The 56345-nt window shown below is 61.2% G+C and carries 54 protein-coding genes and 3 pseudogenes (1 of these 57 cut by a window edge); 37 read left to right on the top strand and 20 right to left on the bottom strand.

Features of this window, described 5'->3' with window-relative positions; translation table 11 throughout:
• Nucleotides 1-1693: the 3' portion of a GGDEF/EAL domain-containing response regulator gene (locus BQ9846_RS01045; protein ID WP_075878769.1), read on the top strand. Its footprint begins 116 nt before the window's first position; 1693 of the gene's 1809 nt are visible here — the last part of the coding sequence; the start codon falls outside the window, past its left edge; it ends in the stop codon at nt 1691-1693.
• Entirely contained in the window at nt 1674-2543 is an 870-nt protein-coding gene (locus BQ9846_RS01040) for a MurR/RpiR family transcriptional regulator (RefSeq protein ID WP_075878768.1), read from the top strand. Before BQ9846_RS01045 ends, BQ9846_RS01040 begins: the two co-directional genes overlap by 20 nt.
• Nucleotides 2544-2554: 11 nt before the next feature.
• On the opposite strand, the gene BQ9846_RS01035 is transcribed toward BQ9846_RS01040, so the two are convergent.
• Nucleotides 2555-2914, bottom strand: coding sequence for a RidA family protein (locus BQ9846_RS01035; RefSeq protein WP_075879446.1), 360 nt, complete (start codon nt 2912-2914; stop codon nt 2555-2557).
• A 179-nt stretch (nt 2915-3093) separates the two neighbouring features.
• Here BQ9846_RS01035 and queA point away from each other — a divergent pair, with 179 nt between their 5' ends.
• The 5 genes from queA (at nt 3094) to secF (ending at nt 8711) form a co-directional block, all read left to right on the top strand.
• A complete protein-coding gene (queA, locus tag BQ9846_RS01030) occupies nt 3094-4131 on the top strand; it encodes a tRNA preQ1(34) S-adenosylmethionine ribosyltransferase-isomerase QueA (RefSeq protein WP_075879445.1) in 1038 nt (345 codons plus the stop codon).
• A gap of 79 nt (nt 4132-4210) precedes the next feature.
• Entirely contained in the window at nt 4211-5329 is a 1119-nt protein-coding gene (gene tgt, locus BQ9846_RS01025; protein WP_083651438.1) for a tRNA guanosine(34) transglycosylase Tgt, read from the top strand.
• A gap of 88 nt (nt 5330-5417) precedes the next feature.
• Nucleotides 5418-5744, top strand: coding sequence for a preprotein translocase subunit YajC (gene yajC, locus BQ9846_RS01020; RefSeq protein WP_075878766.1), 327 nt, complete (start codon nt 5418-5420; stop codon nt 5742-5744).
• 152 nt (nt 5745-5896) lie between these two features.
• Nucleotides 5897-7753, top strand: a complete 1857-nt coding sequence (gene secD / locus BQ9846_RS01015; protein ID WP_075878765.1) for a protein translocase subunit SecD — start codon at nt 5897-5899, stop codon at nt 7751-7753.
• Between the two features lie 31 nt (nt 7754-7784).
• Nucleotides 7785-8711 (top strand): protein translocase subunit SecF, encoded by a 927-nt coding sequence (gene secF / locus BQ9846_RS01010; RefSeq protein ID WP_075878764.1) that lies wholly within the window; start codon nt 7785-7787, stop codon nt 8709-8711.
• 161 nt (nt 8712-8872) lie between these two features.
• Here the strand turns inward: secF and BQ9846_RS01005 are convergent, their stop codons facing one another.
• Entirely contained in the window at nt 8873-10627 is a 1755-nt protein-coding gene (locus BQ9846_RS01005) for a PHA/PHB synthase family protein (protein WP_075879444.1), read from the bottom strand.
• A 232-nt stretch (nt 10628-10859) separates the two neighbouring features.
• Nucleotides 10860-11654 (bottom strand): inositol monophosphatase family protein, encoded by a 795-nt coding sequence (locus BQ9846_RS01000; RefSeq protein ID WP_075878763.1) that lies wholly within the window; start codon nt 11652-11654, stop codon nt 10860-10862.
• A gap of 233 nt (nt 11655-11887) precedes the next feature.
• Between BQ9846_RS01000 and BQ9846_RS00995 the strand changes: the two genes are divergently transcribed.
• The 14 genes from BQ9846_RS00995 to der all read left to right on the top strand — a co-directional run bounded on the left by BQ9846_RS00995 (nt 11888) and on the right by der (nt 25387).
• A complete protein-coding gene (locus BQ9846_RS00995; protein WP_075878762.1) occupies nt 11888-12631 on the top strand; it encodes an RNA methyltransferase in 744 nt (247 codons plus the stop codon).
• 92 nt (nt 12632-12723) lie between these two features.
• Complete coding sequence (cysE, locus tag BQ9846_RS00990; RefSeq protein WP_075878761.1) at nt 12724-13596, top strand: serine O-acetyltransferase; 873 nt, start codon at nt 12724-12726, stop codon at nt 13594-13596.
• Between the two features lie 76 nt (nt 13597-13672).
• Nucleotides 13673-14143, top strand: coding sequence for a Fe-S cluster assembly transcriptional regulator IscR (iscR, locus tag BQ9846_RS00985; protein WP_075878760.1), 471 nt, complete (start codon nt 13673-13675; stop codon nt 14141-14143).
• Between the two features lie 14 nt (nt 14144-14157).
• Entirely contained in the window at nt 14158-15318 is a 1161-nt protein-coding gene (locus tag BQ9846_RS00980; RefSeq protein ID WP_075878759.1) for an aminotransferase class V-fold PLP-dependent enzyme, read from the top strand.
• 28 nt (nt 15319-15346) lie between these two features.
• Nucleotides 15347-15673 (top strand): HesB/IscA family protein, encoded by a 327-nt coding sequence (locus BQ9846_RS00975; protein ID WP_075878758.1) that lies wholly within the window; start codon nt 15347-15349, stop codon nt 15671-15673.
• A 160-nt stretch (nt 15674-15833) separates the two neighbouring features.
• On the top strand, nt 15834-16259 hold the full coding sequence (ndk, locus tag BQ9846_RS00970; RefSeq protein WP_075878757.1) for a nucleoside-diphosphate kinase: 426 nt from the start codon (nt 15834-15836) through the stop codon (nt 16257-16259).
• 97 nt (nt 16260-16356) lie between these two features.
• Complete coding sequence (gene rlmN / locus BQ9846_RS00965) at nt 16357-17517, top strand: dual-specificity RNA methyltransferase RlmN (RefSeq protein WP_075879443.1); 1161 nt, start codon at nt 16357-16359, stop codon at nt 17515-17517.
• A 116-nt stretch (nt 17518-17633) separates the two neighbouring features.
• Nucleotides 17634-18377: a type IV pilus biogenesis/stability protein PilW gene (pilW, locus tag BQ9846_RS00960; protein WP_075878756.1), complete on the top strand. Its 744-nt coding sequence runs from the start codon at nt 17634-17636 to the stop codon at nt 18375-18377.
• A gap of 67 nt (nt 18378-18444) precedes the next feature.
• On the top strand, nt 18445-19518 hold the full coding sequence (locus tag BQ9846_RS00955; protein WP_075878755.1) for a RodZ domain-containing protein: 1074 nt from the start codon (nt 18445-18447) through the stop codon (nt 19516-19518).
• A gap of 8 nt (nt 19519-19526) precedes the next feature.
• Nucleotides 19527-20642 (top strand): flavodoxin-dependent (E)-4-hydroxy-3-methylbut-2-enyl-diphosphate synthase, encoded by a 1116-nt coding sequence (ispG, locus tag BQ9846_RS00950; RefSeq protein WP_075878754.1) that lies wholly within the window; start codon nt 19527-19529, stop codon nt 20640-20642.
• Nucleotides 20643-20708: 66 nt separating this feature from the next.
• On the top strand, nt 20709-22016 hold the full coding sequence (gene hisS / locus BQ9846_RS00945; protein WP_075878753.1) for a histidine--tRNA ligase: 1308 nt from the start codon (nt 20709-20711) through the stop codon (nt 22014-22016).
• A 97-nt stretch (nt 22017-22113) separates the two neighbouring features.
• Entirely contained in the window at nt 22114-22773 is a 660-nt protein-coding gene (locus tag BQ9846_RS00940) for a YfgM family protein (protein ID WP_075878752.1), read from the top strand.
• On the top strand, nt 22770-23936 hold the full coding sequence (gene bamB / locus BQ9846_RS00935; RefSeq protein WP_075878751.1) for an outer membrane protein assembly factor BamB: 1167 nt from the start codon (nt 22770-22772) through the stop codon (nt 23934-23936). The genes BQ9846_RS00940 and bamB overlap by 4 nt, the downstream gene beginning before the upstream one ends.
• The gene (gene der / locus BQ9846_RS00930; RefSeq protein ID WP_235818880.1) at nt 23933-25387 is read left to right on the top strand and encodes a ribosome biogenesis GTPase Der; all 1455 of its coding nucleotides are present in this window, start codon (nt 23933-23935) and stop codon (nt 25385-25387) included. The genes bamB and der overlap by 4 nt, the downstream gene beginning before the upstream one ends.
• 10 nt (nt 25388-25397) lie before the next feature.
• Here the strand turns inward: der and BQ9846_RS00925 are convergent, their stop codons facing one another.
• Nucleotides 25398-26267 carry an ATP-binding protein gene (locus BQ9846_RS00925; RefSeq protein WP_075878750.1) on the bottom strand — a complete coding sequence of 290 codons (870 nt, stop codon included), beginning with the start codon at nt 26265-26267 and terminating at the stop codon, nt 25398-25400.
• Between the two features lie 164 nt (nt 26268-26431).
• On the opposite strand from BQ9846_RS00925, the gene BQ9846_RS00920 reads away from it, so the two are divergent.
• Genes BQ9846_RS00920 through BQ9846_RS00905 form a run of 4 tightly spaced genes read left to right on the top strand, consistent with a single transcriptional unit; the run spans nt 26432 to nt 28006 of the window.
• Nucleotides 26432-27235, top strand: a complete 804-nt coding sequence (locus tag BQ9846_RS00920; protein WP_075878749.1) for a M48 family metallopeptidase — start codon at nt 26432-26434, stop codon at nt 27233-27235.
• Nucleotides 27236-27271: 36 nt separating this feature from the next.
• Nucleotides 27272-27529, top strand: coding sequence for a hypothetical protein (locus BQ9846_RS00915; protein WP_075878748.1), 258 nt, complete (start codon nt 27272-27274; stop codon nt 27527-27529).
• Nucleotides 27530-27558: 29 nt separating this feature from the next.
• The gene (locus BQ9846_RS00910) at nt 27559-27813 is read left to right on the top strand and encodes a DUF4258 domain-containing protein (RefSeq protein WP_075878747.1); all 255 of its coding nucleotides are present in this window, start codon (nt 27559-27561) and stop codon (nt 27811-27813) included.
• Nucleotide 27814: 1 nt separating this feature from the next.
• A complete protein-coding gene (locus BQ9846_RS00905) occupies nt 27815-28006 on the top strand; it encodes a DUF2283 domain-containing protein (RefSeq protein WP_075878746.1) in 192 nt (63 codons plus the stop codon).
• Between the two features lie 10 nt (nt 28007-28016).
• On the opposite strand, the gene aroE is transcribed toward BQ9846_RS00905, so the two are convergent.
• From aroE to BQ9846_RS00880, 5 genes are all read right to left on the bottom strand, one after another.
• A complete protein-coding gene (gene aroE, locus BQ9846_RS00900; protein WP_075878745.1) occupies nt 28017-28835 on the bottom strand; it encodes a shikimate dehydrogenase in 819 nt (272 codons plus the stop codon).
• Nucleotides 28836-28859: 24 nt separating this feature from the next.
• Entirely contained in the window at nt 28860-29792 is a 933-nt protein-coding gene (hemF, locus tag BQ9846_RS00895) for an oxygen-dependent coproporphyrinogen oxidase (RefSeq protein WP_075878744.1), read from the bottom strand.
• A gap of 60 nt (nt 29793-29852) precedes the next feature.
• Nucleotides 29853-30419: an L-threonylcarbamoyladenylate synthase type 1 TsaC gene (gene tsaC / locus BQ9846_RS00890; RefSeq protein WP_075878743.1), complete on the bottom strand. Its 567-nt coding sequence runs from the start codon at nt 30417-30419 to the stop codon at nt 29853-29855.
• Between the two features lie 75 nt (nt 30420-30494).
• The gene (gene dprA / locus BQ9846_RS00885) at nt 30495-31610 is read right to left on the bottom strand and encodes a DNA-processing protein DprA (protein ID WP_075878742.1); all 1116 of its coding nucleotides are present in this window, start codon (nt 31608-31610) and stop codon (nt 30495-30497) included.
• Nucleotides 31611-31643: 33 nt separating this feature from the next.
• A complete protein-coding gene (locus tag BQ9846_RS00880) occupies nt 31644-32744 on the bottom strand; it encodes a LysM peptidoglycan-binding domain-containing protein (protein WP_075878741.1) in 1101 nt (366 codons plus the stop codon).
• Nucleotides 32745-32907: 163 nt separating this feature from the next.
• Between BQ9846_RS00880 and def the strand changes: the two genes are divergently transcribed.
• From def to BQ9846_RS00845, 7 genes are all read left to right on the top strand, one after another.
• Nucleotides 32908-33420, top strand: a complete 513-nt coding sequence (gene def, locus BQ9846_RS00875) for a peptide deformylase (protein WP_075878740.1) — start codon at nt 32908-32910, stop codon at nt 33418-33420.
• A gap of 2 nt (nt 33421-33422) precedes the next feature.
• A complete protein-coding gene (gene fmt, locus BQ9846_RS00870; RefSeq protein ID WP_075878739.1) occupies nt 33423-34409 on the top strand; it encodes a methionyl-tRNA formyltransferase in 987 nt (328 codons plus the stop codon).
• A gap of 11 nt (nt 34410-34420) precedes the next feature.
• A complete protein-coding gene (gene rsmB / locus BQ9846_RS00865; RefSeq protein ID WP_075878738.1) occupies nt 34421-35758 on the top strand; it encodes a 16S rRNA (cytosine(967)-C(5))-methyltransferase RsmB in 1338 nt (445 codons plus the stop codon).
• A gap of 109 nt (nt 35759-35867) precedes the next feature.
• Nucleotides 35868-36074, top strand: coding sequence for a dodecin (locus tag BQ9846_RS00860; protein WP_075878737.1), 207 nt, complete (start codon nt 35868-35870; stop codon nt 36072-36074).
• A gap of 95 nt (nt 36075-36169) precedes the next feature.
• Complete coding sequence (gene trkA / locus BQ9846_RS00855) at nt 36170-37543, top strand: Trk system potassium transporter TrkA (protein ID WP_075878736.1); 1374 nt, start codon at nt 36170-36172, stop codon at nt 37541-37543.
• A 13-nt stretch (nt 37544-37556) separates the two neighbouring features.
• Nucleotides 37557-39005 carry a TrkH family potassium uptake protein gene (locus tag BQ9846_RS00850; protein ID WP_075878735.1) on the top strand — a complete coding sequence of 483 codons (1449 nt, stop codon included), beginning with the start codon at nt 37557-37559 and terminating at the stop codon, nt 39003-39005.
• A gap of 43 nt (nt 39006-39048) precedes the next feature.
• Nucleotides 39049-40281: a TraB/GumN family protein gene (locus BQ9846_RS00845; protein ID WP_075878734.1), complete on the top strand. Its 1233-nt coding sequence runs from the start codon at nt 39049-39051 to the stop codon at nt 40279-40281.
• Here the strand turns inward: BQ9846_RS00845 and BQ9846_RS00840 are convergent.
• Complete coding sequence (locus tag BQ9846_RS00840; protein ID WP_075878733.1) at nt 40278-41048, bottom strand: tRNA-uridine aminocarboxypropyltransferase; 771 nt, start codon at nt 41046-41048, stop codon at nt 40278-40280. The genes BQ9846_RS00845 and BQ9846_RS00840 overlap by 4 nt on opposite strands.
• Nucleotides 41049-41206: 158 nt before the next feature.
• Here BQ9846_RS00840 and BQ9846_RS00835 point away from each other — a divergent pair, with 158 nt between their 5' ends.
• Nucleotides 41207-41725 (top strand): cupin, encoded by a 519-nt coding sequence (locus BQ9846_RS00835; protein WP_075878732.1) that lies wholly within the window; start codon nt 41207-41209, stop codon nt 41723-41725.
• Nucleotides 41726-41782: 57 nt separating this feature from the next.
• On the opposite strand, the gene BQ9846_RS00830 is transcribed toward BQ9846_RS00835, so the two are convergent.
• The 3 genes from BQ9846_RS00830 to guaB form a co-directional block, all read right to left on the bottom strand.
• Nucleotides 41783-42895 carry a Fic family protein gene (locus BQ9846_RS00830; protein WP_075878731.1) on the bottom strand — a complete coding sequence of 371 codons (1113 nt, stop codon included), beginning with the start codon at nt 42893-42895 and terminating at the stop codon, nt 41783-41785.
• Between the two features lie 204 nt (nt 42896-43099).
• On the bottom strand, nt 43100-44677 hold the full coding sequence (gene guaA / locus BQ9846_RS00825; RefSeq protein ID WP_075878730.1) for a glutamine-hydrolyzing GMP synthase: 1578 nt from the start codon (nt 44675-44677) through the stop codon (nt 43100-43102).
• Nucleotides 44678-44753: 76 nt separating this feature from the next.
• Nucleotides 44754-46223, bottom strand: coding sequence for an IMP dehydrogenase (gene guaB / locus BQ9846_RS00820; RefSeq protein WP_075878729.1), 1470 nt, complete (start codon nt 46221-46223; stop codon nt 44754-44756).
• A 199-nt stretch (nt 46224-46422) separates the two neighbouring features.
• On the opposite strand from guaB, the gene BQ9846_RS00815 reads away from it, so the two are divergent.
• From BQ9846_RS00815 to xseA, 3 genes and pseudogenes are all read left to right on the top strand, one after another.
• Nucleotides 46423-46713, top strand: a complete 291-nt coding sequence (locus tag BQ9846_RS00815) for a nucleotidyltransferase family protein (protein WP_075878728.1) — start codon at nt 46423-46425, stop codon at nt 46711-46713.
• Nucleotides 46706-47077, top strand: a complete 372-nt coding sequence (locus BQ9846_RS00810) for a HepT-like ribonuclease domain-containing protein (protein ID WP_075878727.1) — start codon at nt 46706-46708, stop codon at nt 47075-47077. Before BQ9846_RS00815 ends, BQ9846_RS00810 begins: the two co-directional genes overlap by 8 nt.
• Nucleotides 47074-48423 (top strand): annotated as a pseudogene (gene xseA / locus BQ9846_RS00805) (exodeoxyribonuclease VII large subunit). Before BQ9846_RS00810 ends, xseA begins: the two are co-directional and overlap by 4 nt.
• A gap of 39 nt (nt 48424-48462) precedes the next feature.
• On the opposite strand, the gene BQ9846_RS00800 reads toward xseA, so the two are convergent.
• From BQ9846_RS00800 to BQ9846_RS00770, 7 genes and pseudogenes are all read right to left on the bottom strand, one after another.
• Complete coding sequence (locus BQ9846_RS00800; protein WP_075878726.1) at nt 48463-48660, bottom strand: hypothetical protein; 198 nt, start codon at nt 48658-48660, stop codon at nt 48463-48465.
• A 120-nt stretch (nt 48661-48780) separates the two neighbouring features.
• Complete coding sequence (locus BQ9846_RS00795) at nt 48781-49776, bottom strand: C45 family autoproteolytic acyltransferase/hydrolase (protein WP_083651437.1); 996 nt, start codon at nt 49774-49776, stop codon at nt 48781-48783.
• A gap of 71 nt (nt 49777-49847) precedes the next feature.
• Entirely contained in the window at nt 49848-51218 is a 1371-nt protein-coding gene (gene iscB, locus BQ9846_RS00790) for an RNA-guided endonuclease IscB (RefSeq protein ID WP_075878724.1), read from the bottom strand.
• A gap of 268 nt (nt 51219-51486) precedes the next feature.
• Nucleotides 51487-51932, bottom strand: a pseudogene (locus BQ9846_RS00785) (GNAT family N-acetyltransferase); the annotation flags it as partial.
• 114 nt (nt 51933-52046) lie between these two features.
• A pseudogene (gene argA, locus BQ9846_RS00780) lies at nt 52047-53186 on the bottom strand (amino-acid N-acetyltransferase); the annotation flags it as partial.
• 162 nt (nt 53187-53348) lie between these two features.
• Nucleotides 53349-54614, bottom strand: a complete 1266-nt coding sequence (locus tag BQ9846_RS00775) for an inorganic phosphate transporter (RefSeq protein WP_075878722.1) — start codon at nt 54612-54614, stop codon at nt 53349-53351.
• Between the two features lie 9 nt (nt 54615-54623).
• Nucleotides 54624-55304: a TIGR00153 family protein gene (locus tag BQ9846_RS00770; RefSeq protein WP_075879441.1), complete on the bottom strand. Its 681-nt coding sequence runs from the start codon at nt 55302-55304 to the stop codon at nt 54624-54626.
• 137 nt (nt 55305-55441) lie between these two features.
• Between BQ9846_RS00770 and BQ9846_RS00765 the strand changes: the two genes are divergently transcribed.
• Nucleotides 55442-56326 (top strand): CYTH domain-containing protein, encoded by an 885-nt coding sequence (locus tag BQ9846_RS00765; RefSeq protein WP_075878721.1) that lies wholly within the window; start codon nt 55442-55444, stop codon nt 56324-56326.
• Nucleotides 56327-56345: the final 19 nt, after the last annotated feature.

The raw sequence follows: 56345 nt of genomic DNA, 5'->3' as shown, positions 1-56345 counted from the left end.
CCGCGACGTGCTGTGCTATTGCCAGCAGCAGCTACCGGATTTACTCCTGCTCGATATCCGCATGCCGCACCTCGACGGCTATGCGCTTATCGAGCAGCTCACCGAGTACTTTGGCCCGCAAACGCCGCCGATCATCGTGCTTACCGCCCAGATTGACGACGCCACCCGTCATCGGGCGCTGGATATGGGCGTGCGCGATTTTCTCACCAAGCCCTTTAAGCATGACGAGGTGCTGCAGCGGATTCGTAACACGCTCTCTATCGAGCACCGCTTTCACGTCCGCGACCAACAAGCCGAAACGCTGGAGCGCATGGTGGAAAAGCGCACCCGCGAGCTCGACCGCCAGTCGCGCACCGACCCCATCACGCAACTGCCCAATCGCCGGGGCTTGGGCCAGGCGCTGCGCGAGGCAGCGCTTAGCGGCAGCGGCGCTGGGCTTTTGTTTATCGCCCTCGATGGGCTGGACGATGTGATACGCCTGCACGGCTACAGCGTCGCCGAAAAGCTGCTGCGAAAACTGGGGCAAACGCTGCAGGCAGTGCTTGACGAAAGCCAAACCCTGGGGCTTTGGGGAGGGAGCGAGCTGCTGTTGCTCACCGCCGAGAGCGAACCGGAGACGTTGACCGCCCTCGCCACGCATCTGCTGGAGACCTTTGATCACGACCAACCCCTTGATGATCTTTTGCTCAAGATCAATGCGCGCATCGGCATTAGCTGGGCAGAGGGATATTTTAATGCAGAGCGCCTGGTTCACATGGCCGCGCTTTCGCTGCCGCATAGCGAAGGCGTACGCGTGCAGTGCTACTCCGAAACCCTGGAAGCGCAGCAGCGCCACCGCCTGAACGTGCAGAATGCGCTGCGCGGCGCCACCGTGCGGGGTGAGATGGCGCTCGTGTTCCAACCCAAGCTCTCGCTACAAGGGTTGCGCATCGCCGGCGCCGAAGCCCTGCTGCGCTGGAAGCACCCGGAGATGGGCCCCCTCTCGCCGGGGCTCTTTATTCCCCTGGCCGAGGCGAGCGGCGATATTCTCGCCATTGGCGAATGGGTGCTCGAACAGGCCATTCGCCAGGCCGCCGCCTGGCAGCATGAGCCCTGGGTGGGCGACGATTTTCATATCGCGGTGAACGTCGCGACTCGCCAGCTCGGGCGCCCGCACTTTGCCCAAGCGCTACTCGCACGCTTGGCCGAACACGGTGTCCCCCACCGCCTGATCAGCATCGAAGTCACCGAATCGGGGTTGATGCAGGACATGGCCAACGCCCGCCACCAGCTCGCACAGCTCATCGAGGCGGGGGTCAAGGTGGCGATTGACGATTTTGGCACCGGCCAGTCGTCGCTGGCGTACCTAAAGACGCTGCCGGTCTCCACGCTGAAGGTCGACCGCGCCTTTGTCATGGACCTGGAAGAGAGCGCCACCGACCGCGAACTGGCGCGTAGCATTACGCAGCTCGCCCACGGTGTTGGGTGCGATGTGGTGGCGGAAGGCATCGAAACCGCCGCACAGGCGGCCTATTTACGCTCGATCGGCTGCGAGATCGCGCAGGGGTACTACTACTCGCGCCCGCTACCGGTGGCCGACTTCGCCCAATGGTGCGCCGCGTGGGTGCCCGACACCGCGTCTTCTTCAACAACGACATCCTCCCCTACCCCCTCCCGACGCTCGGAGACCCTGAATGGCTCACGACCTGCTTGACCGCTTACGCCAACGCCTAGAAGAGCTCAACCGCTCAGAGCGTAAAGTGGCCAACGTCATTTTGGCCGAGCCCGCCGCCGCCACCAGCTTGAGTATTGCCAGCCTCGCGCAAGCCGCCAGCGTCAGCGAGCCCACGGTCAACCGCTTTTGCCGCAGCTTCGGCGCCAAGGGCTTTCCTGATTTTAAAATCAAGCTGGCGCAAAGCCTCGCGGGCGGTACACCCTACGTCACGCGGGCGGTCGAGCCAGATGACGACGCCAGCCAATACACGCAGAAGATCTTCGGCGCCACCATCGCCGCCCTGGATGAAGCGCGCCGCGCGGTGGATAGCCACGCCGTTGAGCGCATGGTGGACTACCTGATTCAAGCCAAGCAGATCCACTTTTTTGGTCTGGGCGCCTCGGGGGCGGTAGCCCAAGATGCCCAGCACAAGTTTTTCCGCTTCAACCTGCCGGTGATGGCCTACGTCGATGTGCTCATGCAGCGCATGGTCGCCGCCGCCTGCCACACCGGCGATGTGGTGGTGGTGATCTCCTATACCGGGCGCACCCGGGAGCTTGTGGATATCGCGCGCCTCGCCCGCGAATCAGGCGCGGTGGTGCTGGGCATTACCGCGCCCGGCTCGCCCTTGGCGTTTGAGTGTACCGCCACGCTCGATGTCGCCACCCCCGAAGACACCGACCACTACATGCCGATGACCTCGCGGATGATTCAGCTCACGCTGATCGACGCGCTCGCCACAGGCGTCACCCTGCGCCGGGGCAAAGACTTTCTCCCGCACTTGAAAAAAATCAAAGATAGCCTGCGCAACACCCGCTTTCCCGCTGAGAAGCCGCCTGAAAAGCCCTAAGCAACGCCGCGTTACGCGTCGACGGCAACGGTCACGGTAATTTCCACCTTGAGCTCGTCGGCGGGCATCGGCGCGCATACGCAGGTGCGCGCCGGCGCATGGCCTTCGGGCACCCAGGCGTCCCACACGGCATTCATGGCGGCAAAATCGCTGGCGTCTTTGAGATAAATCGTGGCCGTCAGCAGCCGCTCGCGGTTCGCGCCAATCTCCTTGAGCAGTGCCTCGACCCGCGCCAGCATACTCTGCGTCTGCTCGGTGATATCGCCGTGGCGCGCCTCCGGCCCGGCCACCTGGCCGCATAGATACGCCACCCCGTTATGAATCACCGCACGGCTCATGCGGGCCTTTGTATCGTGACGCTGAATGGACATGACAACCTCCAAAAATAAGTGAGAAAAAAACGCCGAAACGCTCACGGCATGTAACGAGAGCATGTTACCCACTCTCTACGCAATCGGCACGCAAGCCGACTGACTTTCCCGGCGTGAAGCGCTATCCTATGCGGCTGTTTTACCCACCGATACGCTTTTTTATTCATAAGAGCCTTTTCATGCAGCGCGCCGATTTTGCCTACGAGCTTCCCGAAGAGCTGATTGCTCGCTACCCCTCCGAGCAGCGCAGCGACTGCCGTTTACTCTGCGTGGACGGCGGCGATGGCCACCTGGAGCACCGCCGCTTCCCCGAGCTGCTTGAGATTCTCGAGCCGGGGGATCTTTTAGTGTTCAACGACACCCGCGTGATCCCCGCGCGCCTGCACGGCCACAAGGCCAGCGGCGGCAAGGTCGAGATGCTGCTCGAACGGCCGTTGGATGCCCACCGGGGCCTTGCGCACCTGCGTTCGAGCAAGTCGCCCAAGCCGGGCACCGAACTGATTTTTGAGGGCGATATTCACGCCGTGGTCGAAGGCCGTCGCGACGCGCTGTTTGAGCTACGCTTTCTCGGCGAGACGCCGATGATTGCGCTGCTGGAAAAGCACGGCCACATGCCGCTGCCGCCGTACATTACCCGCGAGGATGAACTCAGCGACCGCGAGCGCTATCAAACCGTCTACGCCCGCCGCGATGGCGCCGTGGCCGCCCCCACGGCCGGGCTGCACTTCGATCAGCCGCTGCTGGATGCGCTGGCGGAAAAAGGCATCGACAGCGCCTTTGTCACCCTGCACGTTGGCGCCGGCACTTTTCAGCCGGTGCGCGCGGACGATATTCGCGAGCACCACATGCATAGCGAGTGGATCGAGGTCACCGAGCCGGCGTGCCAAAAAGTGCGCGCGGCGCAACAGGCGGGCAAACGCGTGATTGCGGTGGGCACCACCAGCGTGCGCTGCCTGGAAAGCGCCTGCATGAATAGCCCCGACGGGCAGATAGCGCCCTTCAGCGGCGATACCGATATTTTTATCTATCCCGGCTACCGGTGGCGCTGCGTGGATGCGCTGATTACCAACTTCCACCTACCGGAATCAACGCTTTTGATGCTGGTCTCCGCCTTTGCCGGTTATGACAATATCATGCACGCCTACCGCGTCGCCGTCGCCGAGCGCTATGCGTTTTTCAGCTACGGCGACGCCATGCTCTTGACGCGCGAGCGCTAGCCATCCACCGCCAGGCGATGCCCCACGCGTTACATTTATTGGACGGTATACGAGTCACTTCATGCGAAACGAATGCTTTATGCGCTTTGAGCGCCTAGCCACCGAGGGTCGCGCCCGCCGCGGGCGCTTGCACTTCCCTCGCGGCACGGTCGAAACCCCGGCGTTCATGCCGGTCGGCACTTATGGCACGGTCAAGGGGATGACCCCGGCGGCGGTGGAAGAGATCGGCGCGGAGATCATTCTCGGCAATACGTTCCACCTGTGGCTGCGCCCCGGCACCGATGTCATCGAGGCCCACGGCGATCTGCACGACTTCGCCCAGTGGGACAAACCCATTCTGACCGACTCCGGTGGCTTTCAGGTATTTTCGCTTGGCGAGATGCGCAAAATCACCGAGGAGGGCGTGCACTTTCGCTCCCCCGTCGACGGCGCCAAGGTCTTTATGGGCCCGGAGGAGTCGATGGCGGTTCAGCGCGCGCTCGGCTCCGACGTGGTGATGATTTTCGACGAATGCACGCCCTATCCGGCGACGTTCGAGGAGGCGGAAAAATCCATGGAGCTGTCGCTGCGCTGGGCCAAGCGCTCGCGCGAGGCGCACGGCGACTCGCCCTCGGCGCTGTTTGGCATCATTCAGGGCGGCATGCACCCTAAGCTACGTGAGCGCTCGCTGAAGGGCCTATTGGAGATCGGTTTTGATGGCTTGGCGATTGGCGGGCTTTCAGTGGGCGAGCCCAAAGAGGAGATGATCAAGGTGCTGGATTATCTTCCCACCTGGATGCCCGAAGAGACGCCGCGCTATCTGATGGGCGTGGGCAAACCCGAGGATTTGGTCGAGGGCGTGCGCCGCGGCGTGGATATGTTCGACTGCGTGATGCCCACCCGCAACGCCCGCAACGGTCACCTGTTCACCGCCGAAGGGACGGTCAAAATCCGCAACGCCAAGCACCGTTTCGACACCCGCCCGCTGGAAGAGGGCTGCGACTGCTACACCTGCCAGCACTTCTCCCGGGGCTACTTGCACCACCTCGACCGCTGCAACGAGATGCTTGGCTCGATGCTCAATACCATCCATAACTTGCGCTACTACCAGCGGGTTATGGCGGATTTGCGCGCAGCTATCGAAGCGGGTACATTGACGACCTTTGTGGAGGGCTTCTACGCCCAGCGCGGCCTGCCCGTGCCTCCCGACCCGAATTAAGCGCCGCGAGCCGCTTGGCTTACGGCCCGATTGACACCTTCCACTCAACCTTGCCCTACAACGCGCAGTTAACTTAGGAGTTTACGCAATGCTGGAATTTTTCATCTCTCCCGCCCACGCCCAAGACGCGGCCGCCGGTGGTGGTATCGCGCAGATTGTGATGCTGGTCGGCTTCGTGGCGATTTTCTATTTCCTTTTGTGGCGCCCGCAGTCCAAGCGCGCCAAGCAGCATAAACAGCTCATCAGCAACCTGGAAAAGGGCGATGAGATCGTGATCGGAGGCGGCTTGGTCGGCCGTGTCACCAAGGTCGGCGACGAATTCCTGAGCATGGAAGTGGCCGACGGCACCGAAGTCAACGTGCAAAAGAATGCCGTGGCCGCCGTGCTGCCCAAAGGCACCATCAAGTCCATCTAAGCTCACTCCCTCCTGCCGGCCAGTGCGCTAGCGCCAGCCACCCCGGCAGGGGTGTCATCGTCTGAAAGATGGTGAGCGCTACAAGATGGTGAACTATGCCGTGTTCGCGCCCGCGACACGGCATTCCGTTTGACATTGAAGGCAGGGCCTGCATGCTCAACCGTTATCCCCTGTGGAAGTATCTACTGATACTGGTCATCCTGGTGGCCGGTCTGATCTACTCACTTCCCAATCTATTTCCCGAAGATCCCGCCGTTCAAATCAGCAGCGCTCAAAATGCTACCGCGCTCACACAGCGCGATATTGAGCGCGTCGAAAGCACGCTCGCTGACAACGACATCGCCGTGAAAGCCGTCGAAGAGACGGGCAATCAGTGGCTTATTCGCCTACAAAAAGACGACGACCAGCTGCGCGCGCGCGACCTGATCAGCGATACGCTGGGCAGCGATGTCACCGTCGCGCTCAACCTCGCCGAAGCCACCCCCGGCTGGCTGCAAGCGTTCTCGGCCTCACCCATGACCCTCGGGCTCGATCTGCGCGGCGGCGTACACTTTCTGCTGGAAGTCGACATGGAAGCCGCGCTTAATCAGCGTTTGGAAGTCAACGCCAGCGCCATGCGCGAGATGCTGCGCGAGGAGCGGATTCGCTACCGCAACACCGAGATCGAAGCGCGCACCCTCTCGCTTGAGTTTATCAATGCCGAGGATCGCGACCGCGCTCGAAGCCTGATCAGTCGTGAATTTCCCGACTTTGACTATCAAAGCGAAGGCGAGGGCCGCGGCGCCAAACTGGTGATGTCGCTCACCGATCAGTCAGTGAACGAGATCCAGGACTACGCCATCAACCAAAACCTCACCACGCTGCGCAACCGCGTCAACGAGCTGGGGGTTGCCGAACCGCTGGTGCAGCGCCAAGGGCCCAACCAAATCGTGGTCGAGCTGCCCGGCGTTCAGGACACCACGGCGGCGAAACGTATCGTGGGGGCCACGGCGAACCTGGAGTTTCGCCTTGAGGCGCGCCCCGATACGCCCGACAACGAAACCGAGAGCTTCTCTTTCCGCAACGAGCCCTCGCGCAGCGCGGAGCTCATGCGCGACGTGATCATCACCGGCGATAGCGTCTCCAGCGCCAACCACAGCTTCGACGAGAACGGCCGCGCCCAGGTCAACATTGACCTCGACGGCACCGGCGGCACGCTGATGAACCGCGCCACCCGCACCAATATCGGGCGCAACATGGCGGTGCTGTTTATCGAGCATAAAAGCGAGACGCGCACCGTGATCGATGCGGAAACCGGTGAAGAGACCACCGTGCGCGACCCGTATGTGGAGCGCGGCATTATCAGCCTCGCCACCATTCAGAGCGCGCTGGGCAATAGCTTCCGTATCACCGGGCTCGACTCCACCACCGAGGCCGCCGAGCTTGCGCTGCTGCTACGCTCGGGTTCGCTGGCCGCGCCCATCTACTTCGCCCAAGAGCGCACCATTGGCCCAAGCCTCGGCCAGGAGAACATCGACCGCGGCATCATGTCGGTGCAGATCGGCCTGCTGCTCGTCGTGCTCTTTATGCTGGTGCGTTACAAGGTCTTCGGCGTGTTCGCCAACGTGGCGCTGGCGCTCAACTTAACGCTGTTGGTCGCGGTGATGTCGACGCTGGGCGCTACGCTCACCCTACCGGGTATCGCTGGTATCGTGCTGACACTGGGCATGGCCGTGGATGCCAACGTGCTGATTTTCGAGCGTATACGCGAGGAGCTGCGCAACGGGCTTTCCGTCCAGCAAGCCATTCACGCCGGCTACGAGCGCGCCTTTACCTCCATCGTGGATGCCAATATCACCACGCTGCTGGTCGCGGTGATTCTGTTCTCAGTAGGTACCGGGCCGGTCAAAGGGTTTGCCGTCACGCTCTCTATCGGCATTTTGACCTCCATGTTCACCGCGCTGCTGGTCACCCGCGCCATGGTCAACCTGACCTACGGCGGTAAACCGGTCAAAAAGCTGTGGATTTAATCCCGCTCAGCCCAGACATTTAGAGGTGGTAATGAAACCGATCACAGACCGGCAAATCGATTTTATGGGGCAGCGCAAGCTCGCCTTTATCGTGTCGGGCGTTTTGCTGCTCATCGCGATTGGCGCCCTGTTTCTTCAACAGCTCAACTTGGGGCTGGACTTTACCGGCGGCACGCTCATCGAAGTGCGCTATGGCAGCGCGCCGTCGCTAGACGCGATTCGCCAGCTACTGGAAGAAAACGGCTTTCGCGATGTCGCGGTACAAACCTTTGGCGCCTCCACGGAAGTGCTGATTCGTTTGCAGCAAGCCTTTGACCCGAATGTGGGCGAGCAGGTGGTCAGCCTGCTGCGCGATCAGGGCGCCAACGTGGATCTCATCCGCGCCGAGTTTGTGGGTGCCCAAGTGGGGGATCAGCTACGCGACCAGAGCGGTACGGGCATGATGGTAGCGCTGGGCGTGGTCATGCTGTATGTGGCCTTCCGCTTTCAGTACAAATTCGCCATCGGCGCGCTTTTGGCCCTGCTGCATGATGTGATCATCGTGGTGGGCGTGTTTTCGCTCTTCCAACTGGACTTCGATCTCACGGTGCTAGCGGCGATTCTCGCGGTTATCGGCTACTCGCTCAACGACACCATCGTGGTGTACGACCGTATCCGCGAGGCGATTCGTACCTCGCAGATCGATGACATGCCGCAGATTTTTAACGAAGCAATCAATGCCACGCTGTCGCGCACGCTGGCCACCTCCGGCACCACGCTTTTGGTACTGCTGGCACTGCTCTTTTTGGGTGGCGACATGATCGAGAACTTCGCCATCGCGCTGTTGGTCGGCGTCCTGGTGGGCACGTTCTCGTCCATCTACATCTCAGGGGCGCTTTTGCTACCGCTGAAGCTCTCCCGCGAGGATTTGATCCCCGCACGTAAGGAAGCGGACGAGGAAGAAGAGGAGCTGCCTTAGCCGCCCTCGCGCCTCTCATCAAAAAACGCCCCGCCGGCAGCCTGCCAGCGGGGCGTTTTACTTACTGAAACTCACTCTCCGCTCACCCTGAGCCTGTCGAAGGGTGGGAGTGTGCGTTTACAGGCAGCATTTCGACAAGCTCAATGCGTGCCATCACGCACTCAACGCTCAAGCACATACTGTCCTGGGGCTGCGGTAAGAGGCGCATAGCCCTTTTCGACACTGCCTAGCGTGGGCGGGGCCACTTTGCCGCTTGAGTGTTGGTCAAGCCATTCCCGCCACTCCAACCACCAAGAGCCTTCACGCTCTTCCACCTGGTCATACCAGTGGTCGGCACCGGGGGTCTGGGCATCTGCAGGTTTGTCGGCAATCTGATATACCCGCCCCGCATGGCCAGGTTCACTGACCACTCCCGCGTTGTGGCCACCGCTAGTGAGCACAAAGGTGATATCCCCGCCGAGGTAGAGCTGGTTACGAAACACCGAGCGCCAGGGCGAGATATGATCCTTACGGGTGGCCACCACAAAAGCAGGGAGTTGAATACTATCCAAGTTCAGCGGGTGACCATTCACCAAGTAGTGACCGCGAGCCAGTTCATTATCAAGATACAGCTTACGTAAATACTGGGCGTGCATGCGATATGGCATACGGGTGCCGTCGGTACTCCACGCCATCATATCGAAGGTGGGCATGCGCTCGCCCATAAGGTAGTCGCTTACAAGGCGCGACCAAATCAGGTCGTTGGACTGCAAAAGCTGAAAAGCGCTTTTCATCTGCCACGCCTCAAGATAGCCCTGCTGGCGCATGACATCCTCAAGAAAGTGGACTTGACTATCATCGATGAAAAGCTCAAGTTCGCCCGCCTTAGCGAAGTCGGTAAGGCTGGCCAGCAGTGTCAAACTGGCCAAGCGGTCGTCGTTTCGGCGTGCCATCAAGGCTGCGGCCATGCACAGCAAGGTGCCACCTAAGCAGTAGCCCACGGCATGCACTTGGCGGTCCGGCACGATCGTGTTCACCGCCTTAAGTGCCTCCATGATACCCAGCTCCCGGTAGTCGGCCATGCCCATATCGCGCTCCTCCCACCCTGGGTTCTTCCATGAAATCATGAACACCGTGTGGCCTTGCGCCACCAACCAGCGCACTAGGGAGTTCTCTGGCGAGAGGTCCAAAATGTAGTATTTCATGATCCAAGCCGGCACGATCAACAGTGGCTCGGCCTGGACCGTATCCGTAGCGGGGCAGTACTGGATCAACTCCATTAGCTGGTTACGATATACAACTTGACCGTCGGTAACCGCCACCGACTCACCGGGCAAGTATTTATCAGCGCCGGCGGGCGGGCGATAACTGATAAAGCGCGCTATGTCCTCCCAGGCATTAGCCACCCCGTTGATCAGGTTGAGTCCGCCGCTCTGCTGGGTGCGCTCAATCACTCGCGGATTGGTGAAGGGAGTGTTGGCGGGTGAGAAGAGGTCAAGTAGCTGCCGGGTGACGAAACGAGCCACCTCCTCGTGGTGCTGCTCGACACCCGGAACATCGCGCATGGCATCATCCCACCACTGCTGATGGAGCAAAAATCCCTGATGGATGAGGTTAAAAGGCCAGTGTTGCCACTCGCTCTCCTCAAAGCGATCGTCGGCTGCGGGCGGCTTCACACAGGGCTCACAGGCAGGCCCGTATAACGACTGCGGCCAGAAGGCGAGCATGCGGTTCCATTGGTGCTGCGCCTGAGCGGCAAGCTCGGCCTGCTTGCCCGGCGACAGCAGCAAATGCGTCCACCAATCACCGTAAGCCTGGCTAATCGATGCAGGCGATACACCGGCCGTCAACCGAGCAATCATGGCATGGGCTTGCTGATCCCAAAGGGTAAAGATATCGCGCGCTTCGTCAGCGCTTTCCGGCGCCTTGTGAGTCATGGCAGCGTGCGCTTTTTGCTCATCAGGGGTGCATTCAGGGGCGGGGGCCACAGGGCGTTTTTCAGTCGCCCGGTTTAGAGAACGTTTATTTTCACTTGCCATCAGGGCCTCCCGACTCGGTCAGCAAAACAACAGTTTCAGCGTAGTTGACGCTTCGCGCTTGTTCACGACCTCCTTCGCGCTCGCTCCTATATATAGGCCAAACAGATATAGACCAAACAGGATGCTCACGCTACATATGCGGGGCAAGCTGCTTCATTAAGGCTTTATAGAGGCGCGGGCCGGCCGCCATCAGCTGGCCTTCCACCTTGATCGTCGGCTGTCCGGCGGGAGTACCCATCAGCGCGCCGGTCTCTTTGAGCAGCAGCGTGCCGACCTGCATATCCTGCTCTTCAAGCCCCAGCACAAAGGCGCTGTCCACGCGCCCGGTGGCCACTTCGCAAATATCCAGCAGACCACTTCCCGTCGCAATCAGCGTATCGAGTTGCGGGGCTAACTGTTGCATCAGAGTTAAGTAGGTAGGCAGGTGGCGTTGGCGCAGCTCGCTTTCGGGCAGACTCATGGCCACCCGGGTGCCGGCCACGGCGGTGGCTTTGCTGACACGCATGCGCTTGCCGTTGTACTGAGCGCCACGGCCGCGGCTGGCGATATATTCGTCATCAGCAAAGGGCGCGATGATTACCGCATGCTCGGGGCGCCCTTTCACCAGACACACCACCGAGAACGCAAACCCCTTGCTCGCCACGGCGAGGTTAGAGTAGCCATGCAGCGGCTCGATCTTCCACACGGTCTCCGCGCCTTCACCCTCGCCGGCTTTGTGGGCGGTGTAGCGCCCCACCACGCCGTGATGCGGATAGCCGCGCTCAAGCTGCTGAACAACGGTGGCTTCGGCCTTGCGCGCCGCCTCATCGAGTAGGCGGGCAAGGTTGGCTTCGTCGTGGGCGTTTTCAATGCGCTCACGGATACGGAGAAATTGCTCAACGGCGCTGCGCGTGGCGCGCAGCGTAAACTGGACCATCGGGTTCATGAACGGACCTTGTGTGGAAGATGATGTTAAAGAACGGGGCAATCAGTGGATGGCGCGAGCCATCGATTCGGGGGCGCTATACTAGCAAAAGCCGACCAAAGTCGCTATGCGCTTTCAACGCCGCACTCTCCTCATGCTACACTTCATCGCCCTGTTTCACCGTCATCGGGCACTTATGCAACCCGCGCCGATGCGATAACCCTATCTTTTGTGAGCCTTAGCGGACTTTTTTTATGCTTGAGCGTCTTCGCGTCGTCCTGATCGGGACCAGTCATCCAGGCAATATTGGTGCCGTCGCCCGCGCCATGCATAACATGGGGCTTAGCGATCTCGCCCTGGTCGCGCCACGCTGTGAGGCGATCACCCAAGAGAGCATTTCCCGCGCCTCGGGCGCGGATCACCTGCTCCACCAGGCGAGCCTTCACCCTACGCTGGAAGACGCCGTCGCCGACTGCACGCTCGCCGTGGGCGCCCGCTCGCGCACGCTGCCCTGGCCGATGGTCTCACCGCGCGCGCTTGCCGCTCGCCTGCCCACCGAGTGCCAGCACGACAACGCCCGGGTGGCGCTGGTGTTTGGCCGCGAGGATAGCGGGCTGACCAACGCCGAACTGCAGCGCTGCCACGCCCACGTGCATATTCCCACCAACGCCGATTTCAGCTCGCTGAACCTTGCCGCCGCCGTGCAAGTCGTCGCCTACGAGTGCCGCCTGGCGTGGCTTGACGCCGAGCCGACCCCGGCACCGTTTGAGGAGGATGACAGCGAACTCGCCTCTCACGCCGACCTTGAGCGCTACTTTGAGCACTTGGAGCGCACGCTGGTGGCGATTGAGTTTCACGACCCCGCCAAGCCGCGCCAGCTGATGGCACGCCTGCGGCGACTCTATCTACGCGCGCGCCCCGAGCAGATGGAGCTCAATATTCTACGCGGCATTTTGAGTGCCACCGAGAAAGCGCGGCAGCAGGGCGAGAAGCGCTAGCGCTTGAATGGCGCCCGCCCTGCCCCCACCATACGCCATTGACCACGATTCGGTATTGTATACCGGGCCTGACCGCTTCACAGGACGCCCTCATGTTCCCACGCCTGCGCGAAGACATTAACAGCGTATTTGACCGCGACCCGGCGGCGCGCAACTTTTTTGAAGTGCTGACCAACTACCCCGGCCTGCACGCCCTGCTGCTGCACCGTTTCAACCACTGGCTGTGGAATAAAAACGCCAAGTGGCTGGCGCGCACGCTGTCGACGTTTTCCCGCTGGCTGACCGGTATCGAGATTCACCCCGGCGCCACCATTGGCCGGCGCTTTTTTATCGATCACGGCATGGGCGTGGTGATCGGCGAAACCGCGATCATCCACGACGACGTGACGCTCTACCACGGCGTGACCCTCGGTGGCACGAGCTGGCACAAAGGCAAGCGCCACCCGACGCTTGAAGATGGCGTGATTGTGGGCGCCGGGGCCAAAATCCTTGGCCCCTTCACCGTGGGCACCGGGGCCAAAATCGGCTCCAACGCGGTGGTCACCAAGGAAGTGCCGGCGGGCGCCACGGTGGTGGGCATCCCCGGCAAAATCGTCAAGCGCGCCGACCCGGATAGCGACGAGATGCTGGATATCGACCCGGCACGACGCGAAGCGATCCGCGAGAAATTCGGCTTTGATGCCTATGGCGTCAGCCAAGACATGCCCGACCCCGTCGCCCGCTCCATGCAGGCGATGCTTGATCACATGCACGCGGTGGATGAGCGCATCGAGCGCATGTGTTCCACGCTTTCCAAACTCGATGCCAGCTACCGTGAGGGGCGCCTGCCCGAGCTTCGCGACGAGGATTTCGCCGAGATTCTCGACGAAGCGGATACCGGCTGCCCTGGCGTTGGCAAACGCAGCGCCTCCGGCACAAGCGCCGACAAAGCGTCAAAAGCACACCCCCCTTCGGGTAAAGGTTGACCAAAGCAGTCAGGCTTTCCCATAATGGCCCAACATTTGCCGCAAGCACGCTGGGTTACAGCGTCGAGGTGTTGCCATGCGTTTGACGACCAAAGGCCGCTACGCCGTTACCGCCATGCTCGATCTGGCGCTCAATGCCGATGAAAGCCCCACGAGCCTGGGCGATATTTCCCAGCGCCAGGGTATTTCGCTCTCCTATCTTGAGCAGCTGTTCGCGCGCTTGCGCCGTGCTGGCTTGGTCAAGAGCGTGCGCGGCCCAGGCGGTGGCTATTTACTCGCAGCCCCCGCTCAAGAGATCAGCGTGTCGCGGGTGATCGACGCGGTCAACGAAACCGTCGATGCGACGCGCTGCCAAGGGCTCTCCGATTGCCAAGAAGGCGACACCTGCCTGACCCACCACTTGTGGTGCGAGCTATCGGGGCAGATTCGTCAGTTTCTCGATGATGTCACCCTTGAACAGTTGATGCGCCGCGGTGACGTGCGCCAGGTGGCGTCGCGCCAGCAAGCGCGCGTTGATGCCAGCATTTCCACCCTCAACGTGACCTAAACCCAGACGTGACCATGCCCCAGACGACACCCTCGCTGCCCATTTACCTGGATTACGCCGCCACCACGCCGGTGGATGAACGCGTGGCCAAGGTGATGCAGCGCTACTTAACCGTTGACCAGCTGTTTGCCAACCCGGCGTCGCGTAGCCACATGCTCGGCTGGCAAGCGGAACAGGCGGTGGAGCAGGCGCGTCGCCAGGTCGCTGATAGCATTAACGCCGACCCGCGCGAAATCGTCTGGACCAGCGGCGCCACCGAGGCAGATAACCTCGCGCTCATCGGTTTTATGCGCGCCAACCGTGAGCGCGGCCTGCACTTGGTGACCTCGACCATCGAACACAAAGCCGTGGTCGATACCGCCAAGGCACTGGAAGCCGAAGGCTTTGAAGTGAGCTGGCTTACCCCCGGGCGCGATGGGCTTATTCAACCCGAACAGCTACGCGAGGCGATGCGCGACGACACCGCGCTGGTATCGCTCATGGCGGTCAACAACGAGCTGGGCAGCATCAACGATATCGCCGCCCTCGCCGGCGTCGCGCATGAATTTGGCGCGGCGTTTCACACCGACGCGGCGCAGGCGATTGGGCGCATTGAGCTGGACGTGGTGGCGCAAGGGATCGATCTCATGTCGCTCTCCGGGCATAAAGCGTACGGGCCCAAAGGCGTGGGCGCGCTGTTTGTGAAACGCCACCCGGATATTCGCATCGAAGCGCTGATTCACGGCGGTGGCCACGAGCGCGGCATGCGCTCCGGTACGCTGCCCACCCACCAGATCGCCGGCATGGGTGAGGCTTTTACCCTAATGCGTGACCACGCCGCCGAGGAGCAAGCCCGAATCACCGCCCTGAGAGAGCGCTTTCTCGCCGGGCTGGAGGCGTTAGGCGGGGTCTATCTTAACTCGCCGCCGGAGAACGTCGTGCCCAACATTCTCAACGTCGCCTTCGACAACGTGGACGGCGAGGCGCTATTGATGGCGCTGCGCGATATCGCGGTCTCCACCGGATCGGCATGCAACTCAGCCAGCGTTGATCCGTCTTATGTACTACTCGGCGTCGGTGTGCCGCGTCGACTGGCGCTAGCGTCGCTACGTTTTAGCTTCGGCCGTTTTACCCATGAGGCCGACATCGACCACGCGCTGGACGTCCTTCATCACGCGGTCACCGGCCTGCGCTAACCCGCGATCGATTTTTAGGAGGTGCCTTATGGCAACGCTCAACATTACCCCCGCTGCTGCCAAACAGATCCACCACGTGCTCGACGAGCGCGGCCAAGGGCTGGGGCTGCGCGTCTCGGTCAAGCCAAGCGGCTGCTCGGGCTACAGCTATGTCCTCGACTTCGCCGATGAAACCCATGAAGGCGATGTCAGCTTTGAAGAGCACGGCGTGAAGGTCTTCGTCGACCCCGAGGCTGTTGAGATGCTCGATGGCAGCGAAGTCGACTACGTTAATGAGGGGTTAAACCGCTACTTCCGCTTTAACAACCCCAACATCAAAGATGAGTGCGGCTGCGGTGAAAGCTTCACCGTTTAAGCGGCGTGACGTACACCACCCGTATTCATTGCCACTTTGAAGCGCTATAATCGCGCCCACTCAGCGCCTCGCCGCTGAATCACTTTCCTGGCCGCCCTGGCCTACCAGGGCGGCGATTGCTGTTATCCATCCATTGCTTTATCAACATAAGGAGCCCCGCATGGCGACCGAACGTACTCTTTCTATTATCAAGCCCGATGCCGTAGCCAAAAACGCCATTGGCGAGATCATTTCCCGTTTTGAAAAGGCTGGCCTTAAAGTCGTTGCCGCCAAAATGCTCAAGCTCGACGACGAAAAAGCCGGTGGCTTCTACGCCGAGCACAAAGAGCGTCCGTTCTTTAAGGACCTGGTGGGCTTTATGACCTCTGGCCCGGTAGTGGTTCAGGTACTTGAAGGTGAGAACGCCATTGCCCAGAACCGCGACCTGATGGGTGCGACCAACCCGAAAGAGGCCGCGCCGGGCACCATCCGCGCCGACTTCGCCGAAACCATCGACGCCAACGCCGTACACGGCTCTGACTCGCCGGAAAGCGCCGAGCGCGAAATTAGCTACTTCTTCAGCAACGACGAAATCTGCCCGCGCTAAACACGCAGGCCGGCGGCGCAGGCTTGCGCCGCCGCACCGTCCATTGCCGGCCATTTACGCGGGTACCCCTCCCGCCTACTCCAAAACGCTGACCGCCATGACCACCACCGCCCAACATACGCCCGCCACCCCTTCGGCCAGCGCCCCGCCTGAGCGCGTCAACCTGCTTGGCATGTCGCGCGAGCAGATGGAGGCATTTTTTCTCTCCATTGGCGAAAAGAAGTTCCGTGCCAGCCAGGTGATGAAGTGGATTCACCTAGAGGGGTGCGATGACTTCGACGCCATGACCAATCTCTCCAAGGCGCTACGCGAAAAGCTCGCTCGCCTCGCCGAGATTCGCGGGCCGGGGGTGGTGTATGAAGGCACCTCCAATGACGGCACGCGTAAATGGGTGCTGGAGGTGGAAGACGGCAGCTACGTGGAGACCGTGCTGATCCCCGCGGATAATGGCAAGCGCCGCACCCTGTGCGTGTCGTCTCAAGTGGGCTGTTCACTGGATTGCAGTTTCTGCTCCACCGGCAAGCAGGGCTTTCAGCGCAACCTCACCGCCGCCGAGATCATCGGCCAGGTGTGGGTAGCCCAGCGCAGCGTTGGCCCGCGCCGTGATACCGCCCACCGCCCGGTGACGAACGTGGTGATGATGGGCATGGGCGAGCCGCTTCTGAATTACGACAACGTCGTGCCGGCGATGAAGCTGATGCTCGACGACAACGGCTACGGACTCTCCAAGCGTCGCGTCACGCTCTCCACTTCCGGGGTGGTGCCGATGCTCGATAAGCTTGGCGATGACATCGACGTGAGCCTGGCCATCTCGCTGCACGCCGCCAATGATGCGCTGCGCAACGAGCTGGTGCCGCTCAACCGTAAGTACAACATTCGCAGCCTGCTCGACGCTTGCCACCGCTACCTGGCAAAAGGCGATGAGCGGCGCATGGTGACCATTGAGTACACGCTGATCAAAGACGTCAACGACCAAAAGCAGCACGCTGAAGAGCTGGCCGCGCTACTCAATGAGCTGCCCTGCAAGATTAACCTGATTCCGTTTAACCCGTTCCCGCATTCGGGCTATGAAAAACCGTCGCGCAACCAGTGCGTGCGCTTTCAGGATTGGCTGTTTGAACTGGGTTACACGGCGCCGATTCGCACCACCCGCGGTGACGATATCGACGCCGCCTGTGGCCAGCTAGTGGGGCGCGTCAAAGACCGCACCAAGCGCCACGCCCGCTATATTCAATCGATTCAGCTCGACGCCGACTAAATACACGTGGCCTTACGCCCTTGGCTTGACTTACGTCGGCCACAGCGCTTTGATGGGTACGTTTTTCATTAACACCGTCTTTCATGCTGTCTTTAGTATCGCCTTTGAGGATATCGATGATCAGTCGCCGCCGGCCCCACCGCCCGCTTCGGGCACCGATGTTGACCGTATTGGTCAGCACGCTATGGCTAGCCGGCTGCGCTTCCGTCAGCGAGACATCCCCCGGAAACCCACCCGAGGCAGTGAGCGCCTATACCCGGCTTGGGGTGGCCTACTTAGAGCGCGAAAATCTCATGCGTGCGCTCAACGCGCTGGATCGCGCCCTGGAGATTGACCCCGAACACCCGGAAGCCCTTCAGGCCCTGGCTCTGGTCTACCAGCGTCAAGGCGAGGAGGCGCTCGCCGACGAGCACTTCCAGAAGGCGCTGGAAGCTGCCCCCGATTTTACCCAGGCGCGTAATAACTACGCGGCGTTTTTGTACCAGCAAGCAGAGTACCCGCGCGCCTGCGAACAGCTTGAGAGAGCATCCAACGATGCGCAATATGCACGCCGCGCCCAACTATTTACCAATTTAGGCCAGTGCTATAACGCGTTAGAAAAAACCGACAAGGCGCGCGCCAGCTTCAAGCGCGCCCAGCAGATCGACCCGCGTCATGCACGCAGTTATTTTTTATTAGCCGAATTAGAGTTTTCTCAGGGCAATATTTCCAAGGCTTGGCCGCCGCTGCAAACGTTCATGCAGCTGTCAGCGCCCGATCGCGAAGCGCTCGAAATGGCGATCGAGATGGCGAAGGCGCGCGGCGAATTTGATAAAGCCGCCGACTACCAGCGTCAGCTTGGCCAGTTAAACGCACGATGATACCGGTGCGTGACGTTAATGTTTTGGCTGCCCTGATCACCCGCTTTTTTATGAAGGATGCTCAGCCATGAGCGACACACACACAAAAGAATTGCACGAAGAACCGCGTACTCCTTCACCGGGAGAGCAGCTTAAGCGTCAACGCGAAAAGCTCGGCGTCTCGCTTGACGAAGCCGCCGATGCCCTGCATCTGCGCCCCGCCGTCATAGAAGGGCTTGAGCAGGACAACTACGAAGAAATTCCCATCGCCACCTACCGCCGTGGCTATCTACGCGCCTACGCCAAATATCTCGCCATCGATGAAACCCCGATACTAGAAGCGTACCGCGAACGTCATGGCTCGCTGGAGGCTGAGCGCTCCATCACGCCGGTATCCGTCGCTAAGCCGCCCTCCCGACTGGGCGCTTTCCTGTTTAAGTTGGTGACGCTACTGATTATTGCGGCGCTGATTGCGGTGACGGTAATGTGGTGGCAAAGCCGTGGCGGCAGCGCCCCGCCCGGGCTTGAAGATGAACAAACACAGCGCACTACCCCGCCAGAACTCAACAGCGTCGAGGATACCGGCGCCCTGGAGAGCGACGCCGTCGACGCTGAAGCACAAGACGACGCAAGCGCGCCCACGGAAACCGCCAGCGCCGAGCCTCGCACGTCCGAGCCAAGCGACCCTGCGCCCGCGGCTGAGCCCACAGACACAACGCCTGAAACAGCGCTTAACGCGCCACCGGATGACGCTGTATCGCTCACGCAACCCCCGGCTATCGAGCCCGCACCCTCGCTGATAAATGACACAGAAGAGGATGTGGCGGAAGGCCCGCGTGAGACCGTCGCACGTGAGGATGAACGGAGCGATGCGAACGAACAGAGCGAAGAGCGTGCGGCAGTAGCGCCCGACACCGTCGCCAACACCCTTGAGCTCACTTTCAACGAGCAGTCGTGGACCGAAATTTTCGACGCCAACAACCAGCGCGTATTCGTCGGCCTGCAAAAGCCCGGCACCAGCGCGAGCGTCGAGGGCGAGCCGCCCTTTCGTTTAACCATTGGCAACGCCACTGGCGTTGAGCTGCGCTACCAAGGCGATACCATCGACCTGGAACAGCGCGCCGGCGCCAATAATGTTGCCCGCTTCACCCTAGGAGAGTGACCCGCCGTATGCACGCCCCTTCTCCGATTAAACGCCGCCTTTCGCGCCAAATTCACGTCGGTAACGTGCCGGTCGGCGGCGACGCCCCCATCTCGGTGCAGAGCATGACCAACACCGACACCTTGGACGTAGCGGCCACGGTGGCGCAAATTCGTCGCCTGGAAGCCGCCGGTGCCGATATTGTGCGCGTCTCCGTGCCCGACATGGACGCGGCCGAGGCCTTTGGCAAGATCAAGCGCGAGGTCAATGTTCCGCTGGTCGCGGATATCCACTTCGACTACAAGATCGCCCTGCGCGTCGCCGATTTGGGCGTGGACTGCCTGCGTATCAATCCCGGCAACATCGGCCGCGAGGAGCGCGTGCGCGCGGTGGTCAGCGCGGCCCGCGACAACGGCATCCCGATTCGCATCGGCGTCAACGCCGGCTCGCTTGAGAAAGACCTGCAGAAAAAGTACGGCGAACCCACGCCCGCCGCGCTGGTCGAATCTGCCATGCGCCATATCGATCACCTCGACCGCCTCGATTTCCCCGATTTTAAGGTCAGCGTTAAAGCCTCGGATGTGTTCATGGCCGTGGCCGCCTACCGCGACCTGGCAAGCCGCATCGAGCAGCCGTTGCACCTAGGCATCACCGAAGCCGGTGGTTTACGCTCGGGCACGGTGAAATCGTCGATTGGGCTGGGGATGCTGCTGATGGACGGTATCGGCGACACCATTCGCGTGTCGCTTGCCGCCGACCCGGTGGAAGAGATCAAGGTCGGCTTCGATATGCTCAAAAGCCTCAGGCTGCGAGCCAAAGGCATCAACTTTATCGCCTGCCCGAGCTGCTCGCGGCAGAATTTCGATGTGATCGGCACCATGAACGCGCTGGAAGAGCGCCTTGAAGACGTGATGACACCGCTGGATGTTTCCGTGATCGGCTGTGTGGTCAATGGCCCCGGCGAGGCCAAGGAGACCGATATCGGCCTCACCGGCGGCTCACCGGCCAACCTGGTGTATATCGACGGTAAGCCCGCCAGCAAGCTGCGCAACGACCACCTTGTCGATGACCTGGAGCGTTTGATTCGCGACAAGATCGAAGAGAAAGAGCAGCGCGAAAAGAACACCATCGCCCGCAGCGTCTAACGCGTCCTGAAAATCGTCTAAAAAATCGTCTGGGCAACACGGCCCGTGCCTAACAAGGAGCTTTCATTGAGCCAGTCCGCTGCAAAACCCGCGAAGAAAATCCAAGCCATTCGCGGGATGAACGACCTTTTGCCCAGCGAAAGCGCCCGCTGGCAGTTTTTTGAAGCCAAAGTCCGCGCGCTCATGGCGCGTTACGGGTTTGACGAGATCCGCACGCCCATTGTCGAGCAGACCGCGCTGTTTGCCCGCTCGATCGGCGAAGTGACCGATATCGTCGAAAAAGAGATGTACACCTTCGATGATCGCAACGGCGACAGCCTCACCCTGCGCCCCGAAGGCACGGCAAGCTGTGTGCGGGCGGCCATGGAGCATGGCCTGCTGCACAACCAGACGCAAAGGCTTTGGTACCAAGGGCCGATGTTTCGCCACGAGCGCCCGCAAAAAGGCCGCTACCGCCAGTTTCATCAGGTCGGCGTGGAAACCTACGGTTTTGATGGCCCGGATATCGACGCCGAGGTCATTCTGCTCTCTGCCCGTCTATGGCAAGAGTTAGGGCTCTCCGAGCACGTCACGCTGGAGATCAACTCCCTGGGTTCCAGCGAGGCGCGCGCGGCCTATCGCGACACCCTGGTCGCCTATTTTGAGCAGCACCGCGACGTGCTGGACGAGGATTCACTGCGCCGGCTGACCACCAATCCGCTGCGCATTCTCGACTCCAAGAGCGAGGCGATGGCCAAGATGCTCGATGGCGCACCGAGGCTGATGGACCACCTTGACGACGCATCGCGCGAGCACTTTGAACAGCTCAAGGCGATGCTCGACGCGGCGGGCATCCCCTACGTGGTCAATCCACGCCTGGTGCGAGGGCTGGACTACTACTGCCGCACCGTTTTTGAGTGGACCACCACGGCGCTGGGCAGCCAAGGCACGGTGTGCGCCGGCGGGCGTTACGACGGCCTAGTCGAGCAACTCGGCGGCAAACCCACCCCCGCTGTGGGCTTTGCCATGGGCATTGAACGGCTGATTCTGCTGCTGGAAACCCTTGCGCTGATCCCCGATGACGCCTTGGGAGGGTGCGATGTGTACCTCGTCCCGATGGACGCGGGTACCACCGTCTCTGCCCTCACCCTGGCGGAACGGCTGAGAGGCGAGCTCCCCGAGCTTCGCCTGCAGCTACACTGCGGGGGCGGCAGCTTCAAAAGCCGGATGAAAAAAGCCGACAAAAGCGGCGCCCGCTATGCGCTGCTGCTGGGCGAAGATGAACAGCAAGCCCAAGAGATCACGCTGAAATTCCTGCGCGATGAGCGCGAACAAGAGCGTCTCGCCCAGGCGGAACTCGGCGCAACACTACGCCAATTACTCGCGACACGCTAAATGCGCGACACGCTTCCCCCTGCGGTGACATATAAACGCGTGCAAAACGACTGCGTGTTGACAACATAGCGTGCTAAAAAACAGAAGGAGGCCGCCCGTGGCGGAGCTGAGAACCGAAGAAGAGCAGCTAGACGCGATCAAGCGCTGGTGGAAAGAGAACGGCACCTCGCTGATCGCCGGCGTGGCAATTGCCGCTGCGGGCGTTTTTGGCTGGAACGCCTGGCAGAACTACCAAGACAACCAAGCCGAAGCCGCCTCCGTGCGCTATCAGCAGCTGGTTAACCTTACCGCGGGCAACGCGCTCGATGAGGCCACTTTGAGCGATGCGCACTCGCTGGTTGACGACATCGTCGATAACCACGCCGACACCCTTTACGCTGAACTCGCCAAGCTACTGGAAGCGCGCCTCGCCGTGGCCCAAAACGACCTAGAGGGCGCTCAATCAGCCCTTGAAAGCGTCGCAGAGAGCTCTTCGCGCGCCTATGTGCAAAGCCTCGCCTGGCTGAGGCTGGCCCGCATCGCCGTGGCCAACGACAACCCCGAGCAAGCGCTTGAACTGCTGGATCAGCCGATCACCGAGGCGCTTTCCGCCCAACGGGCCAACGTGCGCGGCGACGCCCATTTCGCCCTCAAGCAAGAGGCCGAGGCCCGCGAGGCGTGGCAGCAGGCGCTGACGCTCGCACAAGAACAGGACCAGCCGCTTTACGGCGTTCAGCTTAAGCTGGATGACCTCGGCACCGAGAAGGGGGCACCATGATAACGGTTCAGTTTTCCCACCGTATGCGCTTAACGCTGGGCGCGCTTGCGATGACCCTGCTGGCCGGCTGCGCCAGCAAAGGCGAGCCTGTCTATACGCCCAAAGCGCTCACCGACGTTGACGCGACCTCCACTCTCGAGGAGCAGTGGAGCACCAAGGTTGGCAACGGCTTGGGGCGCGCCCGCTATCCAATCGCTCCGGCCCGTGATGGCGCGACGCTTTTCGCCGCCAGCGTTGACGGCACCGTGGCAGCCTTTGCTGCCGCAAGTGGCGAACGCCAATGGGAAGTAGAACTCGATACGCCCATCTCCAGCGCGCTCACCGCCGTTGCAGACGAGATCTATCTGGGCACACGTAACGGCGAAGTCCTGGCCCTTGATCAACGCGACGGCAGCGTTAACTGGCGCGCCCGGGTTTCCAGCGAAGTGCTCGCCGCGCCGCAAGCCAACCAGCAGCTACTGATTGTGCAAAGCACCGACGGCCGCGTTACCGCCCTTGACCGCGCAACCGGCCAGGAGCGCTGGGTGCATACCAGCTCGCTGCCGCGACTGACCCTGCGCGGCACCGGCACCCCGCAAACCATCGACCCGGTGACGTTTGTGGGCTTTGCCAACGGCCGCTTGATCACGCTGGATAACCGCAACGGTCAGCCCTTGTGGGAGCAGCAAGTGGCTATCCCCAGCGGGCGCAGCGACGTGGACCGCTTGGTGGATATCACCGCGCAACCGGTGTTGACCCAAGACGGTCGCCTCTTTGTCACCAGCTACAATGGCCGCCTCATGGCGCTTGAAGCCACACGCGGTGAGGTCTTGTGGGCGCAAGAGCTCTCAAGCCGTCACTCCCCGGTACTGGTGGGGGACTTTCTCTTTGTCGCCACCGATGCCAGCCACGTCGTGGCGCTCAACGCAGAAAATGGCCGTGAAGTGTGGCGCAACGAAGCGCTTGAAGGGCGCTGGATTACCGCCCCCGCTTTCGCTGATGGCCGTCTCGTGTTTGGCGATCAAGAGGGCTATCTGCACCTGCTCAATGCACGCGATGGCGACATCGTCGGCCGCACCCGGGTCGATAGCGCCGGTATTAGCGTGCGCCCGGTGACCGAAGGCGGCACGGTCCATGTTCAAGCCAATAATGGCCACCTAGAAACGCTGGAAATCTCTCCATGACGCTGGACGATATGTCGTTAGATACGCCTTCAAATCCCCTCCCGAGCACGCCGGTCATTGCGCTGGTCGGCCGCCCCAACGTGGGCAAGTCGACCCTGTTTAACCGCTTGACCCGCTCCCGCGATGCGTTGGTGGCGGATTTTCCCGGCCTGACCCGCGATCGCAAGTACGGCAACGGCATGCTTGGCGGTAAAGCGTACACAGTGATCGACACCGGCGGTATCAGCGGCGATGAGGAGGGCATCGACGCGGCCATGGCCGAGCAGTCACTGGCCGCCATCGACGAAGCCGATATCGTGCTGTTTCTGGTCGATGCGCGCGCCGGGCTTAACGTCGCCGACGAGGCGATCGCCAACCACTTGCGCGTCAACCAGAAGAAAACCTGGCTGGTGGTGAATAAAACCGACGGCTTGGAAGAGCACTCGGCCATGGCCGACTTCTGGACACTCGGTCTGGGCGACCCGTGGCCCATCGCCGCCGCCCACGGGCGCAACGTCTCCACGCTGATCGATACCGTGCTGGCGCCTTTTCCCGAGCGCGATGAGAGTATTCCCGCCGACACCGGCACCAAGGGCATTCGCATTGGCGTGATCGGCCGGCCCAACGTGGGCAAATCGACGCTGGTCAACCGCCTCTTGGGCGAAGAGCGTGTGGTGGTTTTTGACGAAGCTGGGACCACTCGCGATGCGATCGAAATCCCGTTTGAGCGGCGCGGCAAGCCCTACGTGTTGGTCGACACCGCCGGCGTGCGGCGGCGCAAGAACGTCCGCGAAGTGGCGGAAAAGTTCTCTATTATCAAGACGCTGGATGCGATCAAGGAGTGCCACGTTGCCATCATGGTGCTGGATGCCCGCACCGGGCTCGTCGAGCAAGACCTGCACCTGCTGGACTACGTCCTCACCACCGGTCGCGCCCTGGTGCTAGCGGTGAATAAGTGGGACGGCCTTGAGAGCGACGCCAAAGAGAAAATGCGCGCGGAAATCAAGCGCCGCTTGGGGTTCGCCGATTACGCCGAGCTACACTTTATCTCGGCGCTGCACGGCACCGCCGTCGGCGATCTCTACCCCTCTATCGAGCGCGCGTTCAACGCCGCCAATGCGCACTGGTCGACCAACCGCTTGACCACGCTGCTGCAAGATGCCGTCAGCCAGCATCCGCCCCCCATGGTGCGCGGGCGCCGCATCAAACTGCGCATGGCACACCAGGGCGGCAGCAACCCGCCGATTATTGTCGTGCATGGCAACCAGACGGAGTCGCTTCCCGATGCCTACCGCCGCTATCTGATCAACACCTTTCGCAAGGTGCTCAAAGTGCGCGGCACGCCGATGCGCTTTGAGTTCCGCTCTGGCAGCAACCCCTTTGATCACATGGCCGGGGCAAGCGACAAGGAGAAGGCCAAAAAGCGCGAGCTTAACCGCACCAAGGAGGCGCGCGGCAAACGCCGCCGTTAACGCCAGCGCATTAGCGCGAGCCGTGCAGGCGCTTACGCCCCACCCATTGAGTCGCAAACTGCCAAGCGGCGCGTCCGCTGCGCCCACCGCGCAGCGTGGCGAAGCGAATGGCCTCCGCCCGCGCGTCGGCGTTCCAATCCTTGAGCTCGCCCAGCTGCGACACCCAGTGGCAGCACGCCTCCAAATACACATCCTGATTGAAAGGGTGAAACCCCAGCCACAGACCGAAGCGGTCGGAGAGCGAGATCTTCTCTTCGACCGCATCGCCGTGGTGAAGCTCTTGGCCCACTAGGCGCGTGCCGGCGTTATCCTCCATCGACTCGGGCAGCAGGTGGCGGCGGTTGGAGGTGGCGTAAAGCAGCACATTGGCGGGCGGGCCGGTCAGCGCCCCGTCGAGCACGCTCTTGAGCGCTTTGTAGGCGTCGTCGTGACCCTCAAACGAGAGATCGTCGCAGTAGACGATAAAGCGCTGGGGCACCGTGCGCAGCTCCTCGACCAGCATGGGAAGGCTTTTGAGGTCGTGGCGGTCGACCTGGATCATGCGCAAGCCCTTGCCGGCAAGGGAGTTCAACAGCGCCCGCATTAGCGAGGATTTACCGCTGCCTCGCGAACCCCATAGCAGCGCATGATTAGCCGGAAAGCCCTGCAAAAAGGCTTGGGTGTTGTCGACCAGCGCCAGCTTCTGCCGCTCGATACCGAGCAGGTCATCCAGCATCAGGGCGTCGCGCGGCGGCACAGGGATTAAACGTCCGCCCAGCGGATGCGGCTGCCACAGCGCGGCCACGTGGATACTCCAATCAACTTGCTCCGGCACCGGCGGCAGCCAGTGCTCGACGCGATCGAGCAGTTGCGATAAACGGCGGGTGAGTTCAGCATCCATACACGTCTCTTCTCTCTACTGGGTAAGGTCTATTTCAGGGTAAGGGCTATTCCGATGGCCGGTGTACTATGGTGGGCGTACGGCGGCTATGCTAGCCGGGCAAATTTCAGGATAATGGCTATCTTGCTCTCAGAAACCTCTTTTCGTCGATAAGGGAGTTCCCTATGCGTTGGCTTCGTCTGCTCGCCATTACCGTGCTCTGCACATCGCTCGCTGCCTGTGCGACCTCGCCCACCGGGCGCTCGCAGCTTCTGCTGCTATCGGACGACCAGCTTAACCAAATGGGGCAGCAGGCGTTTAACCAGTATCAGCAAGACCTCCCGCCCGCCAATGCCGCGACCCAGCGCTACGCGCAGTGTATCGCGCGCGCGATTGTGGCTGAACTGCCCCCCGAGGAGCGTCAGCTCGACTGGCAGATTCGCGTGTTTGAATCCGAGCAGCCCAATGCCTTCGCCCTGCCGGGCGGCTATATGGGCGTGAACAGCGGCATGCTCGACGTGGCCACTAATCAAGACCAGCTCGCGTCGGTCATCGGTCACGAAATAGCCCACGTGCTGGCCAACCACGCCAACGAGCGCGCCTCCACGCAAAGCGCCACTCAACTGGGCCTTTCGGTGATTTCCAGCACCTCCGGCATGCAGAGCCCGGGCGGTCAGCAGCTCATGGGGCTTTTAGGCATGGGCGCGCAGTACGGCATTATTCTGCCCTTCTCGCGCCGCCACGAGAGCGAAGCCGACGTGATCGGCCTTGAGCTTATGGCCCAGGCGGGCTTTGACCCGCGCGCCAGCATCAATGTGTGGGAGAACATGCAGCGCGCCGGAAGCGGCGGCGAGCCGCCGGCATGGATGTCGACTCACCCAAGCCACGGCCAACGCATTGACGGCCTCGATGCCAACATGCAGCGCGCCCTGGCGATCTATCAACAGGCGCAGCGCCAAGGCCAAGCACCCAACTGCCCACGCCCTTGATGGGTCAGTTCAAAAGACAACACCACCGAGGGATATATGGTTCGTTTAGGTTTACTGCTGTTGATTCTGCCGCTGTTTGTGCTGATGGGCGTGTATTTTTGGGAGCTTAACGACGTCCGCGAATGTCAGCTTGGCGGCGGCCACTGGGACTACCTAGCCAACGTGTGCCGCGACGCGCCCCAGCCGTTCGTGCCTTGGGTCGAGCGCATGCCGCTGCTGGTCAACGGCGGCCTGCTGCTCTCTGTCCTCGGGCTTGTGCTGTGTATGGTCGGCCTCTACCAAAAGCGGCGGTAAAACCAATCTTGCGACAAGGGGCCTACCCTATGTTTTGCCACCGCTTTGGTTTAGAAGTCTATGTGACGCGCCATGCTTGGGAACGTATGGCCCAGCGCGCGATAACGCGAGAACTCTTGTTGGACATACTCGAAACGGGTGATATTCGCTATAAAGACACACAGCGATTATGGATTGCTAAAGAGGTTTTAGAGCGTGACGACAACATGGTCTGTACTGCCATCATTCTGGAGAGTCACCTAGTGGTCAAAACGGTGATGCATCATTTTTCCTGGGAGGCGTAAAATGCGGACAACGTATGACGAAGCTGACGATATTTTGGTGATTCATCTGTCAGAGAAACCTATCGCAAAGGAGGTTTCTCAAGATTGGAATACCCATATTAGCTATGCAGAAGATGGCACCGTCGTAGAAGTGGTTATTATCGAAGCCTCAAAACAAGGCGCATGGCCGTTGCTACGCAGCCATGCAGCCTGATGTTAGGCGGTCAATAATTTAGCGATTGACGTAATATTTCGCGTACCGGGGCGGTTTTGGGGCGGACGTTGCGCCAGAGAAAAAACGCCTCGGCCGCTTGCTCGACCAGCATGCCCAGGCCATCGAGCAGCTTAGCGCCGCGCGGGCCGGCCCACTGCAGAAACACCGTCGGCTCGACGTCGTACATCATGTCGTAGGCCCAAGCCCCCTTGGCGAAGATACCTTCCGGCAGCGGCGGTAAATCCCCCTTCAAGCTGGCGCTGGTGCCGTTGATGACCAGGTCGAACTCACCGTCAATGGCGTCGTACCCGCCGCCTGAAATGTTGCCCAGGTCGGCGAAGTCGCGCGCAAGCGAAGTGGCTTTTTCCGCGGTGCGGTTAGCTATGACGATCTCGCTGGGCATCTCCGCCAGAAGCGGCTCCAGCGCGCCACGCACCGCGCCGCCGGCACCTAGTATCAACACACGCTTATCTTTTAGCACCACTCGGTGGTATTCCAGATCCCGCGCCAGCCCCACCCCATCGGTGTTGTCGCCATAAAGGCGCCCATTGCCGCCCACAATCAGCGTATTTACGGCTTTGGCCCGCTTAGCACGGTGGCTTGTGGTGTCGCACAGGGCAAAGGCCTCCTCTTTGAACGGTACGGTCACGTTGGCCCCGCGCCCGCCTTGTGCGGCAAAGGCTTGCCAGGCACTGGCGAACTCGTCTTGGGGCACTTCGATGGCGGTGTACTCCATCGCCTCACCGGTTTGGTGGGCAAACTCGGCGTGAATCAACGGCGATTTTGAGTGTGTCACCGGGTTGCCTAATACCGCGTAGCGATCCGTCATGTGTCGGCTCCTGTTAAGTAAGTATCAAGCGTCGCTCGGGCTGGCCTCATCGAGCCAGTCGCGGGGGCGCAGAAACTCCTCGGTGAGGCGCGCCTCGGGGCTGCCTGGTTCGGGGGTAAAGCCATACTCCCAGCGCACGTAGGGCGGCATCGACATTAAAATCGACTCAGTGCGCCCACCGCTTTGCAAGCCAAACAGGGTGCCACGGTCCCACACCAGATTGAATTCGACATACCGCCCACGGCGGTAGAGCTGGAAGTCCCGCTCATGCTCGCTCCAGGCGTCGTGTTTGCGGCGCTCGACGATCGGCACGTAGGCATCCAGAAAACTATCGCCCACCGCCCGCTGGAAGGCAAAGCACTGCTCGAACCCGCCCGCGTTGAGGTCGTCGAAAAAGAGCCCGCCCACACCGCGGGTCTCATCGCGATGCTTGAGATAGAAATAGTCGTCGCACCAGGCTTTGTAGCGCGGATAGACCTCATCGCCAAACGGCTCACACGCCGCTTTCGCCACGCGATGCCAGTGCAGCACGTCCTCCATCACCGGATAAAACGGCGTGAGATCAAAGCCACCGCCAAACCACCACACCGGCGGCTCACCCGCTTTTTCGGCGATAAAAAAGCGCACGTTGCCGTGGCTAGTGGGGACGTGGGGATTTTCCGGGTGCAACACCCAGGAGACCCCCACGGCGTGAAAGCTGCGACCGGCAAGCTCGGGGCGCGCGGCGGTGGCCGAGGGGGGAAGCGTCGCGCCATAAACATGCGAGTAGTTCACGCCCCCCTTTTCGAATACGGCGCCGTTTTCTATTACCCGAGAACGGCCGCCACCGCCCTCTTCGCGCGTCCAACTCTCCTCTTTAAAGCCGGCCTTGCCGTCGACGGCGGCCAGGCCCTCGCAGAGGCGGTCCTGAAGGTCCAGCAGGTAGCGTTTAACGTCGTCAAGGTGCTCGTGAGCCACAGGTTGCTCCTGGCGTTGTCGTCATGGTGAATAGCGTTATTTCAGCTTACAGCGTAGCGCTCAAGCACGCAGCACCTGCCCGCTGACCAAGTCGCGAATGGTGCTGGGGCGCGGGTTGCCGCCTAGCTCGCCCGGCACCACCGCGCCGAGCTCGCTGCCAAAGATAGCGCTGACCTCGTCACGGCGCATCGCCGGCGGCTCGCTAGCCCGGTTGGCGGAGGTGGAGACCAGCGGCCCGCCAAAGGCGTCGCACAGCGCGCGCATCACCGGGTGGTCGGTGACCCGCAGGGCGACCCGGCTATGGGCGCCGCGCACCAATGCGTGACTGCGGCCATTATCCGGCACCAGCCAGGTGTTGGGCCCCGGCCAGCTGGCAACCAGCGGCGCGTGCAGCTCCAGCGGCAACCCTTCAAGCCACGGCTGAAGCTGTTCGATACTGCCGGCCACCAGAATGACCCCTTTTGCCGGGTCGCGGGCTTTGATGCGCATCAAGTGCGCCAAGGCTTCATCGTTATCCGGGTCGCAACTCAACCCCCACACCGCTTCGGTGGGGCAGGCGATCACTTGGCCCTGGCGCAGGGCGGAAACCGCGGGCGCAAGTGCCGCGAAGTCAGGGGGGTTCGGCATAGGGTCTCCTGGCAGTGTCCTGAAACGTGAGGGTAACCCTCACGCCTAGCGTCTAAACAAGGGGGACCAATCCTATCACGCGCGCGGCAAACGCACCCAGCCACCCGTTTGCTGCGCTACCCAGCCTTCTAGCTCCAGCATCAAAAGCCGCTGCTGGCACTCGCTGACCGAAATCGCCGCATTTTGCACCAGCGTATCAATTGGGGTGGGTACCTCACCGAGCGCTGTGAGCAGCGTATCGGGAAGCGGCTCATCGGCGCGCGGCGCATCCGGCACGGGGGCAGTGTGCTCAGCCTGGGCTGGCGGCATAAAGGCTTCAGCCCAGTGCTGCAGCTCATCAAGAATATCGCCGCTACTGCGGGCCAGGGTGGCACCGGTGCGCAAAAGCTTAAGGCAGCCGTGGGCCTGCAGGTTATGAATCGAGCTTGGAATGGCGAATAGCTCGCGGCCCTGCTCAAGGGCGAGACGGGCGCTAACGAGCGAGCCACTTTTCTCGGCCGCCTCCACCACCAGCGTGCCTAGCGAAAGGCCGGTAACAATGCGGTTGCGCCGGGGAAAGTACGCCGGGCGGGCGGCGGTGCCCAAGGGGTGCTCTGCGAGCACCAGCCCACCCGGCGTCTCGCTCAAACGCTGATACAGGTCACGGTGGCGCGCCGGGTAAATCACATCGATGCCGCAGGCGAGCACCGCGATACTCACCCCGCTGGCATCGAGTGCCGCCCGCTGCGCCAGGGCATCAATCCCGAGCGCCATGCCGCTCACCACGCACCAGCCGCGGCGGGCAAAATCGCGGGCGAAGGCTTGCGCATTGGCCGCACCCTCGGAGGTGGGTCGGCGCGTCCCCACCATCGCCAGCCCAGGCAAGCGAAGAGCCCCCAAATCCCCTTGCGCCCAAAGCAGCGGCGGCGGATCGGCAATTTCGCTCAAAAGCGCGGGCCACGCTGGGTGGCCGGGATACAGTAGCGCGCGGTTCGAGGCGGCGGCTTCCCAGGCGAGGTTATCCTCCACCGCTTTTTGTAGCGGGCTGCGCGTGGGGTGATCGAGCCACAAGCGCAGCTCAGACGCCGCCTGCGGGGGCAGTAGCGCAAGCCACCCATGCGGCCACTCGGGCCTCTGCTCGGCAAGCTTGGCGATACGCTGGGCACCCAGCCCGGGTAGCGCACTGAGTACCAACCACTCCTTGGCATACATTAAATGACTCTCCTGTATATTTGATAAGCGCGCCTATTGCGGGGATAGCACGCGATCACCCACTTCCAGCACGCGGGATGCCTCCATCACCAAGGCGTAACTAACGTGATCATAAGGTTTAAACACCATTAGCGTGCCGGCCTCTTCGGCGGGCAGCTGTAATACCTCCTGCGAGCGCGGGTCGTTGACGCGCTCCCCTTGCTGATCCACGCGTAGCACATGGCCCGGCTGCAACCCGTCTTGGGTACCCAGGTCAATCGCCACGACCTGCAGCCGGCCAATAAAGCGCACGCCGCCCGGCACGGCGAGAATCGCGCCGCTGACATCATTGCGCGGCGCGCGGGGCATAAAGTCATCGGGAAAGGGCGTGTCTAGCGGCAGCAGGATGTCATCGCTGCGCACTTCCAGCGCGGCGCGGCGCACGTCTAACTGGGCGATATCGCCCTCGCGGCGCACCAGCACGGCTTCGCCGACGTTGATCAACTCAAGCCCCAGGGATTCACCATTCGCCCCCATATAGCGCTCCCCCGGACGATATATCCCCAGCGGCTCGCCACGCACGATTTCACCACGTACCGGGCGACCGGTTTCGCCGCGTGGCTCGGTGAGACGCGCGTAGATCATATCGCCGGCACCGCTCACCAAGCGTGTCTCGTCGCCGGCCACCACATAGGCGAGCTCGTCTAGCGCTTCGGCGCTATCGACGATGCGGTGCTGGCGCAAAAAGGCCTCCACCACCTCTTGGGGTAACGGTTCAATGGCTTCACGATGGGGCAGCGTGCGCACCTCGGGAGAGAGCTTCACCACGCGCTTGCCGCGTTCAAGCACAATACAGGGTGCGCCCTGGCAGTCGCGCAGGGTGAGCGTGTCGCCGGGATAAATAAGGTGCGGGTTGTTGATTTGCGGGTTTTCACGCCACACTTCCGGCCAGTGCCAGGGCGCGTGCAAAAACCGTCCGGCGATGTCCCATAGCGTGTCGCCCGCCTGCACCGTATAGCGTTCGGGGGCCGTGTCGCGCAGCCGCTCCCACGCGTGAACAGGCGCGGCCAGGCATGCGCTTAAAAGCGCCACGGCGCTTACCCTTTGCCACTGCCGGTGGGGACGTCGCCGCCCTGCGTCTTGAACCCTTGCCATGCGCTCTCCCATTGGCCTATGTACCGTTTAGCGCCCAATGCCGAGCGCTTGCTAGCATGATATAGTGAACGGTAACCATGAACATAGGCCATGCCCCCAACGCACCGCCTTGTTCGCTTTAACTGCCTACATTAACGACTCCACATAACGGTATTGCAACGCCATGGCTATACGTCCCATCCTAGAGTATCCCGACGAGCGGCTGCGCACCAAGGCGGTGCCGGTTGAGCACGTTGACGCAGAGGTGCAGCAGCTTGTCGACGACATGATCGACACCATGTACGACGCCCGCGGCATCGGCCTTGCCGCCACGCAGGTTGACGTTCACCGCCGCGTGGTGGTGATGGATGTCAGCGACGACAACAGCGCGCCGCTGGTGCTGATCAACCCCCGTTACACGCCGCTTGGCGACGTCAAAGAGCCGCTCTCCGAAGGCTGTTTGTCGATTCCCGAATATTACGCCGAGGTGCCGCGTTACTTGAAGGTGACGCTAAACGCGCTGGATCGCAACGGCGAGCCTTACGAGCTTGAAGCCGAGGGCCTGCTGGCACACTGCATTCAGCACGAACTCGACCACCTTGAGGGCGTGCTGTTTGTCGATTACCTGTCGCCGCTCAAGCGTAACCGCGTCCTCAAGAAGATGCAGAAACGCCACAAGCTGGCGCAGGATGCCTAAGCATGTCATCACTGCGCGTTATTTTTGCCGGCACGCCGGACTTTGCCGCCGCAAGCCTTGAGGCGCTGTTGGCCAGCCGCCACGAGGTGGTGGGCGTTTACACCCAGCCCGACCGCCCCGCTGGGCGCGGGCGCAAGCTGACCCCGAGCCCGGTCAAAAAGCGGGCGCTTGAGCATGCCCTGCCCGTTTTCCAGCCGACATCGCTGAAAGATCCCGACACTCAGGCGGAACTCGCCGCGCTGAATGCCGATGTCATGGTGGTGGTCGCGTATGGGCTGTTGCTTCCTCAAACGGTGCTGGATATTCCGCGCCTGGGGTGTATCAACGTTCACGCCTCGCTCCTGCCGCGTTGGCGCGGGGCGGCGCCGATCCAGCGCGCCATCGAAGCGGGTGACCCTGAATCGGGCGTGGCAATCATGCAGATGGACACGGGGCTGGATACCGGTGCGGTGCTCAGCGAGGCGCGCACGCCGATCACGCCCACCACCACCGGCGGCGAGCTGCACGACACCCTGGCAACGCTTGGCGCCACCGCGCTGATTGAAACGCTTAACGCCCTGGCAGACGGTCAGGCAAGCGCCACGGCGCAGCCGCAAGAGGGGGTGACCTACGCGGCCAAGCTCTCCAAGGCCGAGGCCGAGCTTGACTTCACCCAGCCGGCGGCGGCGTTGGCGGCGAAAATTCGCGCCTTCAACCCCTGGCCCGTGGCGTGGTGCGCGCTGGGCGACGAGCGTTTGCGCCTGTTGATGGCGAGCGCCGAGGAGGAGCCCAACACTTCCACTGCCGCCGCTACTCCCGGCACGCTGCTTGAACCAGGCCGCGACTGCTTGCGTATCGCCTGCGGCAAAAATGGCGATGAGGTGCTACAAGTACACACAGCACAGCTACCCGGCGGCAAGGCGATGGCGGTGCGCGACTTGCTCAATGCCCGTCACGCGCATTTGGCACCCGGTCGCCTTCTTGGCAATGTGCATAACAATACGCCGTAAGGAGACGCTTGATGAACTCACCGCGTAGTCCCCAAACCGGCAGCGGTCAGGAAGTTCGCGCCGCCGCTGCCCGCGCGCTCACACCGGTCTTAAACGATCAGGGCTCGCTTGCCGGGCTCGATGAACACAGCGTGATCACCCGCGATCGTGCGCTGCTTAAAGAGCTCTGCTACGGCACCTGCCGGCGTCTGCCGCGCCTGGAGGCTCTCGCCCGCGAGCTACTTAAGCAGCCGTTCAAAAAGCGTGACATGGATATTCAAGCGCTGCTGCTGTTGGGGATCTATCAGCTGCTCTATATGCGCATTCCCGCCCACGCGGCGGTGGGGGAAACCGCCGGCGCGGCGCGGCTTTTAGGCAAGGAGTGGGCCACCCGCGTGCTCAACGGCTGCCTGCGCCGCCTACAGCGCGAAGCCGGCGCGCTGCAGGCGCGGGTCGACCGCGACCCTTACATCGCCCTGGAGCACCCGCCGTGGCTGTTGACCGCGCTACGCGAGGCGTGGCCCAATCATTGGCGCGATATCGCCACGGCCAATAATGAGCCTGGCCCCATGACGCTGCGCGTCAATCAGCACCATAACGACCGCGAGGCATACCTTGCCAAGCTCAATGAGCAGGGCCTGGACGCGCACCTCTGCGCCCACGCGCCCGACGGCATTACCCTGGACACGCCCTGCGACGTCAGCGCACTGCCCGGTTTTGCCGAGGGCCTTGTGAGCGTGCAGGATGAAGCGGCGCAGCTCTCGGCCGCGCTGTTGGGTCCGGCAATCGCGCCGCGCCCCGGCGCCCATGTGCTCGACGCCTGCTGTGCCCCGGGCGGCAAGACCGCGCACCTGCTGGAGCAGTTTGAGATCGCCCTGACCGCGCTGGATAGCGATAACCAGCGCCTCGCCCGCGTGGAGGACACCCTGACGCGCCTAGGGCTTGAGGCGGAGCTTCGCCACGGCGACGCGACTCGCCGCGACTGGTGGCAAGGCACCGCCTTCGACGCCATTTTGCTTGATGCGCCGTGTTCCGGTACCGGCGTGATTCGCCGCCACCCGGACATCAAGAAGCTGCGTCGCAAAGAGGATATCCCTGCGCTTGCCAAGCTGCAGGCACAGCTTTTGGATAACCTTTGGGCGCTGCTCAATGAGGGCGGCACGCTGCTCTACGCCACCTGTTCGGTGCTGCCCGAGGAGAACGCCGACCAGATAGCGGCGTTTTTACAGCGCACCCCGGATGCCCGCGTCACCACGCCAACGGAAGTCGCGTGGGGAGAAGCCAGCGGTGCGGGGCGGCAACTTTTCCCGCAATCTCACAGTCACGATGGCTTTTTTTATGCCAGACTAGAAAAGCGAGCCGCGGAATAAAGCGGCAACTTTTCATCACCCTAGATCCCTTTACGTGGATCAATGCACTTTGGAAAACGCTTTACGGATCACTTCCCGAATAAGCCATACAGATAAACAGGAGCGACGTATGAGCCATCATACCTACAAGCACATTGAGCTAACCGGTTCCTCAGAGAAGAGCATGGAAGACGCGGTGCAAAACGCCATCGGCAAAGCTGCCGAATCGGTAAAGCATATGCGCTGGTTTGAGATGGTCGACACCCGTGGCCATATTGAAGATGGCCGTGTTGCCCACTGGCAGGTAACGGTGAAGGTCGGCTTCACGCTGGAATAACCCCCTCCCCCTGCTTTTTTGGCGGCGGCTGGTTTACACTAGCCGCCGCTTTCTATTGCAGCGCAGCGTTTGCGCACTAACGGGACGGCAAACTGATGAAAATCATCATTCTCGGCGCCGGCCAAGTCGGCGGCACCTTGGCGGAGCACCTTGCGCGGGAAGAGAACGACATTACCGTGGTCGACACCGATGCGAACAAACTGCGCGAGCTGCACACCAAACTCGATATTCGCACCGTTACCGGCGCCGGCTCCTACCCCATGGTGCTGCGCCAAGCGGGCTGCGAAGACGCCGACATGCTGATCGCGGTGACCAGCGCCGACGAGATCAACATGATCGCCTGCCAGGTGGCGCACACGCTGTTTCGCACCCCCACCAAAATCGCTCGGGTGCGCTCGACCGCTTACCTCACCCGTAAGGGGCTTTTCGCCCACGAAGCGATCCCCATCGATGTGTTGATCAGCCCCGAACAGGTGGTCACCGACCACGTGCGGCGTTTGATCGAGCACCCTGGCGCCCTTCAGGTACTGGAGTTCGCCGGCGGCCTGGTGCAGCTCGTCGCGGTCAAAGCCTTCTACGGCGGCCCGCTAGTGGGGCAGGACCTGGCCTTTTTGCGCCGCCACATGCCCAACGTCGATACCCGCGTGGCGGCGATCTACCGCCGCGACCGGCCCATCATCCCGCGCGGCGACACCGTGATCGAAGCCGACGACGAAGTCTTCTTTATCGCCGCGCGGCGCGATATTCGCGCGGTGATGAGCGAGCTGCGCCGTGTCGAACGCGACTTCCGGCGCGTGGTGATCGCCGGCGGCGGCAACATTGGCGAGCGCCTGGCGGAGCATCTGGAGCACAGCCATCAAGTCAAAATCATCGAGCACAGCCTGGAGCGCTGCACCCAGCTCGCCGAACGCCTCGACCGCACCGTGGTGCTACACGGCAGCGCCACCAGCAAACGCCTGCTGGAAGAGGAGAATATCGAGGATTGCGATATTTTCTGCGCGCTCACCAACGACGACGAGGTCAACATCATGTCGTCGCTGTTGGCCAAGCGGCTGGGGGCGAAAAAAGTCCTCACCCTGATCAACAACGCCGCTTACGTGGACCTGGTTCAGGGCGGCGATATCGATATCGCTATCTCGCCGCAGCAGGCCACCATCGGTAGCCTGCTGACCCACGTGCGTCGCGGCGATATCGTCAACGTCCACTCGCTGCGTCGCGGCGCCGCGGAAGCGATCGAAGCCATCGCCCACGGCGACCGGCAGTCGTCAAAGGTGGTGGGACGCACCATCGGTGAGATTGACTTACCCGAGGGCACCACCATCGGCGCCGTGGTGCGCGGTAAAGAGGTATTGATCGCTCACGACGATGTGATGGTGGAGTCCGGTGACCACGTGATGCTGTTTGTGATCGACAAACGCCGTATCCGCGACGTGGAGCGGCTGTTCCAGGTCGGGCTGACGTTCTTCTAGGGAGTCAAGGCTGATGAGCCTGCGGGTAATTCTGCGTATTTTGGGGCTATTGCTGATGCTCTTCAGCCTCACCATGATGCCGCCTATTCTTATTTCACTCTGGTTTCATGATGGCGTGTGGGATGCGTTTATCATCGGCACCGCGATCACGGTGCTGACCGGGCTTTTGCTCTACCTGCCCAACCGCCACGAACGCAAGGAGCTGCGCATTCGCGACGGGTTCATTATCGCCGCGATGTTCTGGACGGTGCTGGCGCTGTTCGGTTCGCTGCCGCTGATGCTCTTCGGCGAGCAGGCGCTATCACTCACCGATGCGGTGTTCGAGTCGTTCTCGGGGCTCACCACCACCGGCGCCACGGTCATCACCGGCATCGATTTTCTGCCTGAATCGATTCTCTACTATCGCCAGCAGCTGCAGTGGCTTGGGGGCATGGGGATCGTGGTGCTGGCCGTGGCGATTCTGCCTACCCTGGGCGTGGGCGGCATGGCGCTTTATCGCACCGAGATCCCGGGGCCGCTTAAAGACTCCAAACTCACTCCGCGCATCACCGAGACCGCCAAGGCGCTGTGGTACATCTACGCCACGCTTACGCTCACCTGCATGATCGCCTACATGGCCGCGGGCATGAATTGGTTTGACGCGCTGGGGCACAGCTTCTCCACCGTGGCGATCGGCGGTTTCTCCACTTACGATGCCAGTATCGGCTACTTCGACAGCGCCACTATCGAGCTGATTTGCGTGACGTTCATGCTGATTTCCGCGTTTAGCTATAGTCTGCATTTCATGGCATGGCGCGAAAAAAGCCTGACCCACTACTTTCAAGATCCCGAAGCACGCTTTCTGCTGCTGTTTCTGCTCGGCCTGACCGTGATCACGGTCGTTTCGCTTTGGCTAACCAATACCTACGATACTCAGCGCGGCTTGCGTCACGGCCTGTTCCAAGTGGTTTCCGTGGCCACTACCGCAGGCTTCGGGGTAGCCGACTTTTCCGCCTGGCCGGGTGCGCTGCCATTTCTGCTCTTCGTGGCGGCCTTTGTCGGTGGTTGCTCGGGCTCCACCGGCGGCGGGATGAAAGTCATTCGGATTATTTTGATCTTGAAGCAGGGCATGCGCGAAGTCATGCGGCTCATCCACCCCAACGCGGTCATCGCCGTCAAGGTGGGCAAGGTCAGCGTGCCGGATAGCATTGCCCAAGCCGTGTGGGGGTTTTTCTCAGCCTACGTCATGCTGTTTTTCTTGATGCTGGTTGGCGTGATGGCCACCGGCGTGGATCAGGTGACCGCTTGGTCTACCGTGGGTTCCGCGCTCAACAACTTAGGCCCCGCACTTGGCGAAGCGAGCGGTCACTACGGCAATATGCCCCTGCTTGCCAAGTGGATTTTAGTGCTCGCCATGCTACTGGGCCGCTTAGAGATCTTTACTATTTTAGTGCTGTTTACGCCCGCCTTCTGGCGCCGCTAACCCCATGGCATGCTAGCTTTTTTCTATTTTTATCGAGTGCTGAATGAGCCCAACAGATACCGTATCCCCGCTTCCCGCCACCAGCGGGCCGCTAAAAACCTTCACCATTGGTGACACCCGCTACACTTTACTGGGAACGGCGCACGTCTCCTCGGAGAGCGCCGACGATGTGCGCCAGCTGATTGATACCGGCGAGTTTGATGCCGTTGCCATTGAGCTCTGTGATGCCCGTCACCACAGCATGGCCAACCCCGACGCCATGGGCGAACAAGACCTGTTCCAGGTGTTCAAAGAGGGCAAGGCGGGCATGGTCGCTGCAAGCTTGGCCTTAGGGGCATTTCAGCAGCGCCTTGCCGAGCAGTCCGGCATCCAGCCGGGGGCTGAAATGCGCGCCGCCGTGGACGAAGCCAAACGCCGCGACCTGCCGCTTTTGCTGGTGGATCGCGACGTCGGCATTACCTTAAAGCGCATCTACCGCAATGTGCCGTGGTGGCAGCGTTTCTCTCTCTTCTCGGGGCTTATGGGTAGCGTACTGTCACGCCAGAGCGTCTCTCAGGAGGAGATTGAAAAGCTCAAAGAGGGCGATATTCTCGAAGCCACCTTTAGCGAGTTCGCCGCCGAGTCGGAAGCACTCTACACGCCCTTGATTCGCGAACGCGACCGCTACATGGCGCTGCGTCTGGCCGAAGAGGCTCCACCCGGGCGCTATCAGCACGTTTTGGTGGTGCTTGGCGCGGGGCACTTAAAAGGCACCGGCGAACACTTACAAGCGCCCCTGCCAACGACACCACGCGACGAGCGTGAAGCGCTGGAAGCCACGCCCCCGCCTTCCAAGGTGTGGAAAGCCCTGCCGTGGATCATTACCGCGCTGGTGCTCATCGGCTTTGCCATCGGCTTTTCGCGCAATACCGAGCTCGGCTGGCAGCTTGTGCTGGAGTGGTTTTTGATCAACGGGGTGCTCTCGGGCGCGGCGACGATCATCGCCCTCGCCCATCCGGTCACGGTGGTCGCGACCTTTTTCGCCGCCCCGCTCACCTCGCTCAACCCCACCATCGGGGCGGGTTTTGTCGCCGCCGGGGTCGAGCTTTTGGTGCGCAAACCCAAAGTGCGCGACTTCTCCACGCTGCGTCATGATGTCGTGCATCTCAAAGGCTGGTGGCAAAACCGCGTCTCGCGCACGCTTTTGGTCTTTATGCTCGCCACCCTAGGCTCCGCCGCGGGCACCTGGATTGCCGGCTTTCGCATCGCCGGCGCGCTGTTTGGCGGTGCGGCTTAACCTTGTGATGCGCGGCGCTCAAGCAGCCGCTGCATCGCGTCGGTGGGCGCGTCGATCTTGTGATAAAGCCGACTCGCCGCGTAGCTTGCGTTAAACGCATCGAAATAATCATCCAGCACCTCGGCGGCCTCTACATCGCCGCCTTGGCGCAGCAGCTCGGCGGCGACTTCGGCGGTACACAGATGCGCGCTGGAGGCCGGCTTGCGCAGCCGGTAGCGGGTTTCCCGCGCGGTGCGCAGCGGCAGCACCGGCAATCCATCGAGGTACGGGCTTTTGCGAAAAATCCGCCGTGCCTGGCGCCAGGTGCCATCGAGCAGAATATACACCGGCGTTTTACCGCTGGCTTTTGCCTGCGTCACGGCGTCAATCGACACCACGCGGTCTGCGTAGTCGGGTTGGTCATCGGGAAAGACCACAAAGGGCGCGAAGCGCGCATCTTCAAGCAGCGCGAGCAAACGCGCATCCGGCGCCGTGCGGTGCCAGGTAAACACCTCTGTTTGGGTCAGCACATCGCCGATCAACCGCCCGGTGTTGGTCGGTTTATGGTGCTCAAGCGGGTGCGTTAAAAGCCACACCCGTGCCACGCTTTCGGCGCTGACTTTATACGGGCAGAGGCAGTTCAACACCGGCAGATTGCACCCCTGGCAGCGCTCAACAAAGCTTCCCCGCGCTTTAAACTCGCGCCGAGGCGGCCGCGGATGCCCCGTCGCCGGATCGCGCCCGGTTGAGGCAGGGTGATCGATAGTATTATCGAGTGACGAAGGCATCGACGCTCCTGATAGAAAAAACGCCGCGAGTATAAAGCAAGCAGCGCTTAAGGCGCGAGAGAAGGCGCGCTAAATTGACCGGCGCCGCAAACGTTCTATGTTCATGGCAAGATAGATGACAAAGCGAGCCAACCAACATCGCGACAGAGGAGACCATGATGCGTACCCCTCAGCCCGAGACACTCTATTTTGATAGCGACGAGAGCAGCGGCTACCCTAACTCTCCGCTACCCGTGCTGCTCTACCGCCAAGTCATCGACACTCGCGATGCCGAGAAAGGGGCCACTACCTTTGAAAACATGTTTAAGCGCCACGGCTGGCCGCCGGCATGGCGCTATCACCTGTTTGCTTTCGATCATTTCCACTCCACCGCCCACGAGGCGTTAGGTATCTTTCGCGGGCAAGCCAGAGCACGGCTCGGTGGCCCAAACGGTCGCGAGCTGACGCTTGACGCCGGCGATGTGCTGGTGCTTCCCGCGGGCGTTGGCCATGCCAGCCTAGAGGCAGACGCTGATTTCTGCATGGTAGGCGCCTACCCACCGGGGCAGACCCCTGAAATAGAGCGGGGCGACCCCGCCGAGCTTGCGGCAGCAAAAGCCCGGGTGGCGGCCGTGGCAATGCCCGAAGACGACCCGGTAGGCGGCCCGCTGATCCCCCTGTGGGGGGAAGTGTCTTAGTAAGGGCTGACTATCGAGTCTTTATTTTGGAGAGGAATAAAAGATACCTCAGCTGGCTCACCCAAGCAGCACCGTATAACGTGTGCTGCGTCCACCACCGGGTAGCTTATATAGGCAACCTTTTTCTACCAACTCGGCCAAATCCCGCGTTGCGGTGGCCTTACTCACCTTCGCCAATGACTGGTATTTACGCGCATTGATGCCCTGCGTAAATTCCTCACCCGCCGTATCCAATAAGCGATTCAGCACCTTGACCTGACGCTCGATCAGCACCGTCGTGGCATGTTGCTGCCAAAAAGCGGCTTTCATCAGCACGCGATCGATCCTCAATAGCGCCTGTTCAAGTGCCTCTTTCAGCGTATCCAGGAACCACAGCAACCAAGGCGTGATATCGAGGCTACCTTTCTGAGCGCTTTCAAGGTGATCGTAGTAGGCGTTGCGTCGCGACATGATGGCCGCACTCAAAGAGTAGAAGCGAACGGATTGCCGTTCTGCTTGTGCCAGCGCTCGATCTGTCACGGCGCGGGTGACACGCCCATTGCCATCATCAAAGGGGTGCAACGTGATCAACCATAGGTGGGCAATACCGGCGCGCACCAGCGTATCAAGGCCTTGAGGCGGATAGTTGAACCACGTAATAAACGCATCCAGCTCAGCATCCAACTGAGCCCGGGGCGGGGCTTCAAAATGCACATTCGGCCGATCAAGCCGCCCCGATACCACTTGCATGGGGTGATCACCACGCAGCTGCCCTACACGTACATTGCCAAGCACGCCGGGGCCTTGCACAAAAAGCATCGATTGCCAGAGGCAGAGTTGTTGACGCGAAAGCGGCTCATCCAACTGATGCGTGGATTGCAACAATAGCTCGACCAACGCCTCCGTTTCGGGTGTTGTTCGGGTGGATAGACCGGCCCGATCCAATCCTAACTGGCGGGCAACGGAAGACCTCACTGAGCCAACGTCCAGACGTTCGCCTTCGATTTCACTGGTACGAAGTGCATTCTGGATAAGCGCATCCATTTCCACGTCCAGATCGGCCTGACCGGGTGCGGCCTCGGTTTTGCCCAGCACTCGACCCTGCAGTAACCGTATGACATTCAACGTGGGCCGGAGCGCGGATTCGTCCCACTCAAAACATGGCCAATTACGCTGTTCCCAGATGTACATGAGCCGATTACACAGCCTATTCAGATCACATTATGAGCCGATTATGCGTTAGATTCGGCTCATAGGCTAATCAGGAGCTTGTTAGGGTAATTAAGTAGGGTTTAAGCAACTAGCGCCTTGAACAATAAAGCCTGCCGATAACGGCAGGCTTTATGAAGCAGATGATGCAGCGGGCTAGGCGTTTTCCTCGACTCTACACGGCGATCATTCCCACTCTATCGTCGCGGGTGGCTTGCTGCTCACGTCATAAGTGACGCGGGAGACGCCCTCCAGCTCGTTGATGATGCGGTTGGAGACTTTTTCTAAAAGCTCGTAGGGCAGGTGCGCCCAGCGGGCGGTCATGAAGTCGATGGTTTCCACCGCGCGTAGCGCGATGACCCATTCGTAGCGGCGACCGTCGCCGACCACGCCGACCGATTTCACCGGCAGGAAGACCGCAAACGCCTGGCTGGTCTTTTCGTACCAGCCGGCGTTGCGCAGCTCCTCGATGAAGATGGCGTCGGCGTCGCGGAGGATGTCGGCGTACTCTTTTTTGACTTCGCCGAGAATCCGCACGCCCAGGCCCGGCCCGGGGAAGGGGTGGCGGTAGACCATGTCGTAAGGTAGGCCGAGTTCGACACCGAGTTTGCGCACCTCGTCCTTGAACAACTCGCGCAGCGGCTCGACCAGCTTGAGCTTCATGGTTTCCGGCAGCCCGCCCACGTTGTGGTGGGATTTGATCACGTGCGCCTTGCCGGTTTTAGCGGCGGCGGATTCGATCACGTCCGGGTAGATGGTGCCCTGGGCGAGGAAATCAACGCCTTCGATTTTGCTCGCTTCGTCATCGAAAACGTCGATAAAGGTGTTGCCGATGATCTTGCGCTTGGCTTCCGGGTCCGCTTCGCCTTTGAGCTTGTCGAGGAACAACTCTTCGGCGTCCACGCGAATCACCTTAACGCCCATGTGCTTGGCGAAGGTTTCCATTACCTGGTCGCCCTCCGCTTTGCGCAACAGACCGTTATCGACGAACACGCAGGTGAGCTGCTCGCCAATCGCCTTGTGCAACAGCGCGGCGACCACGGAGGAGTCGACGCCGCCGGAAAGCCCGAGCAGCACGTGGCGGTCGCCCACCTGCTCGCGCACGCGATTGACTTGATCGTCGATGATCTGCGCCGGGGTCCAGTTGCGCTCTGCCTGGCAGATCCCCAGGACAAAGTGCTCCAGAATCCGCTGCCCCTGCAGGGTGTGGGTAACTTCCGGGTGGAACTGCACACCGTAAAACTGCTTCTCCTCCCACGCCATCGCAGCGATCGGGCAGCTAGGAGTCGAGGCGGTCACGGTGAACTCAGCGGGCGCCTTGGCGACTTTATCGCCGTGGCTCATCCACACGTCGAGCAGGCCCTTGCCGCTGTCGTGGTCGACGTGGTCTTTAATGTCTTTGAACAGCGCGGTTTCCGCGTCGATACGGATTTGCGCGTAGCCAAATTCGCGCTGCTGGGAGCCTTCGACGCTGCCACCAAGCTGCTCGGCCATGGTCTGCATGCCGTAGCAGATACCCAGTACTGGAAGCCCCAGGGTAAACACGCACTCGGGCGCGCGGGGCGAATTAAGCTCGATCACGGACTCCGGTCCACCCGCGAGAATAATGCCGTTGGGGTTATAGTCACGGATCTCCTCTTCGGTGATATCGAAGGCGCGAATTTCCGAGTAGACACCAATCTCGCGCACGCGACGGGCGATGAGCTGAGTGTACTGGGAGCCGAAATCAAGAATCAGAATTTTGTGGGCGTGGATATCCGTCATGGCATTTTCTCGTGGGTGACCGGGACCAAAAGCAAGCGGCGAGGGGTAGCCTCGCCGCCGTGTCATGCATTTGCGCCTAGCTTGCGCGGTAGTTGGGCGCTTCTTTGGTAATCTGCACATCGTGCACGTGGGATTCGTTGAAGCCGGCGCCGGTGATCTTGACGAACTCCGGCTTGGTGCGCATCTCCTGCACATCGCGGCAGCCGGTGTAACCCATGGAAGCGCGTAGGCCGCCCATCAGCTGGTGAACGATGGCGCCCATCATGCCTTTATAGGGCACGCGACCTTCAATTCCTTCCGGCACCAGCTTTTCGGCACCGGCGCTCTTATCCTGGAAGTAGCGATCGGCGCTGCCCTGACTCTGAGACATCGCCCCCATCGACCCCATGCCACGATACGCTTTGTAGGTACGGCCCTGGTAAAGCTCCACTTCGCCCGGCGCCTCTTCGGTGCCGGCGAGCAGACCGCCTACCATCACCGCGCTGGCGCCAGCGGCGATCGCCTTGGCCAGATCGCCAGAGTAGCGCACGCCGCCATCGGCGATCAGCGGAATATCGTAGGCCTCAAGGGCCGCCGCGACGTTGGAGACGGCGGTGATTTGCGGCATGCCCACGCCGGCCACCACTCGCGTAGTGCAGATCGAGCCCGGGCCAATGCCCACTTTCACGCCATCCGCCCCGGCTTCCGCCAGCGCCCGCGCCGCCTCGCCGGTGGCAATATTACCGCCGATGACCTGAACCTGCGGGAAGTGCTCCTTGACCCAGCGCACGCGGTCGATAACGCCTTGGGAGTGACCGTGGGCGGTATCCACGATCACCACGTCCACGCCGGCTTCGGCCAAAGCCGCGATACGGTCCGGGGTTTCCGGGCCGGTACCCACGGCAGCGCCGGCGAGCAGGCGGCCGTCGCTATCCTTCGCCGCGTTGGGGTAAGTGCGCGCTTTTTCGATATCCTGGAAGGTAACCAAACCACGCAGGTGGAAATCCGCGTCCACGACCAGCATCTTCTCGATCCGGTGCTCCTGCATTTTGGCCTTGATCTCTTCAAGGTCGGTGCCTTCCGGGACGGTGACGAGACGCTCACGCGGGGTCATGATATCGGCAACGCTATCGCCGTGATTGGGCTGAAAGCGCATATCACGCTCGGTCACCAGGCCCACCAGGGTTTCGCCTTCCACCACCGGGAAGCCAGAAAAACCGTTCTCCCGCGCCATGGCGAGCAGATCTTCTAGCTTGGCTTGGGGGCTGACGGTCACGGGGTCTTTGACGATCACGCTTTCGTGCTTTTTCACCTTACGCACTTGTGCCGCTTGCTGGGCAATCGACATGTTTTTGTGAATGATGCCGATGCCACCCTCCTGGGCCATCGCAATCGCTAAACGCGCCTCGGTGACGGTATCCATCGCCGCGGAGAGCAGCGGAATGTTCAGCGAAAGGTTACGCGTCAGGCGGGTTTTTAGGCTGACATCCTTGGGCAGGACGTCGGAGAAGCCGGGAATCAGTAATACGTCATCGAACGTAAGTGCTTCTTGAGCCATACGTAGCATAGCGGCAACACCCAATGTTGAAGTGGGAAGATGGGGCGTGAAAGGTTAATCGCGTATTATAACGCCTATGCAACCAAGGCAGCAATGCAAGCACGCCGTGGCTGCGTGGCGTTTACCTTCGCCGAAGGCGCTGCGACAAATGCTACTCTAAGAGGTAACGACGCCTTTAGATGTCAGCGCAAAATGGCCAGGATTTATCATGGAAAGAAATCGCGTTCTTGAACTACTAAAGCTCAGCAAATCAGAGTTGCAAGCTCGCTACGGCGTCACTCGGCTGGCCCTTTTTGGTTCCACCGCCCGAAATACAGCCACGGGGGCAAGCGATGTGGATATCCTTGTTGGTTTTGACGGCCCGGCAACATCCAAACGCTACTTCGGTGTCCAGTTTTACCTTGAAGACCTACTTGGCTGCCCTGTCGATCTTGTCACAGAAAAAGCGCTTCGCCCGGAGCTACGCCCCTATATCGAGAAGGAGCGCGTTAATGTCTGAATCGCCAAAGCGTGAATGGCGCTTTTACCTCCAGGATATGGCCCACTTCGCCGGTAAGGTACTCACCTATACCGAGGGTCTCGACCAGGCTCGCTTTGTTGCAAGTGGCATTACCTACGACGCCACCCTTCGTAACCTAGAATTGATTGGTGAGGCCGCCACCCACGTTCCTCTCCATGTGCGGACCGCGTGTCCAGAAATTCCCTGGCGCATGGTGATTGCAACGCGCAATCGCTTAATTCACGGCTATTTAGGCATTGACGATGACACGCTCTGGAGCATCATTCGAGATGATATTCCCTCGCTTCTTACCATGCTCCACTCTTTAGACAGAGACGCATTGGCCGGGGATCCAGCGTCATGAAGCCAGCTGCCAAAGACGCTTTTTCCGTCAGCGAACTCAACCTCAAGGCGCGCAAGGCGCTGGAGCGGGATATGGGCGAGGTGTGGGTCGAGGGGGAGCTTTCCAATGTGTCGCGCCCGGCCTCGGGGCATGTCTATTTCACCCTAAAGGATGACCGCGCTCAGGTGCGCTGTGCGCTGTTTCGCAAGCAGGCGCGGTTTATCGCCACTCCCATGCGCGATGGCGATCAGGTCAAGCTGCGCGCGCGGGTCTCGCTGTTTGAGCCGCGCGGCGATTATCAGCTGATTGTCGAGGCGGTGCAGGCGGCGGGGCTGGGCGAACTGCTGGCCGCGTTCGAGCGTTTGAAAACCGCACTCGACGCCGAGGGGGTGTTTGCCAACGCGCGCCCGCTGCCCTACCCGCCGCGGCGGCTGATGATTTTAAGCTCCGCCACCGGCGCGGCGATTCGTGACGTGCTGGCCGTGGTCGGCGCGCGCTGGCCGCTTGTGGAGGTCACGCTGATCCCGGTGCCGGTTCAAGGCAGTGACGCCGCGCCCGCGATGATCGCCACGCTCGGGCTACTCAATCGCCAAACGCGCCTTGACCCTGAGCGCGACGCGGTACTCATCACCCGAGGCGGCCGCTGTCTTCTATACACATCCAGACGCTTTTAAGTGACATGTCGTGGTCGACGTGGTCTTTAATGTTTCTGCACAGGTTGGTTCCAGCGTCGCTACGGCTATGCGCCTTGTCAATTTTGCGTTCCTGTGAGCTTCTCCCGCTCCCCAACGCCGTCGGCGGCCGCCGAGCGCCTGGTGCCCGACCAGGACGCGCTCAAACGCCAACTAGAGGCCCAAGCGCAACGTTTGCAACGGGCCATGCAAACGCACCTTCAGCGCGAGAGCCAGCGGCTGGATAGCCTTCGCGCCCGGCTGCGCCATCCCGGTGAACAGCTCAAGCAGCAGCGCCAACACCTCGCCCATCTCCGCCAACGCTTAACGCGTGCCATCGATATGCGGCTGACGCGCCAGCGCGAGCGGGTAACGCAACTTGAGGAGCGGCTGGCAAGCCAGGAACTAAGCCGTTTGCACCGGGCGGAACAGGCGCGCATAAAGCAGTTAAGGCAGCGTTTGGGCAGCGCCATGCAGCGCGCGCTTGCGTCTGAGCAAACGCGCCTGACCAGTGCGGCGCGCGAGTTGAATGCGGTCAGCCCCTTGGCCGTGCTCGGCCGGGGCTATGCCCTGGCGCAAGATGAGAGCGGCCAGATCATTCGCCGCGCGCAGGATACGCGCCCGGGGCAGGCGCTTAGGTTGCGTCTCGGGGAAGGTAGGCTCAGTGTGGAAGTGAAACGGCGCTATAAACAATAGCGCCGTGTACTGGGTGAATCCGGATGATGTTGTATAAGACTACTTCTTGTCGGTGACGTCACTGCCCTTTCCGGCTTTGGGGTTCACGTGGTGCGTTTCGGGCCTAGGGTTGGCCTTGTCCTTTTCGGCTTTGGGGTTCACATGATGGGTATCGGGCATGGGATTGGCATCATCATAGTGATCTTCACGCTGATCTCTCTGATCTTTCTTTGCGTTCTCTTTGGGATCTGCACTCATAACAGTTATTGCCTCCAAACCGTCCGTAACGGATAGATAGGGTGCGTTGACTAGCCTGAATACGCGTTAGCTCACTTCACTATAGTCGTTTCCTCTGCGTTTGCCATCGACGCTAAATGCTCACCAGATGCCCTGCTGACAAGGCGTGATTTCGCCGGGCAGATAGCAGTGCCAAGTCGGCGCGCTCCCAAGCGTTATCACTACGCTGGCGAGGGTGTTTTCGTTATCTGGATCGTCAAGGGCACGGCGCAAAATAGGCAGCGCCTCGGGCGATTGATCGTGGAGAATCGTGAGAGGGTTATCCACGCCCTGGGCGAGCAACGCCTCACCGCGGCGCTGACGATCGGCGGATGAGCGCGTAATGCACTGCCTGCCCGGATGATAAAGCGCATGGTTGGCATGAATAGCCGGCGTGGAAAGCGTATTTACGGCGGTGTGTTCCGCGCCAAACTCCACGCTAACCATTGACGCGCCGGAGCGCTCGGCCAGGGTGATATGAAAGCCGGCGCAGCGATTAAAGCGCTCCAGCAGTGCCACGGCGTCTTTCACCGACCTCACGCGCAAAAGCGCGCGGCACACCACCATTCGGGGAAGCATCGGAGCAAGATTGGCAAAGCGCAGGTTATTGACCGCAAAGGCGAAACGTCCACGGCAAACGCCAACCGTATGCCCCGGCAGCGAGCCGGGGTAGCAGAATACGCTAAAAGCGCCCTCGTCTTGCGGCTGCGCCGTGACCCACAGGCAGCGCCCCTGAAGACACGGCAGGCCATCTTCGTTATGCGCCAGCACGCCTCCCGGCATCTGAACGCTGGTACAGCCATCGGCCTCCGTGGCCAAAAGCTCTCCCCGGCAGTTCCAGGCGAAGACCTCATCCAGCGGCAGCGCCAAGCCATCGGCAAGCCCACGAAGTTCCTGCCAAATAGCGGGGAAGTCGCGCTGGGTATTGGCGGCCAAGCGCGCTATCAGCGGCGCGTTTTGTCGCGCTCTCTCCTGAATGGCCTGCCAAGCGGGGTCGTGTACCAGCACGGCGTGAACGGCTTCAAGACCGTATTCACCCAGTTGACGGCCCATTGCATACGGAGTGCCGGCGATTGCTCGCGGCTCAAGGGCGTTCATCAGATTTTGCGCGGGATACCCGGTACTTCTAGTGCCGGGAGGAATAGCGCGTCGCTCGCAGAGCGACTGGGTTACGCCACCGTCTGTCCCGCGCCTCCTTTGTGGTGAATGGATGGTGTGTGGTGATAGCCGTAGCCATCACCGCGTTGGATCACGGTGCAGTGTTTGTGCGAAATGCCTTGCACGGCACCGTGGTCGGTCTGGATATTGAAGCTGCCGGTTTTACGCACGGCGACACGGCCGGTATGCGTGCCCGCTTTCTTGCCGCAAGGCACGACGGCCTTGACCATGTCGCCGGTCTGGAAGCCCTGCACCTGCTTCTGGCGCATCAGGTAGCCACGCGGAAAACCGTGTTTCGTTAAGCGGGTGCGCTGATAGCTGCCGCGTCCGGTGCATTTGATCGTCAGCGTCGGCACTGTCCAGTCGTGCAGCGTGTCGAAAACACCGACACAAGCCGCGTCCAGGGCATGGGTTTTGGGTATATCGAGGCGCTTACGGTTGAACTTGGTGCGACCACCCGTACCCACGGCCACCGGCAGGCCGATGGCGTTGAGCGCGTTGAACAGCGCCCAACGGGTGGCATTCACCGCGCTAGCATCCCGTAGCGGGCGTTTGAGTTCACGCTGCACGCGCTCCAGCCGTGCGTCAGCGGTGTGGCCGTTGGCTTTCAGGCGCTTTTTCAGGCCTTTGTCGGTGGCGAAAAAAGTCGCCAAGGGCAGTGAGTCCTTGGCCTGATTGCAGTCGTGGCAGGCTATCGTCAAGTTGCTGACCCGGTTCGATCCGCCGCTCGTGCGCGGCACCACATGCTCAATTTCCAGCGCAGTTTCCGTCGCTCCGCAATACGCACATTCCCGACCCCACTTCTCTAGCAGGTACTCGCGCACTTCGTAGCCCAGCAAGGTGCCTTGCTGGTACTCGACGCCGCTGATTTCCGGGTTTTCCATCTTCTGGGTATCAAAACGCACCAACTCCTGGCTGATGCCAGTGATCGGCGCCAGCCGAGACAGCCGCTCCACCCACGCCATGATCGTATCCACCCGGTGCTGCAAGCTGGGTGGCAGCCAGCCGGCTTTGCGCGTCCGGTTGTCAAAGCGCGGGGCTCGATAGCGCAGGTTCTTTGAGCGGCGACGCCGACGAAAGGCGGCGCGCTGCGCTAGTGCTTTTTTGATCTGAAAGCCACGATGCACCAGATCGAACAGACACAGCACATGGCACTGCTCACCGTCCGACTCGCGCATCAGCGCCAGCCCAGTGGTCTTGCTGCCGGGATCAATACCCAACCGTAGCGGCTGGGTATCGCCACCCACCCGATCTTTCAGCCGTATGCAGAACGGGTAGCGCTTATGCACCACGGCACGCCCGCGTTCTAGCAGCAACCGCGCGCGCTTTTCGCTGCACGGCATCAACGGACGCTTCTGTTTATCCAATACGAAAACCGCCATGTGATTTCCTCCTAAAATAGAACCCTTACGGGTCTGGTATCGCGGGGCTTGTGCCCCGTCTCCCCTCGGGAATGTCGATAACCGGCTCCTGCGTTTCCGCAGCGATCAAGACCTTCGGCGTTTTACCTTGCGCGTGCATGATCCTGACCTTTCAGTGCCCACCGCTGAGGAAGAACGGTGGGGTGAGTCTTGGCGACCTGTTATCAACGTAGCGGGCTGGTTACCGCTCTCCCTGGTCAACCGGGCTTGCTTTCACAAGCCTCTGCCTTCAGGCAGAGGTAGTTGACGTTAGCGCCTTGATCAAAACCTTGGATTTGCGCGCGTGGTTATAGGTCTCGCGTTTGAGCGGCGGTAAGTCGTCCAGGCTCGCCGGCGCAAAGCCGCGTTCGACAAACCAGTGCGCGGTGTGGGTGGTCAATACAAAGAGCCTGGCAATACCGCGACCCCGTGCGCGCTGCTCCACCGCCTCGACCAGTCGCTCGCCGCGCTCGCCGCCGCGATAGCTCGCGTGCACGGCCACGCAAGCAAGCTCGCCGAGATCAGCGTCGGGAAAAGCGTGCAGGGCGGCACAGCCAATGACCATGCCGTCACGCTCAATCACCAGGTAGTCGTCGATCTCATGCTCCAAACGTTCGCGGGAGCGGGCCACCAGCATGCCGCGCTGCTCAAGCGGTTCAAGCAGGTCCAAAAGCCCCGCCACATCGTTGAGCGTTGNGCGGCGCGTGGGGTGAAAAGGAAGGCGCGGCCCTTGGGGGGGGGCCTGGAGAATAAAGGTGTAAGGCCCGGGGGGTTTCTCTTATACCAACCAAGAGGGGGAAAAGAGACGGGCTCCACCGCCTCGACCAGTCGCTCGCCGCGCTCGCCGCCGCGATAGCTCGCGTGCACGGCCACGCAAGCAAGCTCGCCGAGATCAGCGTCGGGAAAAGCGTGCAGGGCGGCACAGCCAATGACCATGCCGTCACGCTCAATCACCAGGTAGTCGTCGATCTCATGCTCCAAACGTTCGCGGGAGCGGGCCACCAGCATGCCGCGCTGCTCAAGCGGTTCAAGCAGGTCCAAAAGCCCCGCCACATCGTTGAGCGTTGCCGGGCGTAGCTGCTCGTAACGGTGCTGGGTGATCATGGTACCCACGCCATCGCGGGTGAAGAGCTCGCCCAAAAGCGCATCATGGTTGCGCCAGCACAGCAGGTGCGCCCGCGCGACTCCTTCGCGGGCGGCGTGGCAGGCGGCTTGTAGGTGGCGGGCCAATTCGCTGCCCGGCGTGGCCTGGCTTAAGCGCGGCTCGGCTTCAAAGGGCGACAGCTGACGCAGGAGCGCACCGGACTCGTCCTCAAGCCCCTCCGACTCCCCGAGCAGAATCAGCTTGTCGGCTTTCAGTGCCACGGCGGCGTGCTGGGCAACCTCGGAGGCATCGAGATCAAACACCTCGCCGGTGGAGGAAAACCCCAACGGCGGCAGCAGCACCAGTGCGCCTTTGTCCAATAGCCCCTCGATGGCGCCCGCGCGCACTCGGCGCACCTCCCCGCTGTGGTCGAAATCAACGCCTTCGCGCACACCGAGCGGTTTCGCGGTCACTAGATTGCCGGAGATCACGTTGAGCTCAACCCCGTGCAGCGGCGTGCTGGGCAACCCCAGCGAGAGCCGCGCCTCCAGCCACAAGCGCTGACGCGCGGCGACCTGCTCGACGGTGGCCATGACCGCTCGGTCGGCCACCCAGCGGCCGTTCACGCGACGCGTCGTGACCTCCGCCGCCGCCAGCGCCGTCTGCACTTGGGGGCGAGTGCCGAACACCACCACGATGCGCACGCCCAGCGAGTGCAAAAGCGCCAAGTCTTGAATCAGCTGCTCGCCTCGCCCAGACGCCATGGCCTCCCCTTCGATCAGAATCACGAAGGTTCGCCCGCGGTGCGCATTGATGTAGGGCGACGCATTACGGAACCAATCAACGAAAGGGAAGCGTGTATCCAAGGGCCGCTCTCCGGCAGCAGGTGAATGAAATCGCGTGCCGGCTCAACCGACACGCTTACTTTAACAGAGCGCAAAACGTTAGCAGAGCACAAAAAAAAGCGGCACCCGTCTGACCCCGACAACGATCAGAAAGGTACCGCTTGGGCTGAGGGCATTAAATCGTTAGCCGAACATGCCCTTGAACATAAAGAAGAACAGAATCGACAACGCCGCGCCCGCGGGCAGGGTGATCAACCACGACATGGCGATGGTGCCAATCACGCGCATATTGAGTGCCGCCATACCGCGGGCAATGCCGACCCCAAGTATCGCGCCGACCAGGGTGTGGGTGGTGGAAATCGGCAGCCCCGTGCCCGAGGCCAGCACCACCGTGGTGGCCGCCGCCAGCGTGGCCGCGAAGCCACGACTCGGGGTAAGTTCGGTAATGCCGGTACCCACGGTGGCGATGACTTTATGGCCGTAGGTCACAAGGCCCACGACGATACCGCCACCCCCCAGCACCAGCACCCACCAGGGCACCAGCGCAGCAGCTTCGATGGCACCGCCGCTCTGGACCACGCTAATCACCGCCGCCAGCGGCCCCACGGCGTTGGCGACGTCGTTGGAGCCGTGGGCAAACGCCATTGCGCAGGCAGTGAAGATCATCAGTACGCCAAAGGCACGCTCCACGTTGGCATAGCCGAAGTGGTCATCGCTGGATTTAACGTACGTCACACGGCGCTCCATCCACGCGCCCACGAACGCAAGCAAAAGCCCCAGAATGACCGAGATCACCAGACTTTGCGCGAACGAGAGATCCAGGCCAACGTGCTTAAGCCCCTTGGTCATGGTGACCATGGCCACCACGAAGCCCACTAGGAAGACATAGGCAGGCAGATATTTTTTCGCCGCCGCGAGCGGATCGCGGGCTTCGAACACCAAGTGATGCACTGACTTGAACAGCACAAAACCCACCGTGCCAGCCAGTAGCGGCGATACCACCCAGCTCGCGGCGATTTTGCTCACACCGCCCCAATCCACCGTGGCAGCACCCAAGCCCGCGACGGCAAAGCCGACGATGGCGCCCACGATGGAGTGCGTGGTGGAAACCGGCCACCCTTTCATCGAGGCGATCAACAGCCATGTACCCGCCGCCAGTAGCGCGGAAAGCATGCCGTAGACCAGAAGCTGCGGATCCTCCTGCAAAAGTTCAGGGTCGATGATGCCTTTACGAATGGTATTGGTGACTTCCCCGCCGGCAAGCCAGGCGCCGAGAAATTCGAATATCACCGCGATAAGAATCGCTTGCTTGATGGTGATGGCCTTGGAGCCCACCGAGGTGCCCATGGCGTTGGCGACATCGTTCGCGCCCACGCCCCAGGCCATAAAAAAGCCAAATAGACAGGCGAGGATGATAAAGACCTCGCCGTGCTGCGCAATAATTTGCATACGGCCCCCTTAGCGAGCGGTCAGAATCTGCAAGCGGCTACCCACTCGCTCGGCGCGGTCGGAAAGTTCGCCCACCCAATCGATAATCTTGTAAAGAAAGATCACATCCACCGGGGGCAATTCGCTTTCAAGCTCGAAAAGCTGGCGACGAATCTCCACCTGCTGGCTGTCCGCCTGGTGCTCCAGGGTGTGCAGCTCACGAATCATGTTTTGCATCACGTCCGAAACGTTGCGCCCGAAGCCGGATTCCAGCAGGTCTTTCAGCTCCTCCAGCGCCTCGCGCGCCTGAGCCACACACGCCACACTGGTATGCATGTATTGGCGCATCGGCTCGGCAAGCGCTTCTGGGATGCGCATTTTGCGCCCTAGCATGATGCCGGTGATATCACGCACCTTATTGGCGATTTTGTCCTGCACGCTAATCAGATCGAGCAGATCCGAGCGTGACACGGGCAAAAACATGGTGTTGGGTAGATTGAGGCGCAGCTCCGTTTTGAGCACATCCGCGTCGTGCTCCAACCGCGTGACGTTTTCACGCAGCTTGGCGGCCGTCTCCCAGTCGCCCTGAAGCGATGCTTCAAAGAACGGCAGCAGCTGGTCGGCACACTCGTTAGCCTTGACGATGTGCGCTAACAATGGCTGGAATGGCGAACGGCCAAACATTGCAGAAAAAGGATTGGAGGTAACCATAATGCCTTTTAGCCTGTTTTTGGGAAGCCTGAAAATGGCGGGCGCCAGTATAAAGATCGGCTCCGCCTCCGTCACAAAAAATTCACATTGTCATTAAAACTTAATCTTAGTGTCATACTTCGGAGGTGGCAAACGTCATGGATAATCCCCAACCCCCCGCCGCAGCGCCTCATGAGGTAGAGCTTAAGCTCGCCCTCGCCCCTAGCGGGCCTGCGCAACTGACCACGCATCCGCTTATAAATTCAGCCGCGCCGACACGGCTAACGCTGACCAACACCTACTTTGACACCCCCGATGGCGCGCTTGATGCCGCCCGCGTGGCGCTTCGGCTGCGCCACATCAATGGTCAAACGCTGCAAACGGTGAAAACCGCTGGGCAAGGGAGTGGCGGGCTCTCCTCTCGTGACGAATGGGAGTGGGAAGTGGAAGGCCATCAGCTCGACATCGCTGGGCTGAAAACACTGCCCCCTTTTCAAGCGCTCGATAATGACATCCTCGCCACGCTGGAACCGCAGCTGCGCACCGACTTCACCCGTACAAAGTGGGATATTCTCCACCTGGATAGCCAGGTAGAACTGGCGTTAGATGAGGGCGATATTGTCTGCGACGGTTATCGGGCACCGATTCTCGAAATGGAGCTTGAGCTTAAAAGTGGCTCTGCTGAAACGCTGTGGGACATCGCCGCGAAATTGGCCGCCGAGGTGGCGCTACGCCCCTCGGATAGCAGCAAAGCGGCACGCGGCACCGCACTTGGCCGCCAACACTGGCCGCTGCCTGAAGCCCACACGCCCAGTGAGTGGTTTCACCGCGCCACCCTGGCCTTGGATGCCTTTCACGACAACGGGCAGAGCGCGTTTCTCACCGCCGCTTTTGATGCGCTAAAGGCACTTGCCGAGCATCCCGCGCTCGATGATGCGCTACGCCCGCTGGCGCAAAAACTGCCCCAAGCGCTCAATCAAAACGGCCAACCGAGCACTGCCTACGGCAGCGCAGCACTAACGCTCGCCCGGCGAATGGCTTAACTCAACGCGTCACCTAGAT

The sequence above is a fragment of the Vreelandella massiliensis genome (assembly GCF_900155385.1).
Classification (GTDB): Bacteria; Pseudomonadota; Gammaproteobacteria; order Pseudomonadales; family Halomonadaceae; genus Vreelandella; species Vreelandella massiliensis.
Note: the sequence above shows the minus strand (reverse complement) of the source record. Positions and strands in the feature narration are given on the sequence as shown.

What these genes read in the sequence shown, in the direction of transcription:
- aroE (WP_075878745.1), bottom strand. Translation starts at nt 28,835, where the DNA reads ATGACGGATCGCTACGCGGTATTAGGCAACCCGGTGACACACTCAAAA.
- BQ9846_RS00860 (WP_075878737.1), top strand. Translation starts at nt 35,868, where the DNA reads ATGAGCCATCATACCTACAAGCACATTGAGCTAACCGGTTCCTCAGAG.
- ndk (WP_075878757.1), top strand. Translation starts at nt 15,834, where the DNA reads ATGGCGACCGAACGTACTCTTTCTATTATCAAGCCCGATGCCGTAGCC.
- der (WP_235818880.1), top strand. Translation starts at nt 23,933, where the DNA reads ATGACGCTGGACGATATGTCGTTAGATACGCCTTCAAATCCCCTCCCG.
- BQ9846_RS00955 (WP_075878755.1), top strand. Translation starts at nt 18,445, where the DNA reads ATGAGCGACACACACACAAAAGAATTGCACGAAGAACCGCGTACTCCT.
- secF (WP_075878764.1), top strand. Translation starts at nt 7,785, where the DNA reads ATGAAACCGATCACAGACCGGCAAATCGATTTTATGGGGCAGCGCAAG.
- BQ9846_RS00905 (WP_075878746.1), top strand. Translation starts at nt 27,815, where the DNA reads ATGCGGACAACGTATGACGAAGCTGACGATATTTTGGTGATTCATCTG.
- queA (WP_075879445.1), top strand. Translation starts at nt 3,094, where the DNA reads ATGCAGCGCGCCGATTTTGCCTACGAGCTTCCCGAAGAGCTGATTGCT.
- BQ9846_RS00915 (WP_075878748.1), top strand. Translation starts at nt 27,272, where the DNA reads ATGGTTCGTTTAGGTTTACTGCTGTTGATTCTGCCGCTGTTTGTGCTG.
- BQ9846_RS00815 (WP_075878728.1), top strand. Translation starts at nt 46,423, where the DNA reads ATGGAAAGAAATCGCGTTCTTGAACTACTAAAGCTCAGCAAATCAGAG.
- BQ9846_RS00840 (WP_075878733.1), bottom strand. Translation starts at nt 41,048, where the DNA reads ATGCCTTCGTCACTCGATAATACTATCGATCACCCTGCCTCAACCGGG.
- BQ9846_RS00775 (WP_075878722.1), bottom strand. Translation starts at nt 54,614, where the DNA reads ATGCAAATTATTGCGCAGCACGGCGAGGTCTTTATCATCCTCGCCTGT.
- BQ9846_RS01000 (WP_075878763.1), bottom strand. Translation starts at nt 11,654, where the DNA reads ATGAACCCGATGGTCCAGTTTACGCTGCGCGCCACGCGCAGCGCCGTT.
- dprA (WP_075878742.1), bottom strand. Translation starts at nt 31,610, where the DNA reads ATGTATGCCAAGGAGTGGTTGGTACTCAGTGCGCTACCCGGGCTGGGT.
- ispG (WP_075878754.1), top strand. Translation starts at nt 19,527, where the DNA reads ATGCACGCCCCTTCTCCGATTAAACGCCGCCTTTCGCGCCAAATTCAC.
- BQ9846_RS00765 (WP_075878721.1), top strand. Translation starts at nt 55,442, where the DNA reads ATGGATAATCCCCAACCCCCCGCCGCAGCGCCTCATGAGGTAGAGCTT.
- iscB (WP_075878724.1), bottom strand. Translation starts at nt 51,218, where the DNA reads ATGGCGGTTTTCGTATTGGATAAACAGAAGCGTCCGTTGATGCCGTGC.
- BQ9846_RS00980 (WP_075878759.1), top strand. Translation starts at nt 14,158, where the DNA reads ATGCCCCAGACGACACCCTCGCTGCCCATTTACCTGGATTACGCCGCC.
- iscR (WP_075878760.1), top strand. Translation starts at nt 13,673, where the DNA reads ATGCGTTTGACGACCAAAGGCCGCTACGCCGTTACCGCCATGCTCGAT.
- BQ9846_RS00800 (WP_075878726.1), bottom strand. Translation starts at nt 48,660, where the DNA reads ATGAGTGCAGATCCCAAAGAGAACGCAAAGAAAGATCAGAGAGATCAG.
- rsmB (WP_075878738.1), top strand. Translation starts at nt 34,421, where the DNA reads ATGAACTCACCGCGTAGTCCCCAAACCGGCAGCGGTCAGGAAGTTCGC.
- BQ9846_RS01040 (WP_075878768.1), top strand. Translation starts at nt 1,674, where the DNA reads ATGGCTCACGACCTGCTTGACCGCTTACGCCAACGCCTAGAAGAGCTC.
- BQ9846_RS00925 (WP_075878750.1), bottom strand. Translation starts at nt 26,267, where the DNA reads ATGGATGCTGAACTCACCCGCCGTTTATCGCAACTGCTCGATCGCGTC.
- BQ9846_RS00910 (WP_075878747.1), top strand. Translation starts at nt 27,559, where the DNA reads ATGTTTTGCCACCGCTTTGGTTTAGAAGTCTATGTGACGCGCCATGCT.
- BQ9846_RS00995 (WP_075878762.1), top strand. Translation starts at nt 11,888, where the DNA reads ATGCTTGAGCGTCTTCGCGTCGTCCTGATCGGGACCAGTCATCCAGGC.
- BQ9846_RS00810 (WP_075878727.1), top strand. Translation starts at nt 46,706, where the DNA reads ATGTCTGAATCGCCAAAGCGTGAATGGCGCTTTTACCTCCAGGATATG.
- BQ9846_RS00835 (WP_075878732.1), top strand. Translation starts at nt 41,207, where the DNA reads ATGCGTACCCCTCAGCCCGAGACACTCTATTTTGATAGCGACGAGAGC.
- BQ9846_RS00770 (WP_075879441.1), bottom strand. Translation starts at nt 55,304, where the DNA reads ATGGTTACCTCCAATCCTTTTTCTGCAATGTTTGGCCGTTCGCCATTC.
- tgt (WP_083651438.1), top strand. Translation starts at nt 4,211, where the DNA reads ATGCGCTTTGAGCGCCTAGCCACCGAGGGTCGCGCCCGCCGCGGGCGC.
- BQ9846_RS00880 (WP_075878741.1), bottom strand. Translation starts at nt 32,744, where the DNA reads ATGGCAAGGGTTCAAGACGCAGGGCGGCGACGTCCCCACCGGCAGTGG.
- BQ9846_RS00830 (WP_075878731.1), bottom strand. Translation starts at nt 42,895, where the DNA reads ATGTACATCTGGGAACAGCGTAATTGGCCATGTTTTGAGTGGGACGAA.
- tsaC (WP_075878743.1), bottom strand. Translation starts at nt 30,419, where the DNA reads ATGCCGAACCCCCCTGACTTCGCGGCACTTGCGCCCGCGGTTTCCGCC.
- secD (WP_075878765.1), top strand. Translation starts at nt 5,897, where the DNA reads ATGCTCAACCGTTATCCCCTGTGGAAGTATCTACTGATACTGGTCATC.
- pilW (WP_075878756.1), top strand. Translation starts at nt 17,634, where the DNA reads ATGATCAGTCGCCGCCGGCCCCACCGCCCGCTTCGGGCACCGATGTTG.
- BQ9846_RS00920 (WP_075878749.1), top strand. Translation starts at nt 26,432, where the DNA reads ATGCGTTGGCTTCGTCTGCTCGCCATTACCGTGCTCTGCACATCGCTC.
- fmt (WP_075878739.1), top strand. Translation starts at nt 33,423, where the DNA reads ATGTCATCACTGCGCGTTATTTTTGCCGGCACGCCGGACTTTGCCGCC.
- BQ9846_RS00850 (WP_075878735.1), top strand. Translation starts at nt 37,557, where the DNA reads ATGAGCCTGCGGGTAATTCTGCGTATTTTGGGGCTATTGCTGATGCTC.
- bamB (WP_075878751.1), top strand. Translation starts at nt 22,770, where the DNA reads ATGATAACGGTTCAGTTTTCCCACCGTATGCGCTTAACGCTGGGCGCG.
- cysE (WP_075878761.1), top strand. Translation starts at nt 12,724, where the DNA reads ATGTTCCCACGCCTGCGCGAAGACATTAACAGCGTATTTGACCGCGAC.
- BQ9846_RS01005 (WP_075879444.1), bottom strand. Translation starts at nt 10,627, where the DNA reads ATGACTCACAAGGCGCCGGAAAGCGCTGACGAAGCGCGCGATATCTTT.
- BQ9846_RS00795 (WP_083651437.1), bottom strand. Translation starts at nt 49,776, where the DNA reads ATGAACGCCCTTGAGCCGCGAGCAATCGCCGGCACTCCGTATGCAATG.
- def (WP_075878740.1), top strand. Translation starts at nt 32,908, where the DNA reads ATGGCTATACGTCCCATCCTAGAGTATCCCGACGAGCGGCTGCGCACC.
- rlmN (WP_075879443.1), top strand. Translation starts at nt 16,357, where the DNA reads ATGACCACCACCGCCCAACATACGCCCGCCACCCCTTCGGCCAGCGCC.
- guaA (WP_075878730.1), bottom strand. Translation starts at nt 44,677, where the DNA reads ATGACGGATATCCACGCCCACAAAATTCTGATTCTTGATTTCGGCTCC.
- BQ9846_RS00975 (WP_075878758.1), top strand. Translation starts at nt 15,347, where the DNA reads ATGGCAACGCTCAACATTACCCCCGCTGCTGCCAAACAGATCCACCAC.
- BQ9846_RS01035 (WP_075879446.1), bottom strand. Translation starts at nt 2,914, where the DNA reads ATGTCCATTCAGCGTCACGATACAAAGGCCCGCATGAGCCGTGCGGTG.
- trkA (WP_075878736.1), top strand. Translation starts at nt 36,170, where the DNA reads ATGAAAATCATCATTCTCGGCGCCGGCCAAGTCGGCGGCACCTTGGCG.
- guaB (WP_075878729.1), bottom strand. Translation starts at nt 46,223, where the DNA reads ATGCTACGTATGGCTCAAGAAGCACTTACGTTCGATGACGTATTACTG.
- BQ9846_RS00845 (WP_075878734.1), top strand. Translation starts at nt 39,049, where the DNA reads ATGAGCCCAACAGATACCGTATCCCCGCTTCCCGCCACCAGCGGGCCG.
- yajC (WP_075878766.1), top strand. Translation starts at nt 5,418, where the DNA reads ATGCTGGAATTTTTCATCTCTCCCGCCCACGCCCAAGACGCGGCCGCC.